Source organism: Streptomyces sp. NPDC102437 (genome assembly GCF_044765565.1).
Lineage (GTDB): Bacteria > Actinomycetota > Actinomycetes > Streptomycetales > Streptomycetaceae > Streptomyces.
Window position 1 is genome coordinate 1 of record NZ_JBIWKI010000008.1, and the last position, 56,599, is coordinate 56,599.

49 protein-coding genes, 1 tRNA gene and 1 pseudogene (1 of these 51 cut by a window edge) are annotated in these 56,599 nt (G+C 71.5%); 26 read left to right on the forward strand and 25 right to left on the reverse strand.

All coding sequences use genetic code 11. The features are described 5' to 3' along the window. Positions 1 to 104 precede the first annotated feature (104 nt). Positions 105 to 549: pseudogene (locus ACIRJP_RS12240) on the reverse strand (LysR family transcriptional regulator); the annotation flags it as partial. Positions 550 to 648: 99 nt separating this feature from the next. Here ACIRJP_RS12240 and ACIRJP_RS12245 point away from each other — a divergent pair. Next, positions 649 to 813 (forward strand): hypothetical protein, encoded by a 165-nt coding sequence (locus tag ACIRJP_RS12245; protein WP_404171741.1) that lies wholly within the window; start codon positions 649 to 651, stop codon positions 811 to 813. 64 nt (positions 814 to 877) lie between these two features. Continuing rightward, the gene (locus ACIRJP_RS12250) at positions 878 to 5,566 is read left to right on the forward strand and encodes a HEAT repeat domain-containing protein (RefSeq protein WP_404171744.1); all 4,689 of its coding nucleotides are present in this window, start codon (positions 878 to 880) and stop codon (positions 5,564 to 5,566) included. Here the strand turns inward: ACIRJP_RS12250 and ACIRJP_RS12255 are convergent. Both ACIRJP_RS12255 and ACIRJP_RS12260 read right to left on the reverse strand, forming a co-directional pair. Next, positions 5,550 to 6,764 carry an acyl-CoA dehydrogenase family protein gene (locus tag ACIRJP_RS12255; protein WP_404171747.1) on the reverse strand — a complete coding sequence of 405 codons (1,215 nt, stop codon included), beginning with the start codon at positions 6,762 to 6,764 and terminating at the stop codon, positions 5,550 to 5,552. The two genes, ACIRJP_RS12250 and ACIRJP_RS12255, sit on opposite strands and share 17 nt — an antisense overlap. A 9-nt stretch (positions 6,765 to 6,773) precedes the next feature. After that, positions 6,774 to 7,796 carry a phosphotransferase family protein gene (locus tag ACIRJP_RS12260; protein WP_404171750.1) on the reverse strand — a complete coding sequence of 341 codons (1,023 nt, stop codon included), beginning with the start codon at positions 7,794 to 7,796 and terminating at the stop codon, positions 6,774 to 6,776. 178 nt (positions 7,797 to 7,974) lie between these two features. Between ACIRJP_RS12260 and ACIRJP_RS12265 the strand changes: the two genes are divergently transcribed. Beyond that, a complete protein-coding gene (locus ACIRJP_RS12265; protein WP_404171753.1) occupies positions 7,975 to 9,264 on the forward strand; it encodes a glucarate dehydratase family protein in 1,290 nt (429 codons plus the stop codon). A 65-nt stretch (positions 9,265 to 9,329) separates the two neighbouring features. Then, positions 9,330 to 10,274, forward strand: coding sequence for an NADP-dependent oxidoreductase (locus tag ACIRJP_RS12270; protein ID WP_404171757.1), 945 nt, complete (start codon positions 9,330 to 9,332; stop codon positions 10,272 to 10,274). A gap of 30 nt (positions 10,275 to 10,304) precedes the next feature. On the opposite strand, the gene ACIRJP_RS12275 is transcribed toward ACIRJP_RS12270, so the two are convergent. The 6 genes from ACIRJP_RS12275 to ACIRJP_RS12300 form a co-directional block, all read right to left on the reverse strand. After that, positions 10,305 to 10,616, reverse strand: a complete 312-nt coding sequence (locus tag ACIRJP_RS12275) for a DUF202 domain-containing protein (protein ID WP_376415889.1) — start codon at positions 10,614 to 10,616, stop codon at positions 10,305 to 10,307. Beyond that, positions 10,613 to 11,008, reverse strand: coding sequence for a YidH family protein (locus tag ACIRJP_RS12280; RefSeq protein WP_404171760.1), 396 nt, complete (start codon positions 11,006 to 11,008; stop codon positions 10,613 to 10,615). The genes ACIRJP_RS12275 and ACIRJP_RS12280 overlap by 4 nt, the downstream gene beginning before the upstream one ends. A gap of 51 nt (positions 11,009 to 11,059) precedes the next feature. Beyond that, entirely contained in the window at positions 11,060 to 11,584 is a 525-nt protein-coding gene (locus ACIRJP_RS12285) for an NUDIX domain-containing protein (protein WP_404171763.1), read from the reverse strand. A 33-nt stretch (positions 11,585 to 11,617) separates the two neighbouring features. Further along, positions 11,618 to 12,391 (reverse strand): glucose 1-dehydrogenase, encoded by a 774-nt coding sequence (locus ACIRJP_RS12290; RefSeq protein ID WP_404171766.1) that lies wholly within the window; start codon positions 12,389 to 12,391, stop codon positions 11,618 to 11,620. A 43-nt stretch (positions 12,392 to 12,434) separates the two neighbouring features. Beyond that, positions 12,435 to 13,064 carry a TetR/AcrR family transcriptional regulator gene (locus tag ACIRJP_RS12295; protein ID WP_404171769.1) on the reverse strand — a complete coding sequence of 210 codons (630 nt, stop codon included), beginning with the start codon at positions 13,062 to 13,064 and terminating at the stop codon, positions 12,435 to 12,437. Positions 13,065 to 13,130: 66 nt separating this feature from the next. Next, positions 13,131 to 14,024 carry a DMT family transporter gene (locus ACIRJP_RS12300; RefSeq protein WP_383714311.1) on the reverse strand — a complete coding sequence of 298 codons (894 nt, stop codon included), beginning with the start codon at positions 14,022 to 14,024 and terminating at the stop codon, positions 13,131 to 13,133. 210 nt (positions 14,025 to 14,234) lie between these two features. On the opposite strand from ACIRJP_RS12300, the gene ACIRJP_RS12305 reads away from it, so the two are divergent. Beyond that, entirely contained in the window at positions 14,235 to 15,890 is a 1,656-nt protein-coding gene (locus tag ACIRJP_RS12305) for an FAD-binding dehydrogenase (RefSeq protein WP_404171772.1), read from the forward strand. A 358-nt stretch (positions 15,891 to 16,248) separates the two neighbouring features. Here ACIRJP_RS12305 and ACIRJP_RS12310 read toward each other — a convergent pair whose 3' ends face one another. Next, entirely contained in the window at positions 16,249 to 16,698 is a 450-nt protein-coding gene (locus tag ACIRJP_RS12310; RefSeq protein WP_404171774.1) for an ASCH domain-containing protein, read from the reverse strand. A 215-nt stretch (positions 16,699 to 16,913) separates the two neighbouring features. Between ACIRJP_RS12310 and ACIRJP_RS12315 the strand changes: the two genes are divergently transcribed. Next, positions 16,914 to 17,579 (forward strand): molybdopterin-dependent oxidoreductase, encoded by a 666-nt coding sequence (locus ACIRJP_RS12315; protein WP_404172277.1) that lies wholly within the window; start codon positions 16,914 to 16,916, stop codon positions 17,577 to 17,579. Next, entirely contained in the window at positions 17,521 to 18,198 is a 678-nt protein-coding gene (locus tag ACIRJP_RS12320) for a cytochrome b/b6 domain-containing protein (protein WP_404171777.1), read from the forward strand. The genes ACIRJP_RS12315 and ACIRJP_RS12320 overlap by 59 nt, the downstream gene beginning before the upstream one ends. Here the strand turns inward: ACIRJP_RS12320 and ACIRJP_RS12325 are convergent. Together ACIRJP_RS12325 and ACIRJP_RS12330 are read right to left on the reverse strand one after the other, a co-directional pair. After that, positions 18,187 to 19,584, reverse strand: a complete 1,398-nt coding sequence (locus tag ACIRJP_RS12325) for a GntP family permease (RefSeq protein WP_404171780.1) — start codon at positions 19,582 to 19,584, stop codon at positions 18,187 to 18,189. The genes ACIRJP_RS12320 and ACIRJP_RS12325 overlap by 12 nt on opposite strands. Positions 19,585 to 19,595: 11 nt before the next feature. Continuing rightward, positions 19,596 to 20,105 (reverse strand): gluconokinase, encoded by a 510-nt coding sequence (locus tag ACIRJP_RS12330; protein WP_404171783.1) that lies wholly within the window; start codon positions 20,103 to 20,105, stop codon positions 19,596 to 19,598. Positions 20,106 to 20,249: 144 nt separating this feature from the next. Here ACIRJP_RS12330 and ACIRJP_RS12335 point away from each other — a divergent pair, with 144 nt between their 5' ends. Beyond that, positions 20,250 to 20,951 (forward strand): FadR/GntR family transcriptional regulator, encoded by a 702-nt coding sequence (locus tag ACIRJP_RS12335; RefSeq protein WP_404171786.1) that lies wholly within the window; start codon positions 20,250 to 20,252, stop codon positions 20,949 to 20,951. A 77-nt stretch (positions 20,952 to 21,028) separates the two neighbouring features. Here ACIRJP_RS12335 and phsA read toward each other — a convergent pair whose 3' ends face one another. Beyond that, entirely contained in the window at positions 21,029 to 22,942 is a 1,914-nt protein-coding gene (gene phsA / locus ACIRJP_RS12340) for an O-aminophenol oxidase PhsA (protein WP_404171789.1), read from the reverse strand. Positions 22,943 to 23,214: 272 nt separating this feature from the next. Between phsA and ACIRJP_RS12345 the strand changes: the two genes are divergently transcribed. Together ACIRJP_RS12345 and ACIRJP_RS12350 are read left to right on the forward strand one after the other, a co-directional pair. Continuing rightward, the gene (locus ACIRJP_RS12345) at positions 23,215 to 24,300 is read left to right on the forward strand and encodes an S-(hydroxymethyl)mycothiol dehydrogenase (RefSeq protein WP_389974607.1); all 1,086 of its coding nucleotides are present in this window, start codon (positions 23,215 to 23,217) and stop codon (positions 24,298 to 24,300) included. Then, the gene (locus ACIRJP_RS12350; RefSeq protein WP_404171793.1) at positions 24,300 to 24,929 is read left to right on the forward strand and encodes an MBL fold metallo-hydrolase; all 630 of its coding nucleotides are present in this window, start codon (positions 24,300 to 24,302) and stop codon (positions 24,927 to 24,929) included. The genes ACIRJP_RS12345 and ACIRJP_RS12350 overlap by 1 nt, the downstream gene beginning before the upstream one ends. 62 nt (positions 24,930 to 24,991) lie before the next feature. Here the strand turns inward: ACIRJP_RS12350 and ACIRJP_RS12355 are convergent, their stop codons facing one another. Together ACIRJP_RS12355 and ACIRJP_RS12360 are read right to left on the reverse strand one after the other, a co-directional pair. Further along, positions 24,992 to 25,927: a pseudouridine synthase gene (locus tag ACIRJP_RS12355; protein ID WP_404171796.1), complete on the reverse strand. Its 936-nt coding sequence runs from the start codon at positions 25,925 to 25,927 to the stop codon at positions 24,992 to 24,994. Positions 25,928 to 26,213: 286 nt separating this feature from the next. Beyond that, a tRNA-Leu gene (locus ACIRJP_RS12360) sits at positions 26,214 to 26,298 on the reverse strand. 184 nt (positions 26,299 to 26,482) lie between these two features. Here ACIRJP_RS12360 and ACIRJP_RS12365 point away from each other — a divergent pair. The 3 genes from ACIRJP_RS12365 to ACIRJP_RS12375 all read left to right on the forward strand — a co-directional run bounded on the left by ACIRJP_RS12365 (position 26,483) and on the right by ACIRJP_RS12375 (position 29,121). Further along, entirely contained in the window at positions 26,483 to 27,808 is a 1,326-nt protein-coding gene (locus ACIRJP_RS12365; protein WP_404171799.1) for a M20/M25/M40 family metallo-hydrolase, read from the forward strand. Positions 27,809 to 27,971: 163 nt separating this feature from the next. Continuing rightward, positions 27,972 to 28,205: a chaplin gene (locus ACIRJP_RS12370; RefSeq protein WP_404171802.1), complete on the forward strand. Its 234-nt coding sequence runs from the start codon at positions 27,972 to 27,974 to the stop codon at positions 28,203 to 28,205. Between the two features lie 139 nt (positions 28,206 to 28,344). Beyond that, a complete protein-coding gene (locus tag ACIRJP_RS12375) occupies positions 28,345 to 29,121 on the forward strand; it encodes a chaplin (protein WP_404171805.1) in 777 nt (258 codons plus the stop codon). A gap of 65 nt (positions 29,122 to 29,186) precedes the next feature. Here the strand turns inward: ACIRJP_RS12375 and ACIRJP_RS12380 are convergent, their stop codons facing one another. Next, a complete protein-coding gene (locus ACIRJP_RS12380) occupies positions 29,187 to 29,375 on the reverse strand; it encodes a DUF5703 family protein (protein ID WP_030918345.1) in 189 nt (62 codons plus the stop codon). A gap of 47 nt (positions 29,376 to 29,422) precedes the next feature. Here ACIRJP_RS12380 and ACIRJP_RS12385 point away from each other — a divergent pair, with 47 nt between their 5' ends. Further along, positions 29,423 to 30,073: a hypothetical protein gene (locus tag ACIRJP_RS12385; protein WP_404171809.1), complete on the forward strand. Its 651-nt coding sequence runs from the start codon at positions 29,423 to 29,425 to the stop codon at positions 30,071 to 30,073. 92 nt (positions 30,074 to 30,165) lie between these two features. On the opposite strand, the gene ACIRJP_RS12390 is transcribed toward ACIRJP_RS12385, so the two are convergent. After that, positions 30,166 to 32,577, reverse strand: coding sequence for a helix-hairpin-helix domain-containing protein (locus ACIRJP_RS12390; RefSeq protein ID WP_404171811.1), 2,412 nt, complete (start codon positions 32,575 to 32,577; stop codon positions 30,166 to 30,168). Further along, positions 32,574 to 33,557 carry an aldo/keto reductase gene (locus ACIRJP_RS12395; protein WP_404171814.1) on the reverse strand — a complete coding sequence of 328 codons (984 nt, stop codon included), beginning with the start codon at positions 33,555 to 33,557 and terminating at the stop codon, positions 32,574 to 32,576. Before ACIRJP_RS12395 ends, ACIRJP_RS12390 begins: the two co-directional genes overlap by 4 nt. Before the next feature lie 140 nt (positions 33,558 to 33,697). Here ACIRJP_RS12395 and ACIRJP_RS12400 point away from each other — a divergent pair, with 140 nt between their 5' ends. Both ACIRJP_RS12400 and ACIRJP_RS12405 read left to right on the forward strand, forming a co-directional pair. Further along, positions 33,698 to 34,747, forward strand: coding sequence for an LLM class F420-dependent oxidoreductase (locus tag ACIRJP_RS12400; RefSeq protein ID WP_404171817.1), 1,050 nt, complete (start codon positions 33,698 to 33,700; stop codon positions 34,745 to 34,747). A 258-nt stretch (positions 34,748 to 35,005) separates the two neighbouring features. Next, complete coding sequence (locus ACIRJP_RS12405) at positions 35,006 to 35,794, forward strand: ferritin-like domain-containing protein (protein ID WP_404171820.1); 789 nt, start codon at positions 35,006 to 35,008, stop codon at positions 35,792 to 35,794. 25 nt (positions 35,795 to 35,819) lie between these two features. Here ACIRJP_RS12405 and corA read toward each other — a convergent pair whose 3' ends face one another. Then, complete coding sequence (gene corA, locus ACIRJP_RS12410; RefSeq protein WP_404171823.1) at positions 35,820 to 36,815, reverse strand: magnesium/cobalt transporter CorA; 996 nt, start codon at positions 36,813 to 36,815, stop codon at positions 35,820 to 35,822. A 65-nt stretch (positions 36,816 to 36,880) separates the two neighbouring features. Here corA and ACIRJP_RS12415 point away from each other — a divergent pair, with 65 nt between their 5' ends. The 5 genes from ACIRJP_RS12415 to ACIRJP_RS12435 all read left to right on the forward strand — a co-directional run bounded on the left by ACIRJP_RS12415 (position 36,881) and on the right by ACIRJP_RS12435 (position 43,689). Beyond that, a complete protein-coding gene (locus ACIRJP_RS12415; RefSeq protein WP_358941006.1) occupies positions 36,881 to 37,579 on the forward strand; it encodes a histidine phosphatase family protein in 699 nt (232 codons plus the stop codon). Between the two features lie 104 nt (positions 37,580 to 37,683). Beyond that, complete coding sequence (locus tag ACIRJP_RS12420; protein WP_124718684.1) at positions 37,684 to 38,274, forward strand: DUF3090 domain-containing protein; 591 nt, start codon at positions 37,684 to 37,686, stop codon at positions 38,272 to 38,274. Further along, a complete protein-coding gene (locus ACIRJP_RS12425; protein ID WP_404171827.1) occupies positions 38,238 to 39,128 on the forward strand; it encodes an SCO1664 family protein in 891 nt (296 codons plus the stop codon). The genes ACIRJP_RS12420 and ACIRJP_RS12425 overlap by 37 nt, the downstream gene beginning before the upstream one ends. A 152-nt stretch (positions 39,129 to 39,280) precedes the next feature. Further along, positions 39,281 to 40,510, forward strand: a complete 1,230-nt coding sequence (mshC, locus tag ACIRJP_RS12430) for a cysteine--1-D-myo-inosityl 2-amino-2-deoxy-alpha-D-glucopyranoside ligase (protein WP_404171830.1) — start codon at positions 39,281 to 39,283, stop codon at positions 40,508 to 40,510. 134 nt (positions 40,511 to 40,644) lie between these two features. Beyond that, complete coding sequence (locus ACIRJP_RS12435) at positions 40,645 to 43,689, forward strand: NPCBM/NEW2 domain-containing protein (protein ID WP_404171833.1); 3,045 nt, start codon at positions 40,645 to 40,647, stop codon at positions 43,687 to 43,689. A gap of 63 nt (positions 43,690 to 43,752) precedes the next feature. Here the strand turns inward: ACIRJP_RS12435 and ACIRJP_RS12440 are convergent, their stop codons facing one another. Then, positions 43,753 to 44,817 (reverse strand): PAC2 family protein, encoded by a 1,065-nt coding sequence (locus ACIRJP_RS12440; protein WP_404171836.1) that lies wholly within the window; start codon positions 44,815 to 44,817, stop codon positions 43,753 to 43,755. Between the two features lie 256 nt (positions 44,818 to 45,073). On the opposite strand from ACIRJP_RS12440, the gene ACIRJP_RS12445 reads away from it, so the two are divergent. The 5 genes from ACIRJP_RS12445 to ACIRJP_RS12465 all read left to right on the forward strand — a co-directional run bounded on the left by ACIRJP_RS12445 (position 45,074) and on the right by ACIRJP_RS12465 (position 50,946). Then, positions 45,074 to 46,429, forward strand: coding sequence for an L-fuconate dehydratase (locus ACIRJP_RS12445; protein WP_404171839.1), 1,356 nt, complete (start codon positions 45,074 to 45,076; stop codon positions 46,427 to 46,429). After that, the gene (locus tag ACIRJP_RS12450) at positions 46,426 to 47,205 is read left to right on the forward strand and encodes an SDR family NAD(P)-dependent oxidoreductase (RefSeq protein ID WP_404171842.1); all 780 of its coding nucleotides are present in this window, start codon (positions 46,426 to 46,428) and stop codon (positions 47,203 to 47,205) included. Before ACIRJP_RS12445 ends, ACIRJP_RS12450 begins: the two co-directional genes overlap by 4 nt. 128 nt (positions 47,206 to 47,333) lie before the next feature. Then, positions 47,334 to 48,374 carry a sugar ABC transporter substrate-binding protein gene (locus ACIRJP_RS12455; RefSeq protein ID WP_404171845.1) on the forward strand — a complete coding sequence of 347 codons (1,041 nt, stop codon included), beginning with the start codon at positions 47,334 to 47,336 and terminating at the stop codon, positions 48,372 to 48,374. Positions 48,375 to 48,376: 2 nt separating this feature from the next. Then, positions 48,377 to 49,897, forward strand: a complete 1,521-nt coding sequence (locus ACIRJP_RS12460; RefSeq protein ID WP_404171848.1) for a sugar ABC transporter ATP-binding protein — start codon at positions 48,377 to 48,379, stop codon at positions 49,895 to 49,897. After that, positions 49,894 to 50,946 (forward strand): ABC transporter permease, encoded by a 1,053-nt coding sequence (locus tag ACIRJP_RS12465; RefSeq protein WP_404171851.1) that lies wholly within the window; start codon positions 49,894 to 49,896, stop codon positions 50,944 to 50,946. Before ACIRJP_RS12460 ends, ACIRJP_RS12465 begins: the two co-directional genes overlap by 4 nt. Positions 50,947 to 51,001: 55 nt before the next feature. Here ACIRJP_RS12465 and ACIRJP_RS12470 read toward each other — a convergent pair whose 3' ends face one another. From ACIRJP_RS12470 to ACIRJP_RS12490, 5 genes are all read right to left on the reverse strand, one after another. Further along, positions 51,002 to 51,673 carry a FadR/GntR family transcriptional regulator gene (locus ACIRJP_RS12470; RefSeq protein ID WP_266736088.1) on the reverse strand — a complete coding sequence of 224 codons (672 nt, stop codon included), beginning with the start codon at positions 51,671 to 51,673 and terminating at the stop codon, positions 51,002 to 51,004. A 260-nt stretch (positions 51,674 to 51,933) separates the two neighbouring features. Then, entirely contained in the window at positions 51,934 to 53,544 is a 1,611-nt protein-coding gene (locus tag ACIRJP_RS12475) for an FAD-dependent oxidoreductase (RefSeq protein WP_404171854.1), read from the reverse strand. A gap of 5 nt (positions 53,545 to 53,549) precedes the next feature. Continuing rightward, positions 53,550 to 55,076 (reverse strand): glycerol kinase GlpK, encoded by a 1,527-nt coding sequence (gene glpK / locus ACIRJP_RS12480; RefSeq protein WP_404171857.1) that lies wholly within the window; start codon positions 55,074 to 55,076, stop codon positions 53,550 to 53,552. A 56-nt stretch (positions 55,077 to 55,132) separates the two neighbouring features. Then, positions 55,133 to 55,924, reverse strand: coding sequence for an MIP/aquaporin family protein (locus ACIRJP_RS12485; RefSeq protein WP_404171860.1), 792 nt, complete (start codon positions 55,922 to 55,924; stop codon positions 55,133 to 55,135). A gap of 235 nt (positions 55,925 to 56,159) precedes the next feature. Continuing rightward, positions 56,160 to 56,599 carry the 3' portion of an IclR family transcriptional regulator gene (locus tag ACIRJP_RS12490; protein ID WP_404171863.1) on the reverse strand. 325 nt of this gene lie beyond the right edge of the window, so 440 of the gene's 765 nt are visible here — the last part of the coding sequence; the start codon falls outside the window, past its right edge — the gene reads right to left on this strand; its stop codon occupies positions 56,160 to 56,162.

Consider the following 56,599-nt stretch of genomic DNA (forward strand, 5'->3'; position numbering starts at 1 on the left):
TGGAAGCCTCAAGAACTCCCATCATCGCAGGTCACAAGGCACTTCCTCGTTTCCCGAAGAGCCATCCACGGCCGTCACATCGGTGGATCAAGGCTTAGGGCCCGTCAGCCGGTCGCTCCGGGCGGGCCCGTCAGCCGGTCGAGCAGTGCCTCCGCCGCCGGGTTGCCCGGCCGGGGTGCCCGCCCCGCCAGGACCACGGTCCGGCCGGGCTCCGGCTGGCGGATGCTCACACACGGCAGCCCGGCATCCTCACCGATCCGCCGGGGCACGATCGCCACGCCGATCCCGGCCCTACGAGATCTGCACTCCGGGCCACCGCCGGTGGTACGAGGCCAGCTCGGCCGCCAGATCCACGCAGGTCAGCGTCTGGATGGTGCCGATCCTGACCCGGCCGGTCACCAGCCCCGCCACGGCCGCCACCGCGTGCCGTGCCGCCTCGGTCCCGGCGAGCACCGACCGGGCCGCCGGCAGCAGTGCCCGGCCCGCCTCGGTGAGGATCACCCGCCTGCCGGTCCGGTCGAACAGCGCGGCCCCCAGCTCCCGTTCGAGGGTGGCGGAGTTGGCGTAACTCCATCCATCTACGGTATCGATCCCAGTCAGCTGAACCATCTGTTGGACCGCTCCCGGATGCGGGCAGAAGCTGGACGTATGACTCATATCCAGTCGTCCGCACACGTCCCCGCGCTCTGGACCGCGGCGTACGGTCCACACCACGCGCCGGCCGTACGCCTCGCCGCCCGGTACCTGCTGCGGATCAGGGCCTTCGTCCGTGATCTGGCACTGGCGGACCACGTGGGGTCCGGCGGCTACTGAGCCGGCGGGCGCGCGGGCCGAAACCCGTTGGTGGGGCCGAAGAGCGCCCGGTTAGCATCCGACGATGCAGACGCCCGCCGAGGAACGGTTCCATGCCCTGGAGAGACTGATCGGGCACGAGGACCCCGGGCAGCGTCATCTCGGGCTGGTCCTGCTGACCGAGCGCCTCACCGACCGCCCTCCGTCCGACGACGGGGAGACGGACGCGCTCGCCGGGCTGCTGCCCGCAACACTGACCGGGCTGCCGGAGGCGGACCTCCTGCTGGCCGGGCTCTACGAACGGCTCGGCCACCGTCTCGTGGACCGTCCCCGTCCGCCGTGGCGCACGTCCGGGCAACTGCCGACGGTGGTACGGATCGCCTGGCTGCGCGCCGATGTGCTGCACGACCCCGGGGTACTCCGCGACGAGGCTCCGGGTGAACTCCTTTACCAGGCGGTACGGGGGGCGGGCATCGCCGGCACGCACCGGCCGGCGCGGCTCGTGGACGAGCTGGCGGGCAGCGGCGATCCGGTGCTCCGGGCCGAGGCGCTGCGGTTGGCCCGGGAGGGGCTGCACGCCGGACTGCTGGCCCCGGCGCTGGTCCGGGAGGCCCTGATCGGCCTGCTGGGCGCGGGCAGCGCCCCGGTCGTCGTCGGTGCGCTGGGCGAGCTCGCCGAACCGTGGGCGGCGACGGAACCGCTGCCGCCCGAAATCCTCGCCCCGTTCCTCGCCGCCGGTCCGGAGCGGGGAGGTCCGGAGCGGGCCGGGGCGGAGGAGCCGGCGGGGGGCCCGGTGCCGGTCCGGCCCGAGATGTCCGACGCCGCCCTCGCGGCCGCCGCGCGCCACGGCCACCGGGGCCTGCTGAGCCGGGTCGCCGACAACCACGGCCTACCGCCGGGCCTTCGCCGGCGCGGCATGGAACTGCTCGGTGACCTGGCGGAGCGCGACGACATCGGCGAGCTGACGGCCGTCGCCGCGCGCGATCCCCTGCTGCTGGGCGGACCGGCCGTGACCTGCCTGCGCGGACTCCACCGGCGCGGCCACTTCCCGGCCGGTCCGGACGTCCCCGCCGTCGTCGGCCTGGCCCTGGCCGACCACTCGATCCCGCCCCGCGACGTGGCGACGATCCTCTTCACCGCCCGCAAGGAGACGCTCCGGGTCCTGACGGACGTACCGGCCGACGATCCGGGCTGGACGCGACGGCTCGCCCTGCTGGTGGCCCTGGCCGGACAAGGGGCCGGCGACCTCCCGATCGGGGACGCGATCGCCCGCCTCCTGCCCGCCGCCCCCGCCCCCGGGCCGTTCCTCGACGCCATCCGCGAACTGCGCCACGCGGAAGCCGAAGAGGCCGTGATCGCCCTGCTGCCCACCGCCCCGGCCGCGGCCTTGGACACCCTGGAGGCGATCGGCGGGGACCGCACGGCCGAGGCACTGCGCGAAGGGCTGGGCCTCACCACGGGCGGGACGGCGCCCCATCTGAGACCCGTACGCCACCGCGCACTCGAACTGCTGTGGCTGCTGAACCGCGATTCGGAACTCCGCCACGAACTCCTCGCACGGCTGGACCCCGTGGATCTGCCGCCCCGCGTCGCCGCCGGTCTCGGCGGACCGGACGAGCGGGAACTGGCCCTGCTGAGCTCGCACCTGGACCCGGACGCGCCGGAGGCGGCGCTGTGCCGGCTGGCGGCCCACGGCGACGCCGGCACGCTCCCGGTCATCGCCGACCTGCTGCTGCGCATCGTGGCCGAGCAGGCCGCGGCGGGGGAGCCGGGCGCGGCCACCCGGACGGGCGAGTACGGACAGCCGGCCGGTGAGCCGGTGGTGCCGCAGGAGGTCCTGGACGCGGTGAGCGCCCTGGGGCGCAGACTCCACGGACGGGGCGCGATCCGGCCGGTCTGCCTGCTCGGCGCCACGGACGCGCGAGAAGCGGGCGACGCACTCGCCGCGACCATGGCACTGGACCTGCTGGAGAGGCCCGGACTGTCCGACGGCGAGCAGGCGATCCTGCTCGAACTGCTCATGCGGACCCCCTGGACGGGCACCCGTGCGAGGGTGCACCGGCTGCTGCGCCACCGTGACCGGCACGTACGTAAGCACGTCATCGCCCTCCTCGCCCGCGACGCCACCGGAGAGGACGCCCAGGCCCTGTCGGCGACGCTGATCACGCTGACCGCCGCGCCGGACATCCAGACCGTCCGGCAGGCGCTGCTCGCCCTCGGCCACGCCCGCGCCCACTGGGCGAGCGCCGCGATCGCCGCCTGCCTCGACCATCCGAACATGAACATCAGGAAGACGGCGGCCGAGGCGCTGGTCCGCGCGGGCACCCCGGCGGCGCTCCCGAAGCTCCTCTTCCGGCTCGGACACGACGGCAACCCGGGTCTGCGCGGCAGCCTCGTCGCGGCCCTGCACGCGGTCCTCGGTGACGCCTACGCGGCCACCCTCCTCGCCGCCGCCGAGCACAGCCTGGACGACGGCGCCCGTGAACTGCTGCTGGCGGGCCTCGACGCAACCCTCACCGCACGCTCGGTCCTCGCGCTGGAGGACCAGGCCTCACCGGTGGCGGCCACGCTGCTCTCGCTGGTGGCGTCCCGCCGGGTCCAACTGGCCTCCGGCACGGTGCGGGATCTGGCGTCGGCCCTGGCCAGGCACGGGATCACCGTCCCGGCCGCCGAGCAGCCGTCGTCGGCGGCCGAGGAGGTGGACCGTGACATCAGGGCACTGGCGGTTCGGGGCTGGGACCCGGAGGTCGCGCTGCGCCTCGCCGAACGGGACGGGCAGCTCCGCCACGACCAGGCGGAACAGCTCCGGCCGATGCTGGCCGAGTGGCTCCGGCTCGCCGGTCCCCGGCCGGGGACCGGAGGCGGGGAGACGCGGAACAAGGTGGTGCGGTTCGCGCTGCGGCTCTGCACCGGGCCCGGGGACGCGGGGCGGTTCGCGCTCCGGCTCCGCGACGAGCCCGGGGACGCGGAGCTCATGGTGTTCGCCCGGTCCGCCCCGGTCCTGCTGGACGCGCTCGCCGATGCCCGGGACGGCGACCGGCACGACCTGATCGCCCTGCTCGAAGCGGTCGCGCCGAAGCTGCCGGCCACCGGGCGGCCGGCAGCCGTCGCCGCTGTACGGGCACTGCGCCCCGCACCCGCGACGCCGAGCCGGTCCACGCTGACGCTGCTGCGCCGCCTCGGCGCGGTTCCGGTCCGCGCCGACCTCGACCGGGCCCTCGCGGACGCCAGGCTCGGCGCCGACCCCTGGCAGGCCGAGACCGCCGTGCTTCGTGAGGCCTTCGCCGTACCGGAGAAGGCGGCCACCGACGCCCCGCCCGCCGGGACCAGGGCCTGGCGGGCCGCGCTGGACGCGGCGGTCCGCACCCCGGGCACGCTGGAGGAGTTCCGCCGCAAGGACGACGGCGCGGTCCCCTCGCGGGACCGGCTGACCGCCCTGATCGAGGCCCACCGGGGTGCCGGCCCCGGGGTCCGGGCCGCACTGCTCGACTGGATGACGGCCCTTCAGCCCATCGACGCACCGCCCTGGACCATCACCGAGACCGCCCACGCGCCGGCCCCGCCACCACGGCAGGTACGCGTCGACGATCTCGACCAGCCCCGTTCGGCCGCCCTGCGGGAAAGGCTGCTGGCCATGCTGGGATCGGACAACGCGGACCGCAGACAGACCGCCGCCCTCGCGCTGGCGCGGTGGCCCGAACCGGAGGCCGGGCTGCCGGTGCTGCGCGCGTACCTCCGTGGCCGGATCGACCTGCCGGCCGGCCCCGGCGCCGACCTGGCCCGTGTGCTGGGCGCGATCGAGGGGACGGAGCTGCGGGGGGACGGCATCCTGCCCGACCGGGTGGCGCTCGTCGCCCGGCTCGATCCGTGGGAGCTGGAACGGCTGGTCCCGCTGCTGCTTGAGTGGTGGGAGCACGCCCCGCCCGCGGTGGCCCGGACCGTCGCCGACGCGCTGCGCACCTGCCCCGCCGATGTGCCGGCCGCAGCCCTGGAAGACCGCCTCGACGCCGGGGCCTGGGGCTTCCTGGATCTGCTCGTCGGCCGTCCGCTCCTGCGCACCCCCGCACTGACGCGGACCCGCCGACGCCTGTGCGCCGAAGGGCGCGATGAGCTCGCCGACCGGCTCCTGCTCGTCGAGGGTCCGCTGCGCGGGCCGGACGCGGAGCGGGAGGACGCGGCGGCACTGGCGGCGCTCCGTGACCGGAGCACTGAGGTACCGGCCGGAGCCGGGCGGCGCCCGACCCGGCAGGAGCTGCTGGACCTGGCCGTGACCGGGTCACCGGAGCAGATCTGCCGGGCGCTCACGGAACTGGCCGGGACACACACCGGACCGGAGCCGGACCGGGACCGCCGGCTCGTCGACCTGCTGGGCGAGTTGCTCACTCACCCCCGGTCCAAGGTCCGCCTCCGCGCCCATCGGACCTCGCGGACGATGCTCAGCCGGGGGATCCACCTGCGCCACACCGAGCTCCTCCTGGACGACCCGCGTCCGGACGTGGTGCGCATGGCGATCCGTACGCTCTGCCGGGCGGGCTGGGAGCCCGCGCTCCCCGCTGTGACGGGACTGCTCGGACACCCGCACGCCGTCGTGCGCGGGACGGCGGCCGAAGCGCTCGCCGAACTGGGCGGGGCGGCGGTCCCCGCCCTCCGCAAGGCCGCCGCCCACGCCCGGCCCGACCGGCGCTCCCGCTACACGGACGTACTGGACCGGCTCAGGGCCGAGGAGGACCAAGGCCTGCCCTCAGAACCCGGCCGCCCTACACGTAACGCTTGATCTCCCGCCGGGCCAGCGAGCGCTGATGCACCTCGTCCGGGCCGTCCGCCAGCCGCAACGTCCGTGCCGCCGCCCACAGTTCGGCCAGCGGGAAGTCCTGGCTCACCCCGCCCGCGCCGTGCAGCTGCACCGCCCGGTCGAGGATGTCGACCACCGCGCGCGGGGTTGCGATCTTGATGGCCTGGATCTCCGTGTGCGCGCCCCGGTTGCCCACCGTGTCCATCAGCCACGCGGTCTTCAGCACCAGCAGCCGCACCTGCTCCACCGTGACCCGCGCGTCCGCGATCCAGTTCTGCACGACGCCCTGCTGGGCGAGCGGCTTGCCGAAGGCCGTACGGGCCACCGCCCGCCTGCACATCAGCTCGATGGCCCGCTCGGCCATCCCGATCAGCCGCATGCAGTGGTGGATCCGGCCCGGTCCCAGCCGCGCCTGGGCGATGGCGAAGCCGCCGCCCTCCTCCCCGATCAGGTTCTCGGCGGGTACCCGTACATCGGTGAACACGACCTCCGCGTGACCGCCGTGGTAATGGTCCTCGTACCCGTACACCTGCATGGCGCGCCGCACTTCGAGGCCGGGGGTGTCGCGGGGGACCAGGATCATCGACTGCTGACGGCGGACATCGGCGCTCTCGGGGTCGGTCTTGCCCATCACGATGAAGATCTCGCAGTCCGGGTTCATCGCCCCGGAGATGTACCACTTGCGGCCGTTGATGACGTAGTCACCGCCGTCGCGCACGATCCGGGTCTCGATGTTCGTCGCGTCGGAGGAGGCGACCTCGGGCTCCGTCATCGCGAAGGCCGAGCGGATCTCACCGGCGAGCAACGGCTCCAGCCACCGCTTCTTCTGCTCTTCGGTGGCGAACTGGAAGAGCACCTCCATGTTCCCGGTGTCCGGGGCCGCGCAGTTGAGGGCTGTCGGCGCCAACTGCGGGGAACGGCCGGTGATCTCGGCGAGCGGCGCGTACTGGAGGTTCGTCAGCCCGGCCCCGTACTCCGCGTCCGGCAGGAAGAGGTTCCACAGGCCCTGCCTGCGCGCCTCCGCCTTCAGGTCCTCGACCACCTGCGGGGTGTCCCACGGGGAGGCCAGCAGTGCGCGCTGCTCGTCCGCGGTCTTCTCGGCCGGGTAGACGTACTCGTCCATGAAGGCGAGCAGCTTGCCGCGCAGCTCTTCGGTGCGGGCGTCGAATGCGAAGTCCATGAGGGGTGATCAGCCTTCCTGGAGGGTGGTGAGGCCGTGCTCGATGAAGACGGGGACGAGGTCGCCGATGCGGTCGAAGCCGGCGCCGACGGTCTGGCCCAGGGTGTAGCGGTAGTGGATGCCCTCCAGGATCACGGCGAGTTTGAACCAGGCGAACGCCGTGTACCAGGAGATGGCGGAGGTGTCCCGGCCGGAGCGGGCGGCATAGCGCTCGATCAGTTCGGCGGGGGAGGGGTGGCCCGCCGCGCCGCTGGTGGTGGAGACCGGCGAATCGGCCAGACCGAGGTCGCAGCTGTACATCACCAGCAGGCCGAGGTCGGTCAGCGGGTCGCCGAGCGTCGACATCTCCCAGTCGAGGACGGCCTTGATCCGGTCGTCGGAGCCGATCAGGACGTTGTCCAGCCGGTAGTCACCGTGCACGACGGTGGGCGCCGGGGAGACGGGCAGCTCGCGCCCGAGCGCGGCGTGCAGTTCGTCGATGCCGGGCAGCTCGCGGTCGCATGAGGCGTCCAGCTGCTTGCCCCAGCGACGCAGCTGCCGGTCGAGGAAGCCGTCGGGCCGCCCGAAGTCGCCGAGCCCGACCGACTCCGGGTCCACGGCGTGCAGCGCGATCAGGGTGTCGACGAGCCCGAGAACCGCCTCCCGGGTGCGCTCGGCGCCCAGCGGGGCGAGCTGCCCGGCGGTGCGGAACGGGGTGCCCTCGACGTACTCCATGACGTAGAAGGGCGCCCCGGTCACCGAGTCGTCCTCGCAGAGCAGCACCGGCTCGGGCACCGGGACGGCCGTCGGGTGCAGCGCGCTGATCACCCGGTGCTCGCGCTTCATGTCGTGCGCGGTGGCCAGCACATGGCCCAGCGGGGGCCTGCGGACGACCCAGCGGCCGGTGCCGTCCGTGACGATGTACGTCAGGTTCGACCGGCCGCCCTCGATGATCCGGGCTTCCAGCGGTCCGCTCACCAGGCCCGGCCGCTCGCGGTCGAGATGTCCGCGCAGCCGGTCGAGGTCGAGACCTGGCGGGTGGACTGAGCTCATCGTGCGCACCTCCGGGGGTGAAAGACGGACGGAGACCATCATGCCGACCAGTCGGTATGTCGTCCAGTACGCGCCCGGAATCCATGGGGCGCACTCGCGCCCGGATCCTTGGGGCGGCCTCGGTTCCGACTTGGTCCGGAGCCTGGTGTTCGGTCGTATCTCTGAATAAGGTTCACGTATGAATACAGAGCTGCTGATCGACGAAGTCCGGCTGACCCCGATCCTGATTGCCGACCCACCGTTGCTCAACACTCAGGGTGTCCACCAGCCCTACACGCCGCGGCTGGTCGTGGAGGTCGTCACCCGAGGCGGAGTCACCGGCATCGGCGAGACGTACGGGGACGGCAAGTACCTCGAACTCGCCCGGCCGCTCGCCACCGCGCTCGCCGGACGCCCGGTCAGCGATCTGAACGGTCTGTTCGCTCTGGCCGACGAGGTGTGCGGTGATTCACGCGCGGCCGACGACCGGGTCGACGCGGGCGGACTGCGCGGCGTCCAGACCGCCGACAAGCTCCGGCTCTCCGTGGTCTCCGGCTTCGAGGTCGCCTGCCTGGACGCGCTGGGCAAGTCCCTCGGCCTGCCCGTGCACGCGCTGCTCGGCGGAAAGGTCCGCGACAGCGTCGAGTACAGCGCCTATCTCTTCTACCGCTGGGGCGCCCACCCCCAGGGAGGCGAGAAGGACGACTGGGGCGCCGCCCTGGACCCGGCCGGCGTCGTCGCCCAGGCCCGGCGGTTCGCCCGTGAGTACGGCTTCTCCTCCTTCAAGCTCAAGGGCGGGGTCTTCGAACCCGACCGGGAGATCGCCGCGATCCGCGCCCTCGCCGAGGAGTTCCCCGGGCAGCCGCTGCGCCTGGACCCCAACGGCGCATGGTCGGCCGGGACCTCGCTGTACGTCGCCGAACAGCTGAAGGACGTACTCGAATACCTGGAGGACCCGGCGAGCGGCACGGAGCTGATGGCCGAGGTCGCCGCCGGTACCGACGTACCGCTGGCCACCAACATGTGCGTGACCACCCTCGCGGAGGTGCCGGAGGCCTTCGCCCGGGGCGCCGTGCAGGTGGTCCTCTCCGACCACCACTACTGGGGCGGGCTGCACCGGACCCGCGAACTGGCCGGGATCTGCCGCACCTTCGGCGTCGGACTCTCCATGCACTCCAACACCCACCTCGGCATCAGCCTCGCCGCGATGACCCATGTCGCGGCCACCGTGCCCAACCTCGACTACGCCTGCGACAGCCACTACCCCTGGCAGACCGAGGACGTCATCACCGCCCGCCACGTCTTTCGCGACGGCCGGCTCACCGTGTCCGACGCGCCCGGCCTCGGTCTCGAACTCGACCGCGAACGCCTGGCCGCCCTGCACCGGCGCTGGCTCGACGACGACGGCGCGATGCGCGAGCGCGACGACGCGGCCGCGATGCGCAAGGCCGAGCCGGAGTGGGAGACGCCGACGATCCCGCGCTGGTGAGCGGCGCCTCGCCCGGGGCGGCGGCCTGACTTGCGGGTGTCCCGACCCGCACCGATGGTCGGTGCATGAAGGCGATCAGCTACAACGGGTACGGCGGGGCCGACGTCCTGGAGTACGGCGAGCGGCCCGACCCCAGGGTCGGCCCGGACACCGTCCTGGTGAAGGTACGGGCCGCGGCCGTCAACCCGGTCGACTGGAAGGCCCGCGAGGGCTACCTCGACGCCGCCCTGCAGGCCGTGTTCCCGGTGATCCCGGGCTGGGACGTGTCCGGTGTCGTCGTGCAGCCCGGCGCGGCCGTCGACGAGTTCGCGGTCGGCGACGAGGTCATCGGCTATGTGCGGGAGGACTTCCTCTCCCGCGGCACCTTCGCCGAATACGTCGCCGCACCCGTGCGCACCCTCGCCCGCAAGCCGCTGAGCCTCGGCTTCGAGGAGGCGGCCGGCCTGCCGCTGGCCGGTCTAACCGCCTACCAGGTCCTGCACCGCACCCTACGGATCCGCGAGGGCGACACGGTGCTCGTCCACGCGGCGGCCGGCGGCGTGGGCTCGTTCGCCGTCCAGCTCGCCCGGCACGCCGGCGCCCGCGTCATCGGTACCGCGAGCGAGCGCAACCACGACCACGTCCGGCAGCTCGGCGGCGAACCGGTGGCCTACGGGGACGGTCTCGCCGACCGGCTGCGGGCCCTGGCCCCGGACGGCATCGACGCCGCGTTCGACACCGTCGGCTCAGAGGCGCTCCGGGTCTCCGCCGAAGTGCTGAAGCCCCAGGGCCGCCTGGCCTCCATCGCGGACGGCGAGGTCCTCGCGTACGGCGGCCACTACGCCTACGTACGCCCGGACGCGGCCGACCTCACCCATCTGGCCGAACTGGCCGAGCAGGGCATCGTCTCGGTCCATGTGGAGCGGGTCTTCCCGCTGGAACAGGCGGCGGACGCCCACCGGCTCAGCGAGCAGGGGCACACCCGCGGAAAGATCGTCGTCACCGTCCCCTGGGAGGTCCCGGACCTCTGACGCCCCCTGACCGCCCCCTGTGACCGGTCCTCAGAACAGCATGGCCACGGCGAACACCGCGAGCGCCACCGTGCACGCCGCCGCCGTCAGCGCACCGCGCGCCGACAGCGGTCGCGGCCGGGCCGTCCCCATCCCGAGCACCCGCAGATGCGCCACCCGCAGGAAGCCCAGCCAGGCCAGCGCGCTCAGCGAAACCGCCACGACGGCGGCCGGGCCCACCCCTCCGTGCAGCGCCTGCTTGACCGCCAGCAGCGCCACCACCGTGCACGACAGTGTCGTACGCCGCCAGGCCAGCCGGGTCCGCTCGGGCTGAAGGCCGGGGTCGCGGTCCACGGAGGTCACCGGCCCTCCCAGCCGAAGAGGACCACCACCACCATCGCCACGGCGACGACCCCGACGGCCAGTGCGAGCAGCGTCGGGAACCGCGATACCGGCAGGTCCTCGCCGCGCCGCATCGCCCGCTCGCACCGCACCCAGTGGTTGACCGCCCGCAGTGCGCAGAACACACCGGCCGCCAGCAGCGCGAGCGCCAGACCGGCGCGGATCCCCCACGCCAGCTCCGGCAGGAACTGGTCGACCGCGAACCCGCCGCCGATCAGCGCCAGAGCCGTCCGGATCCAGGCGAGGAAGGTGCGCTCGTTGGCGAGCGAGAACCGGTAGTCGGGGGTGTCGCCCTCTTCGCGGATCCGCTGCGGCGCGAACCACAGCCGCAGGCTCTGTACTAATTCGTTCACGTGTGAACCTTATCTGCCGCGTTGCCGCTCCACCGGTGTCCGCCGTCCGGCTCAGGAGGCCGCCGCCCCGCCCGCCCGGAAGGCGCGCAGCCGGTGGTACGCCTCCACGCCGTCCGGGACCCACTCCCAGTCGCCGATCCGCCGCGCCAGCTCGTCATCGGTGAGGAAGGCGTACCAGTCGACCTCCTCCACCTGCGGGTTCACCGGCAGCTCGCACCGTACCTGGTAGACGTACGACCACCAGGAATGCTCGGGGGTCTCGTACAGGAACTTGAAGAGCGGCTCCGGCCGGGGAAGCCCGGACACCCCCAGCTCCTCCTCGGCCTCCCGCAGTGCCGCCTCGTCGTACGACTCACCGGCGCCGACCACCCCGCCGACGAACATGTCGTAGTGGGACGGGAAGACCAGCTTGCCCGGGGTCCTGCGGTGGACGAAGAGCCGGCCCTCAGCGTCCCGGACCTCGATGAAGGCACAGCGATGGCGAAGGCCCCGCGCGGTGGCCTCACCGCGCGGGGCCTGCCCCACGACCACGTCGTTCTCGTCGACGATGTCCAGGATCTCGTCAGAAGGAGTCATGCCCCTCATCCAACAGCAGACCGCTGTGGATGATCACTGACCCATGACGTACTTGACGGTCGGGCCGGTGGTCCAGCCGCCGTCCACGGCCAGCTCGGCACCGGTGATGTACGAGGCGGCGTCCGAGAGCAGGAAGGTGACCGCCTCCGCGATCTCCGATGCCTCGCCGACCCGGCCCATCGGGGTGTTCGGGTAGTTGCCCTCGCCCTGCTGGATGCCGACGGACGCGGTCATCGGCGTGTAGACCATGCCCGGGTGCACCGAGTTCACCCGGATCCTCGCCGTGCCCAGCTCCACGGCGCCGACCTTCGTCAGACCGCGTACGCCCCACTTCGAGGCGCCGTAGCTGGAGGTCAGGGCGAGACCCATCAGACCGGCGGCCGAGGAGATGTTGACGATCGAACCGCCGCCGTTCTCCTTCATCACCGGGATCACCGTCTTCATGCCGATGAAGACGGCCGTCAGGTTGATGTCGATGACCTTGCGGAAGTGCTCGACGCTCTCGCTCTCCAGTATCTGGCCGGTGGATACGCCGGCGTTGTTGACCAGGCCGTCGATCCGCCCGAACTCGGCGACGGCGAACTCCGCGACCTGCTGCCAGCCCTCCTCGGAGGTCACGTCGTGGTGCATGAAGCGGGCCTTCGCCCCCAGCTCCGCGGCGGTGGCGGCGCCCTCCTCGTCGAGCACATCGGTGATCACCACATTGGCGCCGCCGGCCACCGCGAGGCGGGCGGCCTCGGCGCCCAGGCCCCGGGCACCGCCGGTGATGATGACGGTCTTGTCGGTGAGGTTGCTCTTGCCGGTCATGTCGCTTCCTTCATGCGGTACAGATGCCAAGTGGTGCGGTCGGTCACGCGTTGCCCGGCGTGGGGGCGCACAGGAACGCGGTGGTGGTCTCGACGAGATCGGCGAGGAAGAGCTCGTCGCCGGTCAGCGATTCGATGCCGTCGAGACGCTGATGGGCGCGGTCGGCCAGCGCCGCGCCGATCAGGGTGAGCGCCAGGTCGAGGCGCTCCAGGCGTACGGGGCCGGGCAGCTCGTCCAGTCGCTCCCCCATGCGGCCGATCAGCCGTCCGTAGGCGGTGCCGTCCAGGGCGGGGTGCAGCCGGCCGGTCCGCAGCCCGGTCTCATGGGTGAGCCGGGCCGAGATCCGCAGGCAGCGGCGGCCCCGGTCGTCGGCGAGCAGGCTCGCCTCGGCCGCGATCAGCGCGGCGAGCAGCTCCCGTACGCCGCAGTCCTCGCCCAGCCCGTCGAGCAGGGGGGCCAGCACCTGTTCGGTACGGGCCTGGCGGCCCGCCATCACGGCGTCGAGCAGCCCGGCCCGGGAACCGAAGTGGTACTGGACCGCGGAAGGGTTGTTCTGCCCGGCCAGCCGGACGATGTCCCGCAGCTGGGCGCCGTCGGTGCCCTGCGCCGCGAAGACCTCCTCGGCCGCGTGGATCAGCTTCTCCCTGGTCTCCTGACCGGATGTTCGCGCCATGGAGCCCACTGTAATGCTGGGCATTATTAAAAACCAGTGAGGGCACCGCCCCCGCCCGGACTTCGCTCAGTTCGGCTGGAGGCTCTTCTCGCGGCGCCCGCCCACCGGCCCCTCCGGCATCGCCGGATGCAGCCCGAGCAGCACGATCCCGACCACGATCGCCACGAGGCCGACCGCCTGCCAGGCCAGCGCGCCGGCGTCGGTACGCAGCTGGTCGCCGAGGAAACCGACCCCGCAAGCGATCCCGGCCAGTGGCTGGGCGGCGGTCAGCGGCGGCAGCGAGACCCGGAGCGGGCCCGTCTCGAAGGCGCTCTGCACCAGCACCAGCCCGGTCACCCCCAGCACCACCACCGCGTACGGCTGCCACCCCGTCACCAGTGTCGCCAACCCCTCGTCGGAAAGCCGCTGGCCGCTGACCCGGGTGAGCGCGTCCTGCAGTCCGTACAGCAGCCCGGCCGCCACCGCGAGCAGTGCCGGGGCGGCCCCGGACTCGGAGCGTCTGGCGAAGGCGGTGAGCAGCAGTGCGGTGCCCACGACGACGCCGATCACCAGCCAGTGCCGCAGCGGGCTGGTCACCGCCTGGCCGCCCTGCGGCTGGCCCGCCAGCAGGAAGGCGGTGACCCCGCCGGCCAGCAGCCAGAGACCGGCCCAGCCCTGATGGCCGAGCCGCTGACCGGTGCGATGGCGGGACAGGACCATCGCGAAGAACAGATTGGTCGCGAGGAGGGGTTCGACGACGGACACCTCGCCCTTGCCCAGGGCCAGGGCGCCCAGCACCATGCCGCAGACCATCAGTCCGATCCCGGCCAGCCAGCTCGGCACCCGCATCAGGTCCAGCAGCAGCCGGGGCGAGAGGTAGTCGCTCCTCGGGGCGTGCGAGGCGGCGGCCTGCTGCAGGACGAAGCCGAATCCCAGGCAGCAGGCGGCGCTCACGGCGAGAACGAGGACCAGCACCGACACGCTTCTACCTCAAGTCAGGCCAGAAGTGGGTGATTTGTCTCGACCATAACGCCTCGGTCCCAGGGGTGCGGCCGGAGCGCCGCCGACCGGGCGGTTGACGTCGCGGCGGCCGGTGCCGAAGATCTGACGCACGAGTAACTTCAGGCGCCGCGACGGTGCCGGAGCCGGACCCGTGGCTGTGACCGGATCACCCCGACAAGGATGGAACCCATGGCGTACGACGCTGATGTGATCGTGATCGGGGCAGGGCTCGCCGGCCTGGTGGCCACCGCCGAGCTGGTCGACGCGGGCCGCTCGGTGATCCTGCTCGACCAGGAGCCCGAGCAGTCGATCGGCGGCCAGGCGCACTGGTCCTTCGGCGGCCTCTTCCTCGTCGACTCGCCCGAGCAGCGTCGGATGCGGGTCAAGGACAGCCATGAGCTCGCCCTCCAGGACTGGCTCGGCACGGCGGGCTTCGACCGCGAGGAGGACCACTGGCCGCGGAAGTGGGCCGAGGCGTACGTCGACTTCGCGGCCGGTGAGAAGCGCTCCTGGCTGCACGCCCAGGGACTGCGGATCTTCCCCGTCGTCGGCTGGGCCGAGCGCGGCGGCTACGACGCGAACGGCCACGGCAACTCCGTACCCCGCTTCCACATCACCTGGGGCACCGGCCCCGGCGTCGTCGCCCCCTTCGAGCGCCGGGTCCGCGCGGGCGTTGCCAAGGGCCTCGTACGGTTCTGCTTCCGCCACCGGGTCACCGGCCTCGGCCGCACCGCGGGCGCCGTCGACACGGTGACCGGCGAGGTGCTGGAGCCGAGCGCGGCGGCCCGGGGCACCGCGAGCAGCAGGGTGGCCACCGGCACGTTCGAGCTGCGGGCCCAGGCGGTGATCGTCACCTCCGGCGGCATCGGCGGCAACCACGACCTCGTGCGCAAGCAGTGGCCCGCACGGCTGGGCACCCCGCCCGCGAAGATGCTCTCCGGTGTCCCCGCCCATGTCGACGGGCTGATGCTCGGCATCGCGGAGGAGGCCGGCGCCCACCACATCAACCGCGACCGGATGTGGCACTACACCGAGGGCATCGAGAACTGGAACCCGATCTGGGCCAAGCACGGGATCCGGATCCTGCCCGGACCGTCCTCGCTCTGGCTGGACGCCACCGGCAAGCGCCTTCCGGTCCCGCTCTTCCCGGGCTTCGACACCCTGGGCACCCTCGAACACATCATGAGGTCCGGCCACGACCACACCTGGTTCGTCCTCGACAAGAAGATCATCGGCAAGGAGTTCGCGCTCTCCGGCTCCGAGCAGAACCCGGACCTCACCGGAAAGTCGATCCGCGATGTCATAGGCCGGGCCCGCGCCGACGTTCCGGCCCCCGTGAAGGCGTTCATGGACAACGGCGCGGACTTCGTCGTCGAGAAGGACCTCTCCGCACTCGTCCGGGGTATGAACGCGCTCACCGGTGAGCCGCTGATCGACGAGGCCGAACTGCGCCGCGAGATCACCGCACGCGACCGCGAGGTCGCCAACCCCTTCACCAAGGACCTCCAGATCACCGCGATCCGCGGGGCCCGCGCCTACCTCGGCGACAAACTGATCCGCACCGCCGCGCCGCACCGCATCCTCGACCCCGAGGCCGGCCCGCTGATCGCCGTACGGCTGAACATCCTGACCCGCAAGTCGCTCGGCGGCCTGGAGACGGACCTGTCCTCCCGCGTGCTGACCGAGGACGGCACCCCGCTGGACGGTGTGTACGCGGCGGGGGAGGCGGCCGGCTTCGGCGGCGGCGGGGTGCATGGCTACCGGTCGCTGGAAGGGACCTTCCTCGGCGGCTGCATCTTCTCCGGCCGCGCGGCCGGCCGCGCGGCGGCGAAGGCGGTCGGCTAGGAGGGCAGGTCGAGCCGATGGCGCGTCTCGGGGCTGCCTGCGGCGCGGTACAGGACTCGGTCGGTGGCGCTGCCCGCGACGAGGTCCTGCGTGGTCCGCCCGGTCCGGGGCGGGGGATCCGGATCTCCCGCAGCACTGGAACGAACTGGGTGCAGTCGGCCCGCTGCCCCGGCGTGACGATCAGGGAGAACGGACGACAGCAGCCGTCCGCGCTCAGGTGGATCCTGCTGGTGAAGCCGCCGCGCGAGCGGCCCGGGCCTTCGCCTCCCGCACCACCTCCACCAGCCGGCCGGCGAGGCTCCGCCATGGCGTTCAAGCCCGGCACCGCCGTGGTTCAGCGGTCGGCCGGATGGCCTGCCTACCGCTCCTCCGCCCCCACGACGGGGTCCAGCAGCTCGACGACCCGGAACCGTTCGGCGACCACCATGGTGTCGTCGTCGACGGTGAAATCCGGGTCGCCGAGCGCCTCCCGCATCTCCTCGCCGTGCCAGAACCTCTCGTGCCCCGCACGCCACTGGGCGACCGAGGTGTCGCCCTCGCCCTCGTCGATCACATGCTGGAGGCCGACGTCTCCCAGACGCAGCACCCGCACCTCCGTCACCTCCAGCACCGCGGTCTCCCGGCCGTCCGAGTCGATCAGCGCGGAGCGCTCACCCACCGGAGGCAGCTCCTCCTTCTCCGCCTCGTACTCCGCGAGCAGCCCGGTCGTCGAGACCTTCGTACCGGCGAGCACCGCCCCCACCAGCTGATCGCGCAGCGGTCCGGGGAAGGCGAGCAGAAACGGCTTGAGGGGTTCACGGTTCGACATGGCGACAAGTCTGACATGCCCCTGGAACGCGGCGCCGGGCCGAGCGCCGGGCAGGGTCGGCCAACTCCGCGCAAGGCGGGCGAAGTTGGCCGCGGCTCCGGGCGGGCGGCACCCGGCCCCTGGCGACCGGCGGCCGCAACTGGTCGAATGGCCGGGTGAACAGTCGCCCTCCCGATGCCGAAGGCACCCCTCTGGGCCGCCGCCTGGTCCTGGCCATGCTCGGCCTGGGCGCCGCCGGGGTCGTCGCCGCGCCCGTGCTGCAACGCACGCTGGAATCCGGTCTCGGCGCGGTCGCCGACAAGGACCCCACCGGCCTGACCGGGCTGCTGCCCAACGGCGGCGGCTTCCGCTACTACTCCGTCACCTCCTCCGTGCCGGAGAAGAGCGCGGACGACTACCGGCTGACCGTGGACGGCCTGGTCGAGCGCCCGGCCACATACACCCTGGACGGCCTGAAGGCCCTGCCGCAGACCCGCATGGTCCGTGACGTCCAGTGCGTCACCGGCTGGCGGGTGCCAGGGACGCCCTTCGAAGGGGTCCGGCTCTCCACGCTGCTGGACGCGGCGGGGGTACGGCCCGGGGCGAAGGCCGTCCGCTTCACCTGCTTCGACGGCGCCTACAGCGAGAGCCTCACCCTCGCCCAGGCCCGCCGCGCCGACGTACTGGTCGCGCTGCGCCTGCGGGACAGCCCGCTGAGCCACGCGCACGGCGGGCCGGTCCGGCTCTACGTGGCCCCGATGTACTTCTACAAGTCGGCGAAATGGCTCTCCGGGATCACCGTCACCGACTCCGTGCGACCCGGCTACTGGGAGGAGCTCGGCTATGACGTCGACGCCTGGGTCGGCCGGTCCAACGGCCGCGACGACGCCCCCACCGTCTGACCGCGTCCAGCGCTTCACCCGTGCGGAGCGCTGGGTGCACCGGACCACGGCGGCGCTGATGCTGGTGTGCGTGGCGGGTGCGGCCTGTCTGTACGTGCCCCAGCTCGCCGAGCTCGTCGGCCGCCGCCGTCTGGTGGTCACCGTGCACGAGTGGTCCGGGGTGCTGACCCCGGTGCCCGTCCTGGCCGGCCTGCTGTCCCGGGCGCTGCGGGCAGACCTGTCCCGGCTCAACCGCTTCGGGCCGCACGACCGGCAGTGGCTGCGGGCGGTGCGCCGCCGCGACCACCGGCCGCAATCCCGGCCGGCCGGGAAGTTCAACGCCGGACAGAAGCTGTACGCGGCATGGATCGCCGGCGCGACGCTGGTGATGGCCGGCACCGGCGTACTGATGTGGTTCACCGGCCTCGCCCCGCTGCCGTGGCGCACCGGCGCGACCTTCGTCCACGACTGGCTGGCGCTCGCGGTCGGCATCGTGCTGGCAGGGCACATGGCAATGGCGCTCGCCGACCCGGAGGCACGCCGTGGCATGCGCACCGGGTCGGTCGAGCGCCATTGGGCACGGTCACAGCATGCGCTGTGGGGGGAGGACCGTGCGGGCGGCCGCGCGCTAGAGGACTAGCGACAGCAGCAGGATGAAGGCCAGCGAGACCACGGAGATGATCGTCTCCATCACCGACCAGGTCTTCACCGTCTGTCCGACGTCCATGCCGAAGTATTCCTTCACCAGCCAGAATCCGGCGTCATTGACGTGGCTGAAGAAGAGCGAGCCCGCGCCGACGGCGAGGACCAGCAGGGCGGCGTGGGACGTCGACATGTCGGCGGCCAGCGGGGCGACCAGCCCGGCCGCCGAGATGGTGGCCACGGTCGCCGAACCGGTCGCCAGCCGGATCGCGACGGCGATCAGCCAGCCCAGCAGGAGCGCCGGGATCGACCAGTCCTTGGAGAAGTCCAGGATCATCTGGCCCACGCCGGCGTCGATCAGGGTCTGCTTGAAACCGCCGCCCGCGCCCACGATCAGCAGCACACCGGCGATCGGGGCCAGCGACTTCTCGACGGTGGTGGAGAGCCGGCCCTTGGAGAACCCGGCCGCCCGGCCCAGCGTGAACATGCCGACTATGACGGCCGCGAGCAGCGCGATCAGCGGCGAGCCGATCACATCGGTGACCTTCTGCAGGCCCTGCTCCGGGTCGTCCACCACGATGTCGACCAGGGCCTTGACCAGCATCAGCACGACCGGCAGCAGGATCGTCGCGAGAGTGGCGCCGAAGCTGGGACGACGGTCCAGGTCCTCAGAAGGACGCTGCGGAACCATCTTCTCCGGAGCCTTGATGTCCACCCAGCGCGCGGCGTAGCGGGAGAAGAGCGGCCCGGCGATGATCACGGTCGGGATCGCGACCAGCACACCCAGCGCCAGCGTGACCCCGAGGTTGGCGCCGAGGGCGTCGATCGCCACCAGCGGGCCGGGGTGCGGCGGGATCAAGCCGTGCATCACGGAGAGCCCGGCCAGCGCCGGGATACCGATCCGCATCAGGGAGAAGTTGCCGCGCTTGGCGACGAGCAGCACCACCGGGATCAGCAGCACGATGCCGACCTCGAAGAAGAGCGGCAGACCGATGATCGAGGCGATCAGGACCATCGCCCACGGCATGGAGCGCCTGCTCGCCTTGGCCAGGATGGTGTCGACGATCTGGTCCGCGCCGCCGGAGTCGGCCAGCAGCTTGCCCAGGATCGCGCCGAGCGCGATCAGCACACCGACGCTCGCGACGGTCGAGCCCAGGCCGGCGGTGAAGCTGGCGATCGTCTTGGCCGGAGCGGCACCGGCGAACGAGCCGAGCGCCAGCGAGCCGATGGTCAGCGCGAGGAACGCGTGCATCTTGAACTTGGTGATGAGCAGAACGATGACGGCGATGCCCGCCAGAACGGCTATGCCCAACTGCGCGTTGCCTGCCGAAGTGATCGGTTCGACGGCGTCCGCTGCCAACATCTCGACACTGAGACTGGTCACGGTGGTGATCCTTAGTTTTCGAGCCGGCGCAACGCGGCGACGGCTCGTTCGGTGATTTCTTCAGGGGTGCCGGACACGTCGACCGAGACACCGGCCTCGTCCTCCTGCAGCGGCTGCAGGGTGGCGAACTGCGAGTCGAGCAGCGCGGTGGGCATGAAGTGCCCCTTGCGCTCCGCCATGCGCCGCTCGATCAGAGCCCGGTCGCCGGTCAGATGGAGGAAGACCGCACCGGGGGCCTCGGCGCGCAGCCGATCCCGGTAGGCCCGCTTGAGCGCCGAGCTGCTCACCACTCCGCCGAGCCCGGCCCGGCCGTGCGCCCACCGGCCGATCGCGTCGAGCCAGGGCCACCGGTCGGAGTCGTCCAGCGGGATACCGGCCGACATCTTGGCGATGTTCGCCGCGGGATGGAAGTCATCGCCCTCTGCGTACGGAACGCCGAGTCCGGCGGCGAGCAGGGGGCCGATCGTGGTCTTGCCGGTCCCTGCTACGCCCATCACCACGACGACGTGGGGGGTGCTCATTGGTGGTGCCTCGCAGTCTTGTTCGACGTCTTCCTCGACATCGGTCCGTCGCGCTACTGAAACCTATACATACGACTTATTCAAGATTCTGTGACGTAAACGTCGTACTTTTTGTTCCTGAAGGGTGCCCCGTAGGCTGTGCTCATGACCACACAGGGCGCCGGGCTGCATACATATGTGCTGGACACCCTGGGTCTGGAGATCGCCGCCGGGGCGCACCCGCCGGGACAGGTGCTGCGCACCGACGAGCTGGCCCAGCGCTTCGACGTCTCGCGCACCGTCGTACGGGAAGTGATCCGCGTCCTGGAGTCCATGCACCTGGTCGAGTCCCGGCGCCGGGTCGGCGTGACGGTGCGGCCGACCGAGGCGTGGAACGTCTACGATCCGCAGGTCATCCGGTGGCGGCTGGCCGGCGCCGACCGCCCGCGCCAGCTGCGTTCCCTGACCGTGCTGCGCTCGGCGATCGAACCGGTCGCGGCCGGCCTCGCCGCCCGCAACGCCACCCCGGAGCAGTGCGCGGCCCTCACCGAGTGTGCGCTCGGCATGGTCGCCACCTCGCGCGGCCAGCAGCTGGAGGGCTATCTGGAGCACGACATCGCGTTCCACCGGATCGTGCTCAACGCCTCCGGCAACGAGATGTTCGCGAGGCTCGGCGACGTCGTCGCCGAGGTCCTGGCGGGCCGCACCCATCACCAGGTGATGTTCGAGGACCCCGACCCGGCCGCGGTCACCCTCCACGTCCGGCTCGCCGAGGCGGTGCGCGAGGGTGACGCCGTGGAGGCGGAGCGGCTGACGAAGGAGATCGCGGTGGGCGCCCTGCACGAGCTGGACGTACTCGCCCCCTGAGCCACGGCTCCCCCGGACGCACGGCGGCCCCCGCGGAGCGATTCCGCGGGGGCCGCCGGTTCAGCCGGTACGCGTGGTCAGCCGCTGTGTCCGTGGTGGCCGCCGTGCCCGGCGCCGTGGTCGAACTTCACCGCCTCGGGCGGCATCACGACGAACGGCCGCATCATGCCCATGTCCTCGTGCTCCAGCAGGTGGCAGTGGTACATGAACCGCCCGTACGCCCCGTCGAACTTCCCGAGCACCTTCACCAACTGCCCGGCAGGCACCCGGAAGACGTCCTTCCAGCCCTGCTCGTTCGGTGCCGTCGGGATCGTGGTGCCATGGTCGAACTCCACGGGGGAGCGGGTTCCGCCGAGCGCCGGGTCGAAGCCGTCGAGCTCGTACGCCTCCCGGCCCATCACCTGGAAGTCCGCCAGGTGGATGTGCATCGGATGCGTCGGACCGCCCAGGTTGAGGAACGACCACTGCTCGAAGGCGCCTTCGCCCACCGTGAAGCCGAGCCCGTCGTTGAAGGTCCGCGCGATCCTGCGATATGTACGCACCGTGCCGTCCGCGCCCCGGACCTGGATGACACCGTCCGAGGGCACCCGCACCTCGGCGGCGTCCTCGACCTCCGCCATCTCCCAGATCTCCGGGTGACCGCCGCCGCCGACCGTGCCGGGCACCGTCAGCACCACGAGCCGGTGCCCGTGCTCCACCTGGCCGTGCTCGTACCGCCGGAAGGAACCGGACAGCACCTCGGGCAGCTCGAAACCGTCCCGCTGCCCCGTCTCCCTTACCCGGAACTCCATCACCTGCGGGTACGGCACGTTCGTGGCCGGGTCCGGCACCCCCGGCGCGAGCTTGCCGCGGTTGACCAGCCGGACCCGGCGGCCGGCCAGCGCCGAGAAGTCGATCAGCAGATCCATCCGCTCCGCCGGGGCGATCGTCAGCTGCGGCAGCACCTCGTCGAAGTCGACCGGCACCGGGCGCGGCAACAGCCCGCCGTCACTGCCGATCTGCCGGATCACCCCCGGGACCGGGTTGTTGTCCTCGTCGACCAGCACCAGGTCGTAGATCCGCGCGTTGGACGCGTTGACCAGCCGGAAGCGGTACCACGCGTCGTCCACGTCCAGATGGGGCCAGATACGGCCGTTGACCGTCGTGTACGGGCCGAAGAACGGCAGCGACACCGGCTTCCCGGTCTCCGGGTCGGCCTCCACCAGCACCGTCGTCTTGTGCAGCAGCCGCCCGTTGAGCCGGCCGTCCTCGTCGGTGTCCAGATTGCGGTCGGCCAGGATCAGCGGCAACTCCCGGTCGCCGGACGGCAGACCGAGCGCGTCCTCCTCGTCGTCCCTGATCAGATAGGTGCCGACGAGCCCGGCGTACACGTTCCACCGCGTGATGTTCATGGCATGGTCGTGGTACCACCACTGGGCGGCCTGGTGGTCGTTCGGGTACTCCGAGAGCTGCGCGTCGCCGAAGCCGACCGCGTTGTCCGCCCAACCGTCGTTGCCGCCACCGGTCTGCGCGCCGTGCAGATGGGTCACCGTCCAGGCGGGCAGCGCGGCGACATCCGGGTTCGGCTCGACGCCGTCGCGTCCGGGACGGTTGTGCGGCGCCGGTTCGCCCTGCTTGACCGGGCCGACCTCCACGGCCGTGACCGGGTACTCGCTGCCCCTGGGGATGCGGTTGGTCCAGGCGATCCTGACCCGCTCCCCGCGCCGCACCTCGATGGTCGGTCCCGGCACCGTGCCGTTGTACCCCCACATCAGGGTCGGCGGCAGCTGCGAGTGCAGCCGTACCCAGGTGGGCGACAGGGCGATCTCCGTCTCGCGGAGCACGTCACCGGTCTGCGGGCGCAGCACCGGCGGGACGGGCAACGCGTCGGTGTACGGCACGAGTCCGCCGACCGGCGCCACGGGCGCCGCCGCTCCGGAACCCGGCCCCGGTCCGTCGGTGCGCCGGCCTGTCTGCCCTGTCTTCTCCGTGATTTCGGCGATTTCGGTCAAGGTACTTCCCCCATGATCAGTGATTCCACTGCTGGTGGACCACACGACCCCTGCCCCCGCAGGTACTGATTCGGCGGCCCCTGTGTATCGAAGGACCGCCCGGAAAGCGCGGCAGTTCAGTGATATGCGTAATCTGACCGAAACCGGTACGGCCCGCCGGGCGGTCGGCAGTCGTTTCCCGCCAACGCGGCGCGCCGCCGTGACACCCTCGCGGGGCGTACGGTTGTTCGCGATCGATCTTCGCAAAGAGACGGAAACAGGGAGACCACGGTATGTCGCAGCAGGTGCAAGGGGTCATCGCACCGGGGAAGAACGAGCCGGTACGGATCGAGACGATCGTGATCCCGGACCCGGGCCCCGGCGAGGCCGTGGTGAAGATCCAGGCGTGCGGTGTCTGCCACACCGACCTCCACTACAAGCAGGGAGGAATCAACGACGACTTCCCCTTCCTGCTCGGCCACGAGGCCTCGGGCGTGGTGGAGTCCGTCGGCGAGGGCGTCACGGACGTCGCCCCCGGTGACTTCGTCATCCTCAACTGGCGTGCCGTGTGCGGCCAGTGCCGCGCCTGTCTGCGCGGGCGCCCCTGGTACTGCTTCGACACCCACAACGCGAAGCAGAAGATGACCCTGCTCGACGGCACCGAGCTGTCGCCGGCCCTCGGCATCGGCGCGTTCGCCGAGAAGACCCTGGTCGCCGCCGGTCAGTGCACCAAGGTAGACCCGGAGGTCTCCCCGGCCGTCGCCGGTCTGCTGGGCTGCGGCGTGATGGCGGGCATCGGCGCCGCCATCAACACCGGACAGGTCGGCCGCGGCGACTCGGTCGCCGTCATCGGCTGCGGCGGTGTCGGTGACGCGGCGATCGCCGGCGCCCGGCTGGCCGGCGCGGCGAAGATCATCGCTGTGGACATCGACGACCGCAAGCTGGAGACGGCGAAGACGATGGGCGCCACGCACACCGTCAACTCCCGTTCCACCGACCCGGTCGAGGCGATCCGCTCCCTGACCGGCGGCAACGGCGCGGACGTCGTCATCGAGGCGGTCGGCCGCCCGGAGACGTACAAGCAGGCCTTCTACGCCCGCGACCTCGCCGGCACCGTGGTCCTGGTCGGGGTCCCCACGCCGGAGATGCAGCTGGAACTGCCGCTGATCGACGTCTTCGGGCGCGGCGGCTCGCTCAAGTCCTCCTGGTACGGCGACTGCCTGCCCTCGCGCGACTTCCCGATGCTCATCGACCTGCACCAGCAGGGCCGGATCGACCTCGGCGCGTTCGTCACCGAGACCATCGGACTCGGCGACGTCGAGCAGGCATTCGCCCGGATGCACGACGGTGACGTGCTGCGCTCGGTGGTGGTCCTCTGATGGCCGCCCGCATCGACCACCTCGTCACCTCCGGCACCTTCGCCCTCGACGGCGGGGAGTGGGATGTCGACAACAACGTCTGGATCGTCGGCGACGACACCGAGGCGATCGTCATCGACGCCGCCCATGACGCCGCCGCCATCGAGGCCGCGCTGAACGGCCGTACGCTGCGCGCCATCGTCTGCACGCACGCGCACAACGACCACATCGACGCCGCCCCGGCACTCGCCGAAGCGACCGGAGCGCCGGTCCTGCTGCACCCCGACGACCTGCCGCTGTGGAAGCGGACCCACCCGGACCGCCTCCCGGACGGCGAACTGGCCGACGGCCAGGAGCTGGAGATCGCCGGAACGGTGCTCAAGGTCCTGCACACCCCCGGTCACGCCCCGGGCGCCGTCTGCCTCCACGCCCTCGAGCTGTCCACCGTCTTCACCGGGGACACGCTCTTCCAGGGCGGGCCCGGCGCCACCGGACGGTCCTTCTCCCACTTCCCGACCATCGTCGAGTCGATCAGGGACCGGCTGCTCACCCTCCCGCCGGAGACCACCGTCCGTACCGGACACGGCGACTCCACCACCATCGGCGCGGAGGCCCCGCAGCTGGACGAGTGGATCGCCCGCGGCCACTGACAACAGGGGTCATCGAGAACCGCGGTCACTGACAACCGCGGTCACCGAGGAACCGCGCACGCTCACCGGTCCGGCCACGCGGAGAGCCGCAGCCCGCTCTCGAAGCGGCGCGGTTCGCCCGTGACCGGATCGGTGAACTCCAGCAGCCTGGCCAGGAGTTGGAGCGGATGTGAGAAGTCGTCCGGTGCCCCTTCCGCCTCGACCACCGGATAGACCGGGTCGTGGACGATCGGCAGCCCCAGGCCGTTCATATGGACCCGCAGCTGATGGGTCCGCCCGGTGGCGGGCAGCAGCCGGTAGCGGCCAAGACCCGCCCGGTGCTCCAGCAGCTCGATCCGGCTCTCGCTGTTCGGCTCGCCCGGCTCCTCGCGGGCGGCGATGACCCCGCGCTCCTTCACGATCCGGCTGCGCACGGTTCGGGGGAAGGCCCGCTCGGGATCGTACGGCGCCACCGCCTCGTACTCCTTGCGTACCAGACGGTCCCGGAACATCGTCTGGTACGCGCCCCGCTCCCCGGGCCGTACGACGAACAGCACGAGACCCGCGGTCAGCCGGTCCAGCCGGTGCGCCGGCTGGAGCGAGGGCAGGTCCAGCTCGCGGCGCAGCCGGGCCACCGCCGTCTCGGTGATGTGCCGGCCGCGCGGCGTCGTCGCCAGGAAGTGCGGCTTGGCGGCGACGACGAGATGCTCGTCGCGGTGGACGACCCCCACCGGGAACGGCACCGGTTCCTCCGGCGCGAAATCCCGGTGGAACCAGATGTACCGGCCCGTCTCGTACGGCTCGTCGGCGGACACCGGTCCCCGAACCGAGACGAACCGGCCCTCGGCGAACATGGCGTCCACCCGCCGCACCCCGATCGCGTCCGAGAACCGCGCCAGCAGGTGATCACGCACCGTCGGCCACGCCCCGTCCGGATCCTCCGGGAGCCGCAGCCGGACCGGATCGATCCCGTCCCGCTGCGGCAGCGGCGCCGCCGGGGGCTTCGCACGCCCCCTCACCGGGGGACGCCGACCACTACGGCGGTGCTCATGGTGCCGGCTCCTCGCTCCGTCGCCCGGGATGTCCGCACATTATCGCCGGTCACCGGGCCGGCCCCCTCATGCGCCCGGCAGCGTCACCTCCTCCGGACCGCAACCGATGAGCTCGGCCCCGTGGAGCCGGCCGTACAGCGCATCCAGCACCGGTTCGGGATACGGCCGGTACGCATGAGCGGGGCCGGCGGGCGTCGGCCACACAACGCGAAAGCGCCGATCAGGATTGCTCCTGATCGGCGCTTTCGCATTGTGTCCGAGGGGGGACTTGAACCCCCACGCCCGATAAAGGGCACTAGCACCTCAAGCTAGCGCGTCTGCCATTCCGCCACCCGGACCAGGTGTCTGTCTCGCGGGCTTCGGCCCGTTCCGACGTGGAAAACAATAGCAAACATTCGGGGGTGCTCGATCACGCCCCGGACAGCGTGAAGGGCGCATGACGAGGGGCGGGTGCCCTTGGGCGTGCGGGCCGGGCGCGGGAGGATGAGGGGGAGCACCACAGCGACGGTGGAAGGAAACAGCGTGAGCGAGACCAGCACGGCTCGGACCGGCTCCGGCGAGGACGAGGTCGTGGACCTCTGTCGTGAGCTGATCCGGATCGACACCAGCAACTACGGAGACCATTCGGGACCGGGGGAGCGGGGCGCGGCCGAGTACGTCGCTACGATGCTCGCCGAGGTCGGGCTGGAGCCCCAGATCTTCGAGTCCCACAAGGGCCGCGCCTCGACCGTGGCCCGGATCGAGGGCGAGGACCCGTCCAGGCCCGCGCTGCTCATCCACGGTCACACCGACGTGGTTCCGGCCAATGCCCACGACTGGACCCACCACCCGTTCTCCGGCGAGGTCGCGGACGGCTGTGTGTGGGGCCGGGGCGCGGTCGACATGAAGGACATGGATGCGATGACCCTCGCGGTCGTCCGCGACCGGATGCGCAGCGGCCGCAAGCCCCCGCGCGACATCGTGCTGGCTTTCGTAGCGGACGAGGAGGCGGGCGGCACGTACGGTGCGCGGTACCTCGTGGACAAGCACCCCGGCCTCTTCGAGGGGGTCACCGAGGCGATCGGCGAGGTCGGCGGCTTCTCCTTCACGGTGAACGAGAAGCTGCGGCTCTACCTCGTCGAGACGGCCCAGAAGGGCATGCACTGGATGCGGCTCACCGTGGACGGCACCGCCGGCCACGGCTCGATGACCAACGACGACAACGCGATCACCGAGCTCTGCGAGGCGGTCGGGCGGCTCGGGCGGCACAAGTGGCCGGTCCGGGTGACCAAGACCGTGCGGTCCTTCCTCGACGAGCTGTCCGACGCGCTCGGCACCCCGCTAGACCCGGAGGACATGGAGGCCACGCTCGCCAAGCTGGGCGGCATCGCCAAGATGGTCGGCGCCACGCTCCGCAACTCCGCCGCCCCCACCATGCTGGGTGCCGGCTACAAGGTGAACGTCATCCCCGGCCAGGCCATCGCCCATGTCGACGGCCGGTTCCTGCCCGGTTACGAGGAGGAGTTCCTGGCCGATCTGGACCGGATCCTCGGCCCGCGCGTGAAGCGCCAGGACGTGCACGGCGACAAGGCCCTGGAGACCAGCTTCGACGGCTCGCTCGTCGACGCGATGCAGGTCGCCCTGAAGGCGGAGGACCCGATCGCCCGTGCCGTGCCGTACATGCTCTCCGGCGGCACCGACGCCAAGTCCTTCGACGACCTGGGCATCCGGTGCTTCGGATTCGCCCCGCTGAAGCTGCCTCCGGAGCTCGACTTCGCGGGCATGTTCCACGGTGTTGACGAGCGCGTTCCGGTGGACGGTCTGAAGTTCGGCGTGCGGGTGCTCGACCGTTTCATCGACAACTGCTGACGCCTTGCCGGTGTTTCGCCGATTCCCGCATCAACAATCGCCAGCGTGTGCGCATTTGACCGGAACGGGTGAAAGGGGGTGCGCGCTCGTAGCCCGATTACCCCTTCCTCGTTACAGGTGATGCGGTCCGCGGCTGGGACCGCATTGCCAACTAGGAGGAATAATGATCAAGAAGGTCGTCGCTGCTGCGGCTGTCACTGGTGGTCTGGTGCTCGCTGGTGCGGGCATGGCCGTCGCGGACTCCGGTGTCCAGGGCGCCGCAGTCGGCAGCCCCGGCGTGATCTCGGGCAACAACATTCAGGTGCCCGTCCACGTGCCGGTGAACGTGTGCGGCAACACGACCTCCGTGGTCGGGCTGCTGAACCCCGCCTTCGGCAACACCTGCGTCAGCGCCTGACGTCGTGCGTCAACCCGTAAGGGTTTGAATCCGGTCGGCCCCGGAGTGCACACCATGCACTCCGGGGCCGCTGGGTACTTCGCCCCCGCACGGTCGAGTCCGGGGGTTTTTCCGGAAGGCAGAAGGCAGGAAACAACCTATGCGACAGGTCACGCGCAAAGGCCTGATCACCATGGCGGCGGCGGGCGGGGCGCTCGCGCTGAGTGGCGGTTACGCGCACGCTGACGCGGGAGCGTCCGGCGAAGCGACGAATTCCCCGGGGGTGCTGTCAGGGAATTCGGTACAGATCCCGGTCCATGTACCGGTCAACGTGTGCGGCAACTCCGTGGACGTCGTGGCACTGCTCAACCCGGCGTTCGGAAACACCTGCGGAAACGGTTCGCAGGACGACTCCCAGGGCAGGCACGTCTCCGGCAGCCGCGTCTCCGGCGACCTCACCCAGGCGAGCCGGCCCGGCACGGGCAAGCACCGGGCTCCGATCAGCGGCGCGCCGACGGCCCGAAACGGGGCGACGGCCCAGAGCGGGGCGACGGCCCGGGGCGTCACGACGGGCTCGCCGGGGGTGCTGTCCGGCAACAACATCCAGGCGCCCATCGACATCCCCGTCAACGCCTGCGGGAACAGCATCACCATCGGAGGTCTGCTCAGCCCCACCTTCGGCAACGACTGCGAGAACGGCCCGGACGCCGTCACGCCGCCCATCGGCACCCCGCCCCCGGTCACCCCGGTGACCGAACCTCCGGCTCCCGGACCGCGGACCGTGCCGAACGCGCCCGAGACCCGGAACGTCGCAGACGTCGCGGAGCTCGCACACACCGGAGCGGGCGGGCTCGACCTGCTGGTCCCGGCGAGTGCGGGCCTGCTGCTGGCAGGCGCGGGCACCGTGCTCTACCGCCGCGCCCGGACGTCCGCGTAACGGACCGGGACAGCGAGCGAGCAGGACGAAGGAGCGGGCCCCGCGGATGCCGGGCCCGCTCCGGCTTACCAGGTGGCCCGGAGCTGGCGGATGATCCGCCGCCGCAGGCGCACCCTTCGGCTGCCGTCGCGACGCAGCGTCAGCCGGTCCAACTCCCAGTGACCGTACTCGGCATGGTCGGTCAGCAGACGGGCTGTCTCCTTCCGGGAAACCCCGCGCGGCACGTACACATCGACAAATTCGTATTCCGGCATCGCATCTATTGTGCGGGCAGAGCCCGTGTACGGATAGCGTCTGCACTATGTCTGATGCTGCGCAGCCCACTGCTGCCGAGGTACGCGCCGCCGCCGAGGCGGTCAAAGCCGCGCTCGACCACCACCTCGCGGCCGTCGAACGCCGGACCGGGGACGACGACGCGGCCGTCTATGACGCGTTCAACGCACTGGCCGCTGCCGCCGAGTTCTACGACGAACTGCTCTACGACCGGTACGACGAAGTCACTCCTTTCGAGATCCCGGGTGCGGAGGATTCGCTGCCGCCGTACACCGGCCCCGAGGAGCCGAACGCACTCAGTGTGCTGATCCGGCGCGACTACGCGGTGGCGGAGCCGCCGAGGCTGCTCGCACAGGCCCAGCGGATCGCCGACCTCGACCAGGACGAGCGCAGCGGGAGCGCCGCGGTGGTCGGCTCCAGCGTCCACGCGGCGCTCGGCGTGCTCTTCGGGGAGTACGAACCCGACGAGATCGCCTCCCGGCACACGGAGTTCGGGCTGGAGGAGGGGGACTCCACGCTCTGGGTCACGGCTGCCGAGGAGCTCCCCGAGGCGGGGGAGTGGCTCGGCGCGCCCTTCGACGACGCGGATCCACAACTGGTGGTCTGCCGCTTCGACGTCAGCGCCGTCTTCGACGAGGACGAACCGGACGAGGAACCGGCCCGCCTGGACCCCGTCTGACCCCTGCCGCGGGACGGCGGGCCTGCTGATCCGTCGGCCGGGCGGGCTCTGCGTCGAGCCCGCCCGGTCCTGTCGTCCCCGACGGGACCCGGTCAGCGGGCCGGCGTCTCCAACAGGGTTCGCAGCCGCGTCGTACGGTCCTGGGCCGGGGGCTGGGCGACCACGCGCGGCAGCGCCTGATCCACCCCGTGCACCACGGACAGATGGCGCTCGCCGCGGCTGAAGGCGGTGTACACCCAGGAGCGGCTCAGTCCCTGCGCCGCGTCGCCCGGCAGCACGACGACCACCGCGGGCCACCGCATCCCGGCGGCCTGGTGGGCGCTGAGGGCCCAGCCGTGGCGCACGGAGGACTCCACCCGCTCCTGGGCCACGACGACCTCCGTGCCCGCGCAGTCCAGATGCAGGCCCTCGGCGTCCGCCGAGACGACCACCCCCGGCTCGGCCCTGCCCGGCGCCGGGACGTGGACGACCCGGTCGCCCGGGTCGAAGCCGCCGAACCGGCCGGGCCCGGGGTTGAGCCGCTGCTTCAGCGCCGCGTTCAGCGCCCGGGTGCCCGCCGAGCCGCCGTGGCCGACGGTGATCACCTGGGTGTCGGACGACGGTACGCCGATGGCGCGCGGCACCGAGTCGGCCACCAGCTGCACGGTGCGGTGCACCGCCTCGCCCGCATCGCGCACGGGGACGATCACCACCTCCTTGCCGGGCGCCTCGACCTGGTTCAGCTCGCCGATGCCGATGCCGGAGACCAGCTCGCCGATGGGGCCCGGATCCGGCGTACGGGAGACGATCTGCGGGCACGCGCGGGCCGCCAGCACATCCGCGAACACCTGCCCCGCACCGGCCGATCCCAGCACCCCGGGATCGCCGCTGAGCACCAGGCGGGTGCCGTCGGCCAGCGACTCGACCAGGATCGCGGCGGTCTCCACGTCCAGCTGCGGGGCGTCCAGCACGACGAGCAGGTCGACGGCGACGGCGCCTTCCTCGTCGCGCCCCGGGCCCTGCTCGCCGGAGAGCAGACCGGCGAGGGTGACGGCCGTCTCCGGGTCACCGGTCGCCGAGGCCAGCCGGCGCCTGCCGTCGGCGCTGTGCGTGGCGCCCAGGGCACGCAGCCCGAGAGCGCGGGCCGCGGTGATCAGGGCGGCGGGCTCGGCCCTGGCGGCCTCGCCCCCGGTGTGTGCCACCAGGCCGTGGGCCGCGACCGCGCGGATCAGCTCGGCCGCTGACGGGGAGCTCGCGGCCGAGGCCGCCTCCGTCCAGTCGGCGTCCTTCTCGCAGGCGTTGACCAGTCGGGCCAGGCCGTCGGCGAGGCTCTCCTCGGCGAGTGCGTAGCGGTCGAGGCCGAGCAGCACCTGCACCGGCTCCTGCCCGGCCCGCTCGGTGTCCGCGCCGGGTTCCTCACCGGATTCCGCAGGCGCCCCGGCCCCCTGCCCGTCGTGGTCCTGCCCGTCCTTTTCGTCGTCCTGGAAGACCAGGACGACGCCCTCGGCGACGGCGTGCTGCACGGCCGCGTCGGGATCGGTCACCGAACGCTCGGCGAGCGCGGCCCGTACCTGCGACGCGTCCAGCGCCGTGTGGCCCCGGAGCGCGGCCCGCTCCAGCAGCCAGCCGACCAGGGCGGCGCTCCGCCGCTCGTCGTCCGGACCGCACTCGGCACCGAGCAGGGCCCGCGCGAACCCGTCCGCCTGCTCGGGCCTGACCCCCGGCACGGCCAGCAGCTGCCAGGGGTCCACGCGCAGAACGTCGGCCGCCTGCGCCCCGAGGACCTCGGCCGCCGGTCCCGCCAGCGCCGCCGGAGCCCCGCCCTCGGCCAGTACGGCGGCGGTCGCGGCGACGGTCTTTGGCGAGGCACTCTGCGGCGCCCGTGCCGGTTCGGGGGCGCGAGGGCGGGCCGGAGCGGGCTCGGGTGCGATCCGGCGGGGGGCGGCAGGTGCGGGCGAGTCGAAGAACGAGGTGGCCGACTGCTCGCCGCTCTCCACCGCGCGCACGGCCGCCAGCAGGTCCGCCGCCTTGCCGCTCAGCTTCCCCCCGGCGGCGATGGGGCCCGCTTTCTCGGCCTTGCGCTTCTCGATCCGCTCCCGGAGCTCACGCTGGGCGGCGACCTCGGCCTCGGCCTCGGAGAGCTGCGCGGGGGCGGCGTCCGCCCCGGCCCCGTCGGCCGTGTCCTCCGCAGCCTCGGCCGGCTCGCCCGGTTCGTCGTCCGTCGGCCCGTCCGCGGAGTCGTCGCAGCCGTCGGCTCCGTCCGGCCCGTCGTCCGTCGCGCCGTCTGCGGCTCCGGCCGGTTCGCCGTCCGCCGCATCGGTTTTACCGTACGTCGCTTCGGCCGGCCCGCCGGTGCCGGGGGACGGCTCCGGGTCGCCCGCCCCGGTGGGCCCGGGGGCGCCGCCCTCCGTCTCCGTCCCGTCCCCGGCGGACGGGACGGGTACGTCGGCGGAGGGGGGCGCGACGACGGCGTCGTCGTCGGCGGCCGGGGAGCCGGGGGTTTCCCCCCGGGGAAGCGCAGTCACAGCGTGCTCCAGTCCTGGTCGGGATAGCGGTGCACGGGCGCCGAAACATCGTCGAGCGCCTGGCAGATCTCGTCAGGAAGACTAAGCGCCTCCACTGACAACGCCTCCGTGAGCTGCTGCGCGTTGCGCGCGCCGACGATCGGGGCCACCACGCCGGGCCGGTCCCGCACCCAGGCGAGAGCCACCTGGAGCGGCGTCGTCGCCAGCCCCTCCGCCGCCGTCGCCACCGCGTCCACCACGCGGCTCGCGGCCTCGTCGAGATACGGCTCGACGAACGGGGCCAGCAGCTCCGAGGCACCGCGCGAGTCCGCGGGGGTGCCCGACCGGTACTTCCCGGTGAGGACCCCGCGGCCCAGAGGGGAGGAGGGCAGCAGCCCGACACCGAGGTCGAGGGCGGCGGGCAGCACCTCCCGCTCCACCCCCCGCTGCAACAGCGAGTACTCCATCTGTGTGCTCGCCAGCCGGGTGCGCACCCCGGGCGAGGCGAGCTGCCAGGTCGCCGCCTTGGCCAGTTGCCAGCCGCAGAAGTTCGACACCCCCGCGTACCGGGCACGCCCGCTGGACACCGCCAGATCCACTGCCTGAAGGGTCTCCTCCAGCGGGGTCCCCGGGTCGAAGGCGTGGATCTGCCACAGATCCACGTGGTCCGTGCCGAGCCGTTCCAAGGAGGCGTCCAGCGCGGCCATCAGATGCCCGCGCGATCCGTCGAACCTGCGGTAGGGATCGGCCACGCTGCCGGCCTTCGTCGCGATGACCAGATCGTGCCGTGGCACCAGGCCCCCGACGAGCTGCCCGAGCAGGTACTCGGCCTCCCCACCGCCGTACACGTCGGCCGTGTCGACCAGCGTGCCGCCCGCCTCCCAGAAGGCCTTCAGCTGTTCGGCGGCGTCGTGCTCATCGGTGTCCCGGCCCCAGGTGAGGGTGCCGAGCCCGATCCGGGACACTCGAAGGCCGGTGCGGCCGAGATGCCTCTGCTCCATGGGCGCTGAGATTACTGGCCAGAACCCGACTCGGCGGAAGCCTGTGGACAACCCGGCGTCAAGTCGCCCCTGCCGGATCGCGCCGCCGCGCGCTAGAGTCCGGAGCTCAGGGACGTTACTGATCGGTAAGGGGAGCGGCTATGCGGCTCGGCATCAATCTCGGTTACTGGGGTGCGGGAATGGACGGCGATAATCTTGCCGTCGCTCAGGAGGCCGACCGGCTCGGATACGACGTCTGCTGGGCGGCCGAGGCGTACGGCTCCGACGCGCCGACCGTGCTCTCCTGGGTCGCCGCCCGGACCGAGTCCATCGACGTCGGCTCCGCGATCATGCAGATCCCGGCCCGCCAGCCGGCCATGACGGCGATGACCGCCGCCACCCTCGACTCGCTCTCCGGCGGCCGGTTCCGGCTCGGCCTCGGCGTGTCGGGACCGCAGGTCTCCGAGGGCTGGTACGGGGTCAAGTTCGACAAACCGCTGGCCCGCACCCGGGAGTACGTCGAGATCGTCCGCAGGGCCATGTCCCGCGAGCGGCTCTCCTACGAGGGACAGCACTGGACGCTGCCGCTGCCGGACGGTCCGGGCAAGCCCATCAAGCTGACCGTCGACCCGCAGCGCGAGCACATCCCGCTCTACATCGCCGCGATCGGTCCGAAGAACCTGGAACAGACCGGCGAGATCGCCGACGGCGCGCTGCTGATCTTCCCCTCCGCCGAGCACCTGGAGGACACGGCGGTGAAGTACCTGCGGGCGGGCCGGGAGAAGGCCGGTCTGACCATGGAGGGCTTCGACGTCTGCCCGACCCTGCCGCTCGCCGTCGGCGACGACGTCAACGGCCTCGCGGACATGTTCCGTCCGTACACCGCCCTGTACGTGGGCGGCATGGGCAGCCGGAAGCAGAACTTCTACAACCAGCTCGCGCAGCGCATGGGCTACGAGAAGCAAGCCGCCGAGATCCAGGACAAGTACCTGTCCGGCGACAAGAGCGGCGCCGCCGCCGCCGTACCGCACGAGCTGATCGACCAGACCACGCTGCTCGGTCCGGTCGAGCGGATCGCCGAGCGGATGCAGGCCTACGCCGCCGCGGGTGTCACGACACTGACCCTCGCCCCGGCCGGATTCACGCTGGAGGAGCGGCTCACGGCCCTGCGGGCCGGTACGGACGCGCTGGAGCGCTCCGGGCTCGCGTAGAGCGTCCGGCAGTAGGCAGCCGCGCGACGCCGCGAGGTCTACTGCTGGACGCTCCAGGACCCCGGAAGGCATCACTACGGCCGTGGTGGGGGCTCGGGGGCTCCCCGCCACGGCCGTTACGCATATCAACGTGCGCACGGCAGCGCGGTTACGCTGGGCCGCACCCCCATCCGGCGTAGCCGGGGCTCGTTCCTGTTGCCCGCGTGGGTGTGCCGCACTTGACTGTCGCTCGGTGGATGCGGCACGGAGGTGGCAGTGATGCTCTCGGCAAGGAACCTGTTCCAGGAGATTCTCGACGACGACGAGTCGTTCCGGCTGTTCTGTTCCATCGCGGCAGGCGGGGAGGCCCAGGGCGGCTGGGAGAACGGCCGTATCGCCGCCCTGGTGCCCGAGAGCCAGCGCGCCCTGGCGCCCAAGATCGCACGGCACGGTGCCGACGAGGACAAGCACGGCCGGATCTTCAACGCGCTGCTGAAGAAGCGCGGGCTCCAGCCGGCCGAGGTCCCGCACGAGACCGACTACACGATGCTGCTGGAGAAGCACGGCATCGGCCTCGCCCACGAGCAGCTGCGGGGCGAGGAACGGCTCTCCGAGCGCGACATCATCACCTACCTCGCCCACAGCCGGGTCACCGAGCAGCGCGCCTCCGAGCAGATGGCCCTGCTGCGCAAGTACTTCGCCGACCACCCCGACCTCGGCCACGCCGTGAAAATGATCTCGAACGACGAGGACAACCACCTGGCGTACTGCCACGAGGAACTGCTCCGCCTCGCACGGGCCGGACACGGCCGCACCATCCAGGGCACCCTGCGCGAGTGCGCGCTCGCCGAGATCCGGGTCTACCGCGACGTCAGCCTCGCCGTGATGGACCACATGGGCCGCATCCTGGGCTGGCCCCGGGTCAGGTCGGCGGTGCTGGCCGCCGGGATCCACGCCGTCTACGCATACGAACGGCTCGTCGGGTGGCGGCGCATGGTGAGCCTGGAACAGCCCGAGCGGCGCGACGCCCTGGGCGGTCCCGCCACGCCGGAGCCCGGGTTCGCCTGAACCGGGCGGGGCGTTGGCCCGTACGTCAGAGCCAGCCGCGGCGCTTGAACTGCCGGTACAGCCCGAACACCACCGTGGCCATCAGTGCGATCACCGCCGGATAGGCCCACACCCAGCGGAGTTCCGGCATGTGGTCGAAGTTCATGCCGTAGATCCCCGCCACCATCGTCGGCACGGCGGCCATCGCCGCCCAGGCCGAGATCTTGCGCATGTCGTCGTTCTGCCGCACGCCCACCTGGGCCAGATGGGCCGAGAGGATGTCGGAGAGCAGCCGGTCCAGCCCCTCCACGTACTCGTTGGCGCGCGTCAGATGGTCGCTGACGTCCCGGAAGAACGGCTGCGAGTGTTCGTGGACGAACGGCACGTCCGCGCTCGCCAGCCGGGCCATGGGAGAGCTCAGCGGTCCGGCCGCCCGGCGGAACTCCAGGATCTGCCGCTTGAAGGTGTAGATGCGGGATGCGGTGCTCTTGGTGTCACCGACGCCGGTCGGCGCGAACACCTCGGTCTCCAGCTCCTCCAGGTCGACCTGGAGCTCGCCCGCGACCTCTATGTAGTGGTCGACGACGGCGTCGCTGATCGCGTACAGCACCGCCGTCGGCCCGTGCCTGAGCACCTCCGGCTCGGCCTCCAGGCGGCGGCGCACCGCGGCGAGCGGCGCGCCCTCCCCGTGCCGGACCGTCACGACGAACGAATCGCCGATGAAGGCCATCAGCTCGTCGGTGGTGACGGTGTCGCTGCTCTGCTCGTACACCACCGGCTTGATGACCGCGAAGAGCGAGTCGTCGTACACCTCCAGCTTGGGGCGCTGGTGTGCGCTCAGGGCGTCCTCCACCGCCAGCGGATGCAGGCCGAACTCGCTGCTGACGAGGTCGAACTCCTTCTCCGTCGGCTCGTGCAGCCCGATCCAGAGGAACGCGTCGCCGGTGGCCCGTGCCTCTTCGAGGGCATCGGAGAGGTCGGCGGGGCCGTCGGTGCGGCGCCCGTCCCGGTAGATGGCACAGTCCACGATCACGGCGCGCATTCTTCCCTGCCGCGGTCCTGGGCGCACCTCATCGGCGTCGGCGGCCAGCACTTAGGCTGATCCGTATGCCCACCCTGATCCTCGTACGCCACGGACGTTCCACCGCCAACACCGCCGGGGTGCTCGCGGGCCGCACCCCCGGGGTCGCGCTCGACGAGCGCGGTGCCGAGCAGGCCGCGGCGCTGCCCGGACGGCTCGCCGGGCTGCCCCTGGCCGCCGCAGTCAGCAGCCCGCTCCAGCGCTGCCGGGAGACCCTGCGGCCGCTGCTCGCCGCCCGTCCGGAGCTGGAGCTGCACACCGAGGACCGGATCAGTGAGTGCGACTACGGCGACTGGTCGGGTCGCAAGCTCGCGGAACTCGCCGACGAACCCCTGATGGGCGTCGTGCAGCAGCACCCGTCGGCCGCGGCGTTCCCCGGCGGCGAGTCGATGCGCGGCATGCAGGCGCGCGCGGTGGACGCCGTACGGGACTGGAACGCCCGCATCGAGGCCGGGCACGGCGACGACGCCATGTACGTGATGTGCTCGCACGGCGACATCATCAAGGCCCTGGTCGCCGATGCGCTCGGCATGCATCTCGACCTCTTCCAGCGGATCCAGGCCGACCCCTGCTCGGTCACCGCGATCCGCTACACCAGGCTGCGGCCCTTCCTGCTGCGGCTCGGCGACACCGGGGACCTCGCGTCGCTGGCGCCGCGCGAACACCCGCGCCCGGCGGGCTCGGACGCGGACGCGGCGGTCGGGGGCGGCGCTGGGGCACCGTGATCGCTTCGCGCAGTAGGGTGGACGCTCCGTAGGCGCCTTGCCCCGGGGGAATGTCCCGGGCCCCGGCCGCCCCCATCCACCGTCGAGTTCAAGGGAGACAGGACGTGTCCCGTCAGGTGTTCCTCTACGACCCCCCGGACCGCTTCGTGGCCGGTACGGTCGGGTTGCCTGGACGTCGTACGTTCTTCCTGCAGGCATCCTCAGGCGGACGTGTCACCAGCGTGGCCCTGGAGAAGACCCAGGTCGCCGCGCTCGCCGAGCGGATCGACGAACTGCTCGACGAGGTGGTGCGGCGGACCGGAGGGAATTCCCCGGTGCCCGCCGTGGCGCCGATGGACGTCACCGACACCGCGCCCCTGGACGTCCCCGTCGAGGAGGAGTTCCGGGTCGGCACGATGGCGCTCGCCTGGGACGGCGAGGAACAGCGCATGATCGTCGAGGCGCAGGCGCTGGTCGAACTGGACGTGGAATCCGACGAGGATCTCGCCGAGGCCGAGGAACGGCTGCTCCAGGACGAGGAGAACGGGCCGCCGATGCTCCGGGTCCGTCTCAGCGGCGCGCAGGCACGGGCCTTCGCCAAGCGCGCCCTGGACGTCGTGAACGCCGGACGTCCGCCGTGCCCGCTGTGCAGCCTGCCGCTCGACCCGGAAGGACACGTATGCCCGCGCCAGAACGGATACCGTCGCGGAGCCTGACCGGCACCGAACTGGTCGATCTGCTCACCGAGGGCGAGCTCACCGTTCTCGGACAGATCCGCGGCGCTTCCAACGCGGTGCTCTACTGCACCGTCGCGCGCGACGGCGAGGAAGCGGCCTGCGTCTACAAGCCGGTGGCCGGCGAGCAGCCCCTGTGGGACTTCCCGGACGGCACGCTCGCCGCCCGAGAGGTGGCCGCGTACGAGATCTCCGAGGCGACCGGCTGGGGCCTGGTGCCGCCCACCGTGCTGCGGGACGGCCCGTACGGCGAGGGCATGTGCCAGCTGTGGATCGACGCGGCCCCCCAACGTGAGGACGGCGACGAGGACAACGAGAACGGCGGGGACGGCGCGGACGGCGAGGCGGGCGAGCCGCCGCTGCTCGCGCTCGTCGAGGATGAGGAGCCGGGGGAGGGCTGGAAGGCCGTCGCCCACGCCGAGGTCGGTGAGGGCAGGACGGCCCTGCTGGTCCACGCGGACGACGCCCGGCTGCGGCGGCTGGCCGTCCTCGACGCGGTGATCAACAACGGCGACCGCAAGGGCGGCCATCTGCTGCCCGCACCCGGCGGCCGGCTCTACGGCATCGACCACGGTGTGACGTTCAACGCCGACGACAAGCTGCGCACACTGCTCTGGGGCTGGGCGGGGGAGCCGCTGACGGCCGAGGCCGTCGAGGTCGTGGAACGGCTGGGCGCGGAACTCGCGCCGGGAACCCCGCTCGTCACCCGGCTGGCCGAGCTGATCACCGAGGTCGAGATCGAGGCGTTGCGGGGCCGTGTGGCGGGGCTCAGGGCGACCGGCAGGCACCCGGAGCCGAGCGGGCAATGGCCGTCGATCCCCTGGCCTCCGGTCTGAGCGGAGCAGCGGAAACGGGGTGGCGGGGCGCGGACCGGGGTGACCGGGCCGCCTCCCGAAGCAGATGGAACCGCTCGGCGCAAGAGTGCCTCTTCGGTCAAGATCCGGCATCCGGTTCGTATCCGGAACATGCATCCGGTTACGCTCGTGACATGCATGCCTGGCCCGCTTCTGAGGTCCCCGCCCTGCCTGGCAAGGGCCGCGACCTTCGGATCCACGACACCGCGACCGGCGGACGGATCACCCTTGACCCCGGTCCCGTCGCCCGCATCTACGTCTGCGGCATCACGCCGTACGACGCGACCCACATGGGTCATGCGGCGACCTACAACGCGTTCGACCTCGTTCAGCGCGTGTGGCTCGACACCAAGCGGCAGGTTCACTATGTCCAGAACGTGACCGACGTGGACGACCCGCTCCTGGAGCGGGCCGTGCGCGACGGCCAGGACTGGACCGAGCTCGCCGAGCGCGAGACGGCCCTGTTCCGCGAGGACATGACCGCCCTGCGCATGCTTCCGCCGAAGCACTACATCGGCGCCGTGGAGGCGATACCCGGCATCGTCCCGCTGGTGGAACGGCTCCGCGACGCCGGCGCCGCCTACGAGCTCGACGGCGACGTGTACTTCTCCGTCGAGACCGACCCGCACTTCGGCGAGGTCTCCAACCTCGACGCCGAGGCGATGCGGCTGCTCTCCGCCGAACGCGGCGGCGACCCGGAGCGCCCCGGAAAGAAGAACCCGCTCGACCCGATGCTCTGGATGGCCGCCCGCGAGGGCGAGCCGAGCTGGGACGGCGGCTCGCTCGGCCCCGGCCGGCCCGGCTGGCACATCGAGTGCGTCGCCATCGCCCTGGACCACCTCGGCATGGGCTTCGATGTCCAGGGCGGCGGGTCCGACCTCGCCTTCCCGCACCACGAGATGGGCGCCTCGCACGCCCAGGTGCTCACCGGTGAGCACCCCTTCGCCCAGACCTATGTGCACGCCGGAATGGTCGGCCTGGACGGCGAGAAGATGTCCAAGTCCAGGGGCAACCTGGTCTTCGTCTCGCAGCTGCGCCGCGACGGCGTGGACCCGGCGGCGATCCGGCTGGCGCTGCTGTCACACCACTACCGGTCCGACTGGGAGTGGACGGACCAGGTGCTCGCCGACGCGATGGAGCGGCTGGCCCGTTGGCGGGCCGCCGTCTCCCGGCCCGACGGACTGTCCGCCGATGCCCTGGTCGAGGAGGTCCGCGAGGCTCTCGCCGACGACCTGGACGCGCCGGCCGCGCTGGCCGCCGTGGACCGTTGGGCCGAGCGGCAGAACGCCGAGGGCGGTACGGACGAGGGTGCGCCCGGCCTCGTCTCGCGCACCGTCGACGCGCTGCTGGGTGTCGCCCTGTAGCGCCGCGCAGGGTGGCAACCCGCTGATATCCACCGGACGTTCCGGACGAACCGGCCTTGGACTTCTCGACGAAGTTCAGGGCCGGTTCCGTTTTGTCCATGGTCAAGTGCTCGATGCTGCGCTAAAAGCGCTCTATGCAATCATCAACGCGCATCAGAACGGCGGCAGTTGCAGCCTTGCTGGGGTTGCTCGCCGTCCTCTCGGGGCCAGGTGCGGCCCAGGCCGGTGCCGCCGAGCCGGACACCACGGTCGGCGACCTCACCGGGTTCTCGGCCGACGGACCCGTCTACCACCTGAAGGCCGGAGCCGCCGAGGCCCGGGTCAGCTTCGTCTCCGACGAGACCTTCCGCATCGAACTCGCCCCGGACGGCACGTTCTCGGACCCGACGGGCGACGACATCGTCCTGCCGCAGGGCACCCCGCCGCACACCCGGTGGAAGGAGCGGAGCGACCGCTACGAACTCTCCACCTCCGACGTCACCCTGCGGGCCTACAAATCTCCCCTGCGCTTCGCCCTGTACCGGGCGGACGGCAGCCAGCTCTGGTCCGAGGCCAAGGGGCTGAGCTGGAACGGCGGGAAGACCACCCAGACGCTGGCCCGCGGCGCGGACGAGCAGTTCTACGGTGCCGGCATGCAGAACGGCCGGGGCAACACCTCACACCGCGACAAGACCGTCGAGGTCGGCGTCGACTACAACTGGAACGACGGCGGCCACCCCAACTCGGTGCCGTTCTACCTCTCCTCGGCCGGATACGGCGTCTTCCGCAACACCTACGCGCCGAACACCTACGCCTTCAACGACCCGGTGACCGCCAGCGCGAAGGAGCAGCGCTTCGACGCGTACTACTTCGCGGGCGACAGCGCCAAGGACGTCATCGGGCAGTACACCGAGCTCACCGGCAAGCCCTTCCTGCCGCCGGTGTACGGGATGGAGATCGGCGACGCCGACTGCTACCTCCACAACGCCAACCGCGGTGAGCGCCACACCCTGGACGCCCTGAAGGTCGCCGACGGCTACGTCGAGCACGACATGCCGAACGGCTGGATGCTCGTCAACGACGGCTACGGCTGCGGCCACGAGGACCTCGCCGAGACGGCGAAGGGCCTCCAGGACCGCGACATGCAGCTCGGCCTGTGGACCGAGGACGGCATCGACAAGATCGCCGATCAGGTCAAGGCCGGCCAGCGGGTCGCCAAGCTGGACGTCGCCTGGGTCGGCGCCGGCTACAAGTTCGCCCTGGACGGCTGCAAGGACGCCTACAAGGGCATCGAGGACAACAGCGACGCCCGCGGCTTCACCTACGCCCCCGAGAGCTGGTCGGGCGCCCAGCGCTGCGGTGTGCAGTGGTCCGGCGACCAGTACGGCACCTGGGACTACATCCGCTGGCAGATCCCGACCTACGCGGGCGCCACGATGTCCGGTCTCGCCTACACCACCGGCGACGTCGACGGCATCTTCGGCGGCAGCGCCAAGACGTACACCCGTGACCTCCAGTGGAAGATGTTCCTGGGGACCACGATGACGATGGACGGCTGGGCGGCCAGCGACAAGCAGCCCTTCCGGTACGGGGAGCCGTACACCACCATCAACCGCGACTACCTCAAGCTCAAGGAGTCGCTGCTGCCCTACCAGTACTCCTACGCGCACGAGGCGACGAAGACCGGCGTCGGCATGGTCCGCCCGCTCGTCCTCGAATACCCGGACGACCCGAAGGCGGCGACCGACGCGGCGAAGTACGAGTTCATGTCCGGCGAGGACTTCCTCGTCGCCCCGGTCTACCAGGACAGCACCGAACGCGACGGCATCTACCTGCCGAAGGGCACCTGGACCGACTACTGGAGCGGCCGGACCTACGAGGGGCCGGTCACCCTCGACGACTACAGCGCCCCGCTCGACACCCTGCCGCTGTTCGTCAAGGGCGGTGCCAGCGTGCCGATGTGGCCGGGCATCCGCTCGTACAAGGACCGCACCGCCGGCTCCCCGCTCGCCTGGGACGTCTACCCGCAGGGCAAGTCGTCCTTCACGCTGTACGAGGACGACGGCGTCACCCGGCAGCACCGCGCCGGCAAGTACGCCACCCAGCGGGCCGAAGTGGACGCCCCGGTCCGGGGCGCGGGCGACGTGACCGTGCGGATCGGCGCGAGCAAGGGGCAGTTCACCGGCAAGCAGGGCAAGCGCCCGTACGAGTTCAGCGTGCACACCGGTTCCGCCCCGAGCGCGGTCGAGCTCGGCGGGAAGCTGCCCCGGCTGGACTCCGCCGCCGCGTACAAGGCCGCGAAGCAGGGCTGGTGGTACGACCGGGACGACCGCGGTGGCGTCGTGAAGATCAAGACCGCGCCGCTCTCCACCGCCGAGGCCTTCTCCGTGAAGCTGAAGAACACCAGCGCGGTCGGCGGGCGCAACGCCGCGGCGAACGCCGTGGTCTCCGCGCCGCCCGGTCAGGAGGTCGGCGCCGGGGCCGAGGGCGCCGTCACCGTCGACGTCACCGCGGGCACGGCCGATGTGACGGACGCCCAGGTCGGTCTGGACGTCCCCGAGGGCTGGCAGGTCGCGGGGCCCGCGAAGGTGGACCGGATCCCGGCGGGCACCACCCGGCGGGTCGAGGTCTCCGTCACCCCCGCGAAGGACGCCACGGCGGGAGAGGCACGGATCGCCGCCCTCGTCCGCTACCGGTCGGCCGGTGAATCCCGCACCGCCACCCAGCGGTTCGCCGCCGGAGTGATGCCGCCGCCGCCCACCGGTGAGGCCTGGGCGAGCGATCTGGTGTGGCTGAAGTCCACCAACGGCTACGGACCGGCCGAACGCGACCGCAGCAACGGCGAGTCGGGCGCCACCGACGGGCACCCGCTGACCCTCGCCGGGAAGACGTACGAGAAGGGGATCGGCACCCACGCCGACTCCGACATCGAGGTCTACCTCGGCGGGCGCTGCACCGCGTTCACCGCGGACGCGGGGATCGACGACGAGATCAACGGCTACGGCGAAGTGGCCTTCTCCGTCGAGGCGGACGGCAAGGTGCTGTGGACCTCCCCGAAGGTGACCGGGGCCTCGGCGACCGTGCCGGTCGACGTGAAGCTCGACGGTGCGCGCCATGTGCACCTGAAGGTCACGGACACCAACGGCTCCAAGACCGGTGACCACGGGGACTGGGCCGGAGCCCGGTTCACCTGTTCCTGAATGTCCCGGACAGCACGGGAGCGCCGGGCGGTCACGTACCCGCCCGGCGCTCCACCGGTCCCGTCAGTCCTCCGGGGAGTCCTCCGACGGACCGTGCGGTCCCTCGCCGTCTCCGCCGCCGTCGCCCTCCCGGCCGGGTCCGTCCGCGGGCGGTGCGCCTGGGTCCGGGTCGCCCCCGGTCTCGGGACGGACCGGCTTCGGCGGCCGGGTGCGGCCGCTGGAGGTGTCGCGCAGGTACGAGGTGTCGCCGCTCTCCGTCGCGTGCCCGCCCGGTGCCTGGCCCGGACCGATGTCCCTGCGGCGCAGATACCGTTCGAACTCCCGGGCGATGGCCTCGCCGCTCGCCTCGGGCAGCTCGGCGGTGTCCCGGGCCTCCTCCAGCGTCTGCACGTACTCGGCCACTTCGCTGTCCTCGGCGGCCAGTTGGTCGACGCCGAGCTGCCAGGCGCGCGCGTCCTCGGGCAGTTCGCCCAGCGGGATGCGCAGACCGATGAGATCCTCCAGCCGGTTCAGCAGCGCGAGCGTGGCCTTCGGGTTGGGCGGCTGCGACACGTAGTGCGGCACCGCCGCCCACAGGCTCACCGCGGGCACGCCCGCGTGCGTGCAGGCCTCCTGGAGGATGCCGACGATGCCCGTCGGCCCCTCGTACTTGGTCTCCTCCAGGTCCATGGTCCGCGCCAGGTCCGGGTCGGAGGTGACTCCGCTGACCGGCACCGGCCGGGTGTGCGGGGTGTCGCCGAGCAGGGCGCCCAGAATCACCACCATCTCCACTCCCAGCTCATGGGCGAAACCCAGGATCTCGTTGCAGAACGAGCGCCAGCGCATGGATGGTTCGATACCCCGGACCAGGACGAGATCGCGGGGCTTGTCCCCGCCGACGCGGACCACGGAGAGCCGGGTGGTCGGCCAGGTGATCTTGCGTACCCCGCCGTCCAGCCAGAGCGTCGGCCGGTTGACCTGGAAGTCGTAGTAGTCCTCGGCGTCCAGCGCCGCGAACACCTCGCCCTTCCACTCCCGGTCCAGGTGCGCGACCGCCGTGGAGGCGGCGTCCCCTGCGTCGTTCCAACCCTCGAACGCGGCCACCATGACCGGGTCGATCAGCTCGGGAACTCCCTCGAGCTCGATCACCCAGGCCTCCTTCCGAAGTTCCCTTGTGTACCCATCAACCTTACGGCTTCCAGCCACTTGCGCCGCAGCCTGAGCACACAGCCGGGCGAACCCGGCCCGCACGGGCGTACCACCGGTCGAATCGTGGCATCAAACCCGGGATACATCCGAGCTGTGATGGGTAGATTTCGTTCAATCGCTGGACGTTGGGGGCTTCGTGGCGCTATACATCGGATGACCAGAACAGAGGTCCGATGTTATTCCCCTGGGGGCGCACATGAGTCAGACCGTCACGGATTTCGAGGTCCACGACATCCGTTTTCCGACCTCGGAACAACTGGACGGCTCGGACGCCATGAACCCCGATCCCGACTACTCGGCTGCCTACGTCGTACTGCGCACCGATGTCCAGGACCGCACGGGCGGTCCGGACAGCGGCAGCGGCGGCATCGAGGGACATGGCTTCTGTTTCACCATCGGGCGCGGCAACGAGGTGATGGCCGCCGCCATCGACACGCTGCGCCCCTATCTGGTGGGGCGCCGGGTGCCCCGCACCGCGGCCGATCTCGCCGCACTGCACCGCGAGCTCACCCATGACTCGCAACTGCGCTGGCTCGGCCCGGAGAAGGGCGTGATGCACATGGCGGCCGGCGCGGTCGTCAACGCCGCCTGGGACCTGGCCGCCAAGCTCGCGGGCAGGCCGGTCTGGGAGTTCCTCGCCGGGATGACGCCCGAGGAGCTCGTCTCCCTGGTCGACTTCCGCTACCTCACCGACGCCCTCACCCCCGACGAGGCCCTGGAGATCCTGCGGGCCGCCGAACCCGGCCGGGCCGAGCGCGCCGAGCGGCTGCGCGCCGAGGGCTACCCGGCGTACACCACCTCGCCGGGCTGGCTGGGCTACAGCGACGACAAGCTGGTCGGGCTCGCGAAGGAGGCCGTCGCCGACGGCTTCACCCAGATCAAGCTGAAGGTCGGCGGCAGCCTGAGCGACGACGTCCGCAGGCTCGCCCTGGCCCGCGAGGCCGTCGGGCCGGACATCCGGATCGCCGTCGACGCCAACCAGCGCTGGGACGTCCAGGACGCGGTCGAGTGGATGACCGCGCTCGCGCCGTACGACCCGCACTGGATCGAGGAACCGACCAGCCCCGACGACATCCTCGGCCACGCCGCTGTCCGCGCGGGCCAGCCGGTCAAGGTCGCCACCGGCGAACACGTCGCCAACCGGGTCGTGTTCAAGCAGCTGCTCCAGGCCGGGGCGGTCGACTTCGTCCAGATCGACGCGGCCCGTGTCGCGGGCGTCAACGAGAACCTGGCGATCCTGCTGCTCGCCGCCAAGTACGGCGTGCCGGTCTGCCCGCACGCGGGCGGGGTAGGACTCTGCGAGCTGGTGCAGCACCTCTCGATGTTCGACTACGTGGCGGTCTCCGGCAGTCGGGACAACCGTGTGATCGAGTACGTCGACCATCTCCACGAACACTTCGCCGATCCCACCGTGATCGAGTCGGGCCACTACACCGCGCCGAGCTCCCCGGGCTTCTCAGCCCGGATGCTCCCCGAGTCGATCGACGCACACCGCTATCCGGAGGGCGCCGTATGGCAGTCCCGCCGCACCACCGAGGAGGCCGGCCGATGACCGCGACGAGCGACTTCGAAGGAATGGGAGCCCTGATCACGGGCGGCGCCTCCGGCATCGGGGCCGCCGTCGCGACCATGCTGCTGGCGCGCGGCGCCCGGGTGGCCGTTCTGGACCGGGAGACCGCGGGCGCCCCCGAGGGCGTCATCGCCGTCAAGGCCGACGTCACCGACGACGACGCGGTGCGCGAGGCGGTCGACCGGGCCGCCGCCGAACTGGGCGCACTGCACACCGTCGTCTCCAACGCCGGCATCGGATCCATCGGCACCGTAGAGGACAACGCCGACGAGGAGTGGACCCGGGTGCTGGACATCAACGTCCTCGGCATGGTCCGCACCGCCCGGCATGCTCTGCCCCATCTGCGGCGCGCGGCGGCCGACCGCCCCGGCGCCGTCTCGATCACCCAGACCTGCTCCATCGCGGCGACCGCCGGGCTGCCGCAGCGCGCCCTGTACAGCGCGAGCAAGGGCGCGGTGCTCTCGCTGACCCTGGCCATGGCCGCCGACCACGTCCGCGAGGGCATCCGGGTCAACTGCGTCAACCCCGGTACGGCGGACACCCCGTGGATCGGCCGGCTCCTCGGCCAGGCCGACGACCCGGCCGCCGAGCGGGCCGCGCTCAACGCCCGCCAGCCGCTGGGGCGGCTGGTGTCGGCCGACGAGGTGGCCGCCGCGATCGTCTACCTCGCCAGCCCCGCCGCCGCCTCGGTCACCGGCACGGCGCTGGCCGTGGACGGAGGCATGCAGGGGCTGCGCCTGCGCCCCGCCGAGAGCTGACCGGGGGAGCGCGGCCCGAGCCGCGTCATGGGCCGCGCCCCCCCCGCGCACGATGCTCCCCGCGCACGATGCACCTCCGCTTTGCCGACAGAGCTCCGAGCCGGTACTCACAAAGGAACGGGACACCAATGAGAGTGCGTACGACGAGTGCGGCGGCCTGCGCCGTACTGCTGGCAGTCACCGCCCTCACGGGCTGCAACCGCGAGTCGACCGCCGACGGCGCGGGCGGCGGGAAGGTCGGGATCGACCTGCCGCGCAGCGACAGCGACTTCTGGAACTCGTACCAGAACTACGTGGAGAAGGGCGTCGAGGCGGGCGAGGTCAAAGCGCTGCCGCTGACCAACTCGCAGAACGACATCGGCAAGCTGGTCGCCAACGTCCAGACCTTCGCCGACCAGGGCGCCAAGGCCGTGGTGATGGCGCCGCAGGACACCGGTGCGATCGCCGAGTCGCTCAACACGCTGAACGAGAAGAAGATCCCGGTCGTCAGCGTCGACACCCGCCCCGACAAGGGCGACATCTACATGGTGGTGCGCGCCGACAACAAGGCATACGGGACCAACGCCTGCAAGTACCTGGGCGAGCAGCTCAAGGGCAAGGGCAAGGTCGTCGAGTTCCAGGGCGACCTCTCCTCGATCAACGGCCGCGACCGGTCCGAGGCGTTCAAGGCATGCATGGACAAGGACTTCCCCGGCATCGAGGTCTTCGAGCTGGCCACCGACTGGAAGGGCGACGTCGCCTCCGCCAAGCTCCAGGCCACCCTCGCCGCCAACCCCGACATCAACGGGATCTACATGCAGGCCGGCGGTGTCTTCCTGCAGCCCACCCTCGCCCTGCTGGAGCAGAAGAAGCTGCTGAAGCCGGCCGGTACGCCGGGGCACATCACGATCATCTCCAACGACGGCATCCCCGAGGAGTTCGACGCCATCAAGGCCGGAAAGATCGACGCGACGATCTCCCAGCCCGCCGACCTGTACGCGAAGTACGCGCTGTACTACGCCAAGGCCGCCCTGGACGGCAAGACCTTCAAGGAAGGCCCCACCGACCACGACTCCAACATCATCAAGATCCCGAACGGCTTCGAGGACCAGCTCCCCGCGCCGCTGGTGACCAAGGACAACGTCGACGACCCGAAGCTGTGGGCCAACCAGCCGGAGAAGAAGAGCTAGCCATGGACCAGGCACCACCTGCCGTACAGGCGGAAGGCGTTGTCAAACGCTTCGGGCCCACCGTGGCGCTCGACGGGGTCCGGCTCACCGTGCAGCCGGGTGAGTCGCACGCCCTGGTCGGGCGCAACGGCGCCGGAAAGTCGACCCTGGTCAGTGTCCTGACCGGACTCCACAAGGCGGACGCGGGCACGGTCGCCTTCGGCGGGGAGCCCGCGCCCGCCTTCGGGGACACCGCGGCCTGGCAGTCGAAGATCGCCTGCGTCTACCAGAAATCCATGGTCGTCCCGGATCTGACCGTCGCGGAGAACCTCTTCCTCAACCGCTTCGACGACAAGGCCCGCTGGATCAGCTGGGGAAAGCTCCGCAGCCGCGCGCAGCGGCTGCTGGCCGAGTACGGCGTCGAGGTCGACCCCAGCACCCGGGCACGCGATCTCGCCGTCGAGCAGCGGCAGTTCGTCGAGATCGCCAGGGCGCTCTCCTTCGGCGCCCGGCTGATCGTGCTGGACGAGCCGACCGCCCAGCTCGACGCCCGGGGCATCGGGAGGCTCTTCGACAAACTGCGGGAACTGCAGGGCCAGGGAGTGGCGTTCCTCTTCATCTCCCACCACCTCCAGGAGGTGTACGAGCTGTGCACGGCGGTCACCGTCTATCGTGACGCCCGCCATGTGCTGACCGCCCCGGTCGCCGACATCGCCAAGGCGGAGCTGGTGGCGGCGATGACCGGCGAGCAGTCCGCCGGTGTCACCGCCTGGCACGCGGGCGGCAGTGGGGCCGAGACACGGCACGGGTCGGCCGAGCCCGTGCTGCGTACCGAAGGGCTCACCGTCCAGGGCCAGTTCGAACCGCTGGACCTGGAGGTCCGCCCCGGCGAGGTGCTCGGTCTGGCCGGATCGGCGGCGAGCGGCAACACGGCCCTGGGCGAGACCCTGGCCGGCATGCGGAAGGCGGGCGGCGGCACCGTCCGGGTGCACGGCAGGGCCGTGCGCTCCGGCAGCGTGCCGCACGCGCTGGACGCCGGGATCGGCTACATCCCCGAGGACCGGCACGACCAGGGCCTCGTCCTGGAACGCAGCGTCGCCGAGAACGCCACGCTCACGGTCACCGACCAGCTCGGCCCGTGGGGGACCGTGCTTCCCTCCCGTACCAGGGAGTTCGCACGCTCGATGATCGCCTCGCTGGACATCAGGACACAGGGGCCCGAGCAGCCCGTCTCCGGACTCTCCGGCGGCAACCAGCAGAAGGTGGTGGTGGCCAGGGCGCTGGCACGTCAGCCCAGCGTGCTGGTGGCGGTGCGGCCCACCTCGGGCGTGGACATCAAGTCCAAGGACTCGCTGCTCGGAGTCGTGCGGCGGGTCGCCGACGAGGGGAACGCCGCAGTGATCGTCTCGGACGAGCTGGACGATCTGCGGGTCTGCGACCGGGTGCTGGCCCTGTTCCACGGACGCGTGGTCGCGACATTCGCAAGCGGGTGGAACGACGGGGAGCTCGTCGCCGCCATGGAAGGTGTGGGGGAAAGGGAATGACCGGCACGGTACGGCCCCTGGCGGCCGACGGCATCGACAGCGGACCGAAGGGCTCCCCGGCCGGCGAGAGGCCGCTGGACCGGCTCAAGCTGATCAGGTGGAGCGACTTCTCGCTGGTACCGGTGATCCTGGTGCTGATGGTGATCGGGTTCATCGTCTCACCGGTGTTCCTGACCTCCGAGAACCTGATCAGCGTCGTCCAGCAGTCCTCCGAGCTGAGCCTGCTGGTGCTGGGCCGGGCGCTGATCCTGATCTGCGGGCGGATGGACCTGTCGCTGGAGTCGACGATCGGCATCGCGCCGGTCGTCGCGATGTGGCTGGTGCTGCCCGCCGAGGGCGGCCGCTTCGCGGGCCTGGGGCTGCTGCCCACCTGGTCGGCGATCCCGCTCTGCCTGCTGGTGGGCCTGGTCATCGGCGCGGTCAACGGCTTCCTGATGCTGAAGCTGAGGGTCAACGGCTTCATCGCCACACTCGGCGTGCTCACCATGCTGCGCGGCCTGCACATCGGCATCACCGAGGGCAAGTCCATCACCGACGTCCCGGAGTCCTTCCGCTACCTCGGCAAGAGCGAGTGGCTCGGTGCACCGGCCGCCGTCTGGATCTGCCTCGCGCTGTTCGCCGTCGGCGGCGCCGCGCTCGCGTGGCTGCGCCACGGACGCTCGCTCTACGCCATCGGCGGCAACCCGGAAGCGGCGCGCGCCGCGGGCATCCGGGTGGACCGGGTCACCTGGATCGTCCTGGCCGTCGGCGGCCTGCTGGCGGCCTTCGCGGGCATCCTCTACACCGGTCACTACGGATCGGTCGCGGCGACCCAGGGCAACGGCTGGATCTTCCAGGTGTTCGCCGCCGCGGTCATCGGTGGCATCAGCCTCAAGGGCGGCCGCGGCACGCTGTTCGGGGCGCTGACCGGTGTGCTGACGCTCCAGCTGGTGGTCAATGTGATGACCCTCGGCGGTGTCCCGGCGCTGTGGAACCAGTTCCTCAACGGCGCGATCATCATCGTCGCCCTGGTCATCTCCCGCTTCGCGAGCGGCGAGAAGCAGGACTGAGGATCGCTCCCCGGACGGGGCGGGTGGGGGTTTCTTCCGCCCGCCCCGCCCAGCGCTACAGCGACGACCGCAACCACTGCTCCACGCTCGCCACATGCACCGTAGCCCAGGCCCGCGCGGCCTCCGCGTCCCGGTCCCGCAGCGCCGACACGATCGCCCGGTGCTCGTGGAGCGTCCGGGTGACCGCGTCCTCCTGCGTCAGTCCGCGCCAGACCCGCGCCCGGGTCGTCGGCCCCGACAACCCGTCGAGCAGCGAGCAGAGCACCGAGTTCCCGGACGACTGCACGATGCCCCGGTGGAACTCCAGATCACTGGCGACCAGCTCCTCCACCGAGGGCTGCGCCCCCAGGGCGTCCAACTGTGAGCTGAGCGCGTCCAGTTGGGCCTCGCTGATCCGGGTGGCGGCCATCGCCGTCGCGGCGGGCTCCAGGATCCTGCGGACCGCGAGGAACTCCAGTACCGTGTCGTCGCGGTGGAAGTCCACCACGAAGCTCAGCGCCTCCAGGAGCAGCTGCGGATCGAGGCTGGTCACATAGGTGCCGTCGCCCTGGCGCACATCGAGGATGCGGATCAGCGAAAGAGCCCGCACCGCCTCCCGGAGCGAGTTGCGGGAGAGCCCGAGCTCCGCCGCGAGTTCGCTCTCCTTGGGGAGCCGGTCGCCGGGGCGCAGCGCACCCGAGACGATCATTCCCTTGATCTTCTCGATCGCCTCGTCGGTGACAGCCATGACGGTCCTCCTGGATCCGGACTGGAAGCAGAACTGGAATCAGAACTGGGTTCAGACATCCGATGTATCTCTTCATTATGCGGGTCGGAGGAGGCGGATGAACCAGGTCTGCCGCACGTCGTCCAGGGTGCGGGCGGCCGGCCGTATGGCGGCCGTGTGGCGCGTCGGCCGACCGTGCCGTTCCGGAAACGCGGGAAGGGACGGCCTCCCGCGGGAGCCGCCCCTCGCCGTATGTTCCTGTACCCGAACGCCCGTCCCCGTCAGTCCCGGTCGCCGAGCATCGACTCGACGCCCGTCCGGATCTCGTCCGTCGCCAGGCCCCGGATCGTCAGCGTGGTGCGGCGGCGCAGCACGTCGTCCGCCGTCTCGGCCCACTCGTGGTCACGGGCGTACGCGACCTGAGCCCAGATCTCCGGCGCGTCCGGGTGGATGCGCTCGGCCAGCGCCGGGTTCTCGTTCGCCATCCGGGCGATGTCGAAGGAGAGCGAACCGTAGTGCGTGGCGAGGTGGCGTGCGGTGTCGGCCGACATCCGGGGGCCCGGCGCGGCGCCGTCGATCAGCAGCCGGTGCGCCACCGCGTTCGGGTTGGCGATGCCGGGCAGCGGGAGCTTCTTCGGCAGCCGCGAGATCGGCTCCATGTCCTCCGCGAGCGGGTGCCCGGGGAGCGCTGCCAGCTTGTTCATCACCGTACGGCCGATGTGACGGAACGTCGTCCACTTGCCGCCCGCGACCGACAGCATCCCGCCGCGCCCCTCCGTCACGACCGTCTCGCGCTTGGCCTTGGACGTGTCGCCGGGGCCGCCGGGCAGCACCCGAAGGCCGGCGAAGGAGTACGTGATCAGATCGCGCGAGAGCTGCTGGTCCCGGATGGAGAACGCCGCCTCGTCGAGGATCTGCGCGGTGTCCTTCTCGTCGACCGCGACGTCCGCGGGATCGCCCTCGTACGCCTCGTCGGTCGTGCCGAGCAGCAGCATGTCCTCCCACGGCAGGGCGAACGTGATGCGGTACTTGTCGATCGGGGTGGCCAGCGCGGCCTTCCACGGGCGGGTGCGCTTCAGGACGAGGTGCGCGCCCTTGGACAGGCGTATGGAAGGCGCCGCGTCCGGGTTCTCCATCCTGCGCAGGTGGTCGACCCACGGCCCGGTGGCGTTCAGCACGAGACGGGCGTTGACGCCGAACTCGGTGCCGTCCAGGCGGTCCTCGAGGTCGGCGCCGGTCACCCGGCCCCTGGTGAACCGCAGCCCGGTCACCGCCGCGTGGTTGAGCACGACCGCACCCGCGTCGACGGCCGCGCGCACCGTCATCAGCGCCATCCGGGCGTCGTTCATCTGGTCGTCGCCGTAGACCGCGACGGCCTTCAGGTTGTCCGTACGCAGTTCCGGCACGTCGCGCCGGGCCTTCGCCGGGCTGATGACATGCCCGACGCCGTCACCGAACGCGGAGAGCGCCGAGTAGGCGAACACTCCCGCTCCGAGCTTGGCCGCGCCGTGCGGGCCGCCCTTGTAGACCGGCAGGTAGAAGGTGAGCGGATTGGCCAGGTGGGGGGCCACCTGGCGGGACACCGCACGGCGCTCGAAGTGGTTCTCCGCGACCAGCTTCACCGCGCCGGTCTGCAGGTAGCGCAGACCGCCGTGGAGCAGCTTGGAGGAGGCGGAGGAGGTGGCGCCGGCGAAGTCGCCGGCGTCCACCAGGGCCACCCGCAGCCCGGACTGCGCGGCGTGCCAGGCGGTGGAGATGCCCAGGATGCCGCCACCGATCACCAGGAGGTCGTACGCCGCCTTGGACAGCTGCTCCCGGGTTTCGGCACGGCTCGGGAGGGAGCCGGAGGCCGGGTGGGTCCCGAGGGCCGGGACGCTCTGCAGGGTGGTCATGGTTGTTACTCCTCGTCTTCGAGCCAGCCCATGGTCCGCTCGACGGCCTTGAGCCAGCTCTTGTACTCGCGGTCGCGGGTGTCCGCGTCCATGCGGGGGGTCCACTCGGCGGCCCGGCGCCAGTTGGCGCGCAGCGCGTCGGTGTCCGGCCAGAAACCGACGGCCAGACCGGCGGCGTAGGCGGCGCCGAGGCAGGTGGTCTCGGCGACCATGGGCCGCACCACGGGTGCGTCCAGGAAGTCGGCGAGCGTCTGCATCAGCAGGTTGTTGGAGGTCATGCCGCCGTCGACCTTCAGGGCGGTCAGCTCGACCCCCGAGTCCTTGGTCATGGCGTCGGTGATCTCGCGGGTCTGCCAGGCGGTGGCCTCCAGGACGGCACGGGCGATGTGCGCCTTGGTGACGTACCTGGTCAGACCGGCGATGACACCGCGGGCGTCGGAGCGCCAGTACGGGGCGAACAGACCGGAGAACGCGGGCACGAAGTACGCGCCGCCGTTGTCCTCGACCGAGGAGGCCAGGGTCTCGATCTCGGCCGCGGACTTGATCAGGCCCATCTGGTCGCGCATCCACTGCACCAGCGAACCGGTGACGGCGATGGAGCCCTCCAGGGCGTAGACCGGTTTCTGGTCGCCGATCCGGTACCCGACGGTCGTCAGCAGCCCGTTGTAGGAGTTGACGGGCGTCTCACCGGTGTTCATCAGCATGAAGGTGCCGGTGCCGTACGTGGACTTGGCCTCGCCCTCGGAGAAGCAGGTCTGGCCGAAGAGGGCCGCCTGCTGGTCACCGAGCGCGGATGCCACCGGGACCCCGTCGAGCACGCCGCCCTTGGCGTTGCCGTACACCTCGGCGGAGGAACGGATCTCGGGGAGCACCGCGGCCGGGATCTCCATCGACTGGAGGATCCGCTCGTCCCACTGCATCGCGTGCAGGTTCATCAGGAGGGTGCGCGAGGCGTTGGTGACGTCGGTGACGTGGACGCCGCCGTCTGTGCCGCCGGTCAGGTTCCAGATGACCCAGGAGTCCATGGTGCCGAAGAGGATGTCGCCGCGCTCGGCGCGCTCGCGCAGCCCCTCGACATTGTCGAGCAGCCACCGGACCTTGGGGCCGGCGAAGTACGAGGCGAGCGGCAGCCCGGTCTCACGGCGGAAACGGTCCTGCCCGACGTTGCGGCCGAGCTCCTTGCAGAGCGCGTCCGTCCGGGTGTCCTGCCAGACGAGGGCGTTGTGGACCGGCTCACCGGTGTTCTTGTCCCAGAGCAGCGTGGTCTCGCGCTGGTTGGTGATGCCGATCGCCTTCACGTCGGCGGCGGTGATGCCCGCCTTGACGATGGCGCCGGCCACGACTTCCTGGACGTTCTCCCAGATCTCGGTCGCGTTGTGCTCGACCCAGCCCGGCTTCGGGAAGATCTGCTCGTGCTCCTTCTGATCGACGGAAACGATCCGGCCGTCCTTGTCGAAGACGATGCAGCGGCTGGAGGTGGTGCCCTGGTCGATGGCCGCGATGAACGGGCCGGTGGTGTGTGCGTCGGTCACGGTGTGCTCCCGGAAGTCTGTGTGGTCGTGAGGGTCAGGGCTCTGGGCGCCAAGGCTCAGGCGAAGGCGACGTTGTAGAGCCCGCCCGCGATCGCGCCGCCGATGAGCGGTCCGGCGACCGGGATCCACGCGTAGCCCCAGTCGGAACCGCCCTTGTTCGGCAACGGCAGCAGCGCGTGCACGATACGCGGACCGAGGTCGCGAACCGGGTTGATCGCGTAGCCCGTCGGGCCGCCGAGCGAGAGACCGATACCGACGACCACCAGAGCGGTGACCAGCGCGCCGAGCGTGCCCAGACCGTTGCCCTCGTTGTTCAGTCCCTGGGTGAGGATCGCCAGGACGAGGACGACGGTGGCGATGATCTCCGTGACCAGGTTCTGCACGGCGTGGCGGATCTCGGGACCGGTGGAGAAGATGCCCAGGACCGGTCCGGCCTTCGGGGCGGCGGCCTTGTCGACCATGCCCTCTTCACCCGTGTGGGCGGCCAGGATCTCCGGATCCGTGAGGTGCGCCCGGAACTGCCCGTAGTACGTCAGCCAGACCAGCACCGCGCCGATCATCGCGCCGAGCAGCTGGGAGCCGAGGTACAGCGGAACGTCGCTCCACTCGGTGCCGCCCTCGATCGCGAGACCGATCGTGACCGCCGGGTTCAGGTGCGCGCCGGAAACGCCACCGGCCAGATACGCGCCGGTCAGCACGGCGAAACCCCACCCGAAGGTGATGGCCGGCCAGCCGGCGTTCTGCGCCTTGGAGCGCTTGAGAGTGACGGCGGCACAGACACCGCCGCCGAGCAGGATGAGCACGGCGGTACCTATGGTCTCGCCGATGAAGATGTCGGAGCTGGACACCCGCGACTCCTTTGTCCTTCGTCCAGGGAAGCCGAACCCCGGGTCCCTCCGGTGGTCCGCGCCCTCGTGGGAGGGCGTTTTCCGGCCCTTGGCGCTGTCACACCCTAACGTTGTTTCCGTTTGGTGTTCGACAATGCCGACCGATGAACGGCAATGCTTCCCCCAGGTGAATCGGGCGTCAAGGGTTGTGTGGCCTATAACTCGATCGTTACCGGGCACCGCGGCGCCGCGGTGCTCAAAAGCGCCCGGCGCCCAGGTCCCTGGAGACCGCGCGGGCGCAGTCGCGCACCGCGGCGACCAGCTCGGGGCGCAGCTCCCCGTCCGCGCACACCCGCTCCACCGCACCTGTCACGGCCACCGCGCCGACCGGCATCCGCCGCCGGTCGTGGATCGGGGCGGCCACCGCGGCCACGCCCTCCCAGGTCTCCTCCACGTCGGCCGCCCAGCCACGCGCCCGGATCAGGTCGAGCATCGCCTCGAACTCCTGCGCACCGGTGACGGTGCGCGGCGTGAAGGACTGCCGCTCGGCCTCCATGGCCTCGGTGTGCGCCACCGGGTCGTACGCCGAGAGCACCTTGCCCAGGGCCGTGGAATGCAGCGGCTGCATGGCCCCGACCTCCAGGACCTGCCGGCTGTCGTCGGGGCGGAACACGTGGTGGACGATGAGGACCCCCT

Bases quoted from the DNA above. Each gene is read 5' to 3' on its own strand.
- ACIRJP_RS12395 (WP_404171814.1), bottom strand. From the start codon at position 33,557: ATGGAGCAGAGGCATCTCGGCCGCACCGGCCTTCGAGTGTCCCGGATC.
- ACIRJP_RS12285 (WP_404171763.1), bottom strand. From the start codon at position 11,584: ATGACTCCTTCTGACGAGATCCTGGACATCGTCGACGAGAACGACGTG.
- ACIRJP_RS12435 (WP_404171833.1), top strand. From the start codon at position 40,645: ATGCAATCATCAACGCGCATCAGAACGGCGGCAGTTGCAGCCTTGCTG.
- ACIRJP_RS12445 (WP_404171839.1), top strand. From the start codon at position 45,074: ATGAGTCAGACCGTCACGGATTTCGAGGTCCACGACATCCGTTTTCCG.
- ACIRJP_RS12375 (WP_404171805.1), top strand. From the start codon at position 28,345: ATGCGACAGGTCACGCGCAAAGGCCTGATCACCATGGCGGCGGCGGGC.
- ACIRJP_RS12475 (WP_404171854.1), bottom strand. From the start codon at position 53,544: ATGACCACCCTGCAGAGCGTCCCGGCCCTCGGGACCCACCCGGCCTCC.
- ACIRJP_RS12330 (WP_404171783.1), bottom strand. From the start codon at position 20,105: ATGAGCACCCCCCACGTCGTCGTGGTGATGGGCGTAGCAGGGACCGGC.
- ACIRJP_RS12245 (WP_404171741.1), top strand. From the start codon at position 649: ATGACTCATATCCAGTCGTCCGCACACGTCCCCGCGCTCTGGACCGCG.
- ACIRJP_RS12350 (WP_404171793.1), top strand. From the start codon at position 24,300: ATGGCCGCCCGCATCGACCACCTCGTCACCTCCGGCACCTTCGCCCTC.
- ACIRJP_RS12270 (WP_404171757.1), top strand. From the start codon at position 9,330: ATGAAGGCGATCAGCTACAACGGGTACGGCGGGGCCGACGTCCTGGAG.
- mshC (WP_404171830.1), top strand. From the start codon at position 39,281: ATGCATGCCTGGCCCGCTTCTGAGGTCCCCGCCCTGCCTGGCAAGGGC.
- ACIRJP_RS12370 (WP_404171802.1), top strand. From the start codon at position 27,972: ATGATCAAGAAGGTCGTCGCTGCTGCGGCTGTCACTGGTGGTCTGGTG.
- ACIRJP_RS12320 (WP_404171777.1), top strand. From the start codon at position 17,521: ATGACGTCGACGCCTGGGTCGGCCGGTCCAACGGCCGCGACGACGCCC.
- ACIRJP_RS12255 (WP_404171747.1), bottom strand. From the start codon at position 6,764: ATGGACTTCGCATTCGACGCCCGCACCGAAGAGCTGCGCGGCAAGCTG.
- ACIRJP_RS12425 (WP_404171827.1), top strand. From the start codon at position 38,238: ATGCCCGCGCCAGAACGGATACCGTCGCGGAGCCTGACCGGCACCGAA.
- ACIRJP_RS12290 (WP_404171766.1), bottom strand. From the start codon at position 12,391: ATGACCGGCAAGAGCAACCTCACCGACAAGACCGTCATCATCACCGGC.
- ACIRJP_RS12250 (WP_404171744.1), top strand. From the start codon at position 878: ATGCAGACGCCCGCCGAGGAACGGTTCCATGCCCTGGAGAGACTGATC.
- ACIRJP_RS12470 (WP_266736088.1), bottom strand. From the start codon at position 51,673: ATGGCTGTCACCGACGAGGCGATCGAGAAGATCAAGGGAATGATCGTC.
- ACIRJP_RS12315 (WP_404172277.1), top strand. From the start codon at position 16,914: ATGCTCGGCCTGGGCGCCGCCGGGGTCGTCGCCGCGCCCGTGCTGCAA.
- ACIRJP_RS12265 (WP_404171753.1), top strand. From the start codon at position 7,975: ATGAATACAGAGCTGCTGATCGACGAAGTCCGGCTGACCCCGATCCTG.
- ACIRJP_RS12260 (WP_404171750.1), bottom strand. From the start codon at position 7,796: ATGAGCTCAGTCCACCCGCCAGGTCTCGACCTCGACCGGCTGCGCGGA.
- ACIRJP_RS12465 (WP_404171851.1), top strand. From the start codon at position 49,894: ATGACCGGCACGGTACGGCCCCTGGCGGCCGACGGCATCGACAGCGGA.
- ACIRJP_RS12335 (WP_404171786.1), top strand. From the start codon at position 20,250: ATGACCACACAGGGCGCCGGGCTGCATACATATGTGCTGGACACCCTG.
- ACIRJP_RS12400 (WP_404171817.1), top strand. From the start codon at position 33,698: ATGCGGCTCGGCATCAATCTCGGTTACTGGGGTGCGGGAATGGACGGC.
- ACIRJP_RS12345 (WP_389974607.1), top strand. From the start codon at position 23,215: ATGTCGCAGCAGGTGCAAGGGGTCATCGCACCGGGGAAGAACGAGCCG.
- ACIRJP_RS12295 (WP_404171769.1), bottom strand. From the start codon at position 13,064: ATGGCGCGAACATCCGGTCAGGAGACCAGGGAGAAGCTGATCCACGCG.
- ACIRJP_RS12310 (WP_404171774.1), bottom strand. From the start codon at position 16,698: ATGTCGAACCGTGAACCCCTCAAGCCGTTTCTGCTCGCCTTCCCCGGA.
- ACIRJP_RS12305 (WP_404171772.1), top strand. From the start codon at position 14,235: ATGGCGTACGACGCTGATGTGATCGTGATCGGGGCAGGGCTCGCCGGC.
- ACIRJP_RS12455 (WP_404171845.1), top strand. From the start codon at position 47,334: ATGAGAGTGCGTACGACGAGTGCGGCGGCCTGCGCCGTACTGCTGGCA.
- ACIRJP_RS12405 (WP_404171820.1), top strand. From the start codon at position 35,006: ATGCTCTCGGCAAGGAACCTGTTCCAGGAGATTCTCGACGACGACGAG.
- corA (WP_404171823.1), bottom strand. From the start codon at position 36,815: ATGCGCGCCGTGATCGTGGACTGTGCCATCTACCGGGACGGGCGCCGC.
- ACIRJP_RS12460 (WP_404171848.1), top strand. From the start codon at position 48,377: ATGGACCAGGCACCACCTGCCGTACAGGCGGAAGGCGTTGTCAAACGC.
- ACIRJP_RS12415 (WP_358941006.1), top strand. From the start codon at position 36,881: ATGCCCACCCTGATCCTCGTACGCCACGGACGTTCCACCGCCAACACC.
- ACIRJP_RS12450 (WP_404171842.1), top strand. From the start codon at position 46,426: ATGACCGCGACGAGCGACTTCGAAGGAATGGGAGCCCTGATCACGGGC.
- ACIRJP_RS12380 (WP_030918345.1), bottom strand. From the start codon at position 29,375: ATGCCGGAATACGAATTTGTCGATGTGTACGTGCCGCGCGGGGTTTCC.
- ACIRJP_RS12385 (WP_404171809.1), top strand. From the start codon at position 29,423: ATGTCTGATGCTGCGCAGCCCACTGCTGCCGAGGTACGCGCCGCCGCC.